The 57,671-nt window shown below is 43.5% G+C and carries 44 protein-coding genes (2 of these 44 running past the window's edge); 27 read left to right on the top strand and 17 right to left on the bottom strand.

Features of this window, described 5'->3' with window-relative positions; all coding sequences use genetic code 11:
- On the bottom strand, positions 1-290 hold the beginning of the coding sequence (locus tag K5L93_RS07500) for a LysE family translocator (protein WP_220719156.1). 319 nt of this gene lie to the left of the window's left edge; the window shows 290 of its 609 coding nt (coding positions 1-290); it begins with the start codon at positions 288-290; its stop codon lies beyond the left edge, outside the window.
- Positions 291-554: 264 nt separating this feature from the next.
- Here K5L93_RS07500 and K5L93_RS07495 point away from each other — a divergent pair, with 264 nt between their 5' ends.
- Positions 555-1,040, top strand: a complete 486-nt coding sequence (locus tag K5L93_RS07495; RefSeq protein WP_016402046.1) for an ABZJ_00895 family protein — start codon at positions 555-557, stop codon at positions 1,038-1,040.
- Here K5L93_RS07495 and K5L93_RS07490 read toward each other — a convergent pair.
- Both K5L93_RS07490 and K5L93_RS07485 read right to left on the bottom strand, forming a co-directional pair.
- Positions 1,037-1,447, bottom strand: a complete 411-nt coding sequence (locus K5L93_RS07490; RefSeq protein WP_373869969.1) for a C1orf53 family protein — start codon at positions 1,445-1,447, stop codon at positions 1,037-1,039. The genes K5L93_RS07495 and K5L93_RS07490 overlap by 4 nt on opposite strands.
- A gap of 319 nt (positions 1,448-1,766) precedes the next feature.
- Positions 1,767-2,663 (bottom strand): LysR family transcriptional regulator, encoded by an 897-nt coding sequence (locus tag K5L93_RS07485; protein ID WP_220719154.1) that lies wholly within the window; start codon positions 2,661-2,663, stop codon positions 1,767-1,769.
- A gap of 316 nt (positions 2,664-2,979) precedes the next feature.
- On the opposite strand from K5L93_RS07485, the gene K5L93_RS07480 reads away from it, so the two are divergent.
- Positions 2,980-4,998, top strand: coding sequence for a methyl-accepting chemotaxis protein (locus tag K5L93_RS07480; RefSeq protein WP_220719153.1), 2,019 nt, complete (start codon positions 2,980-2,982; stop codon positions 4,996-4,998).
- A gap of 320 nt (positions 4,999-5,318) precedes the next feature.
- Here the strand turns inward: K5L93_RS07480 and K5L93_RS07475 are convergent, their stop codons facing one another.
- Together K5L93_RS07475 and cutA are read right to left on the bottom strand one after the other, a co-directional pair.
- The gene (locus K5L93_RS07475) at positions 5,319-7,112 is read right to left on the bottom strand and encodes a protein-disulfide reductase DsbD (protein ID WP_220719152.1); all 1,794 of its coding nucleotides are present in this window, start codon (positions 7,110-7,112) and stop codon (positions 5,319-5,321) included.
- On the bottom strand, positions 7,088-7,408 hold the full coding sequence (cutA, locus tag K5L93_RS07470; RefSeq protein WP_220719151.1) for a divalent-cation tolerance protein CutA: 321 nt from the start codon (positions 7,406-7,408) through the stop codon (positions 7,088-7,090). The genes K5L93_RS07475 and cutA overlap by 25 nt, the downstream gene beginning before the upstream one ends.
- A gap of 193 nt (positions 7,409-7,601) precedes the next feature.
- Between cutA and K5L93_RS07465 the strand changes: the two genes are divergently transcribed.
- A complete protein-coding gene (locus tag K5L93_RS07465) occupies positions 7,602-8,087 on the top strand; it encodes an FxsA family protein (RefSeq protein ID WP_220719150.1) in 486 nt (161 codons plus the stop codon).
- A 69-nt stretch (positions 8,088-8,156) separates the two neighbouring features.
- On the opposite strand, the gene K5L93_RS07460 is transcribed toward K5L93_RS07465, so the two are convergent.
- The gene (locus tag K5L93_RS07460; RefSeq protein WP_016402036.1) at positions 8,157-8,339 is read right to left on the bottom strand and encodes a hypothetical protein; all 183 of its coding nucleotides are present in this window, start codon (positions 8,337-8,339) and stop codon (positions 8,157-8,159) included.
- Between the two features lie 332 nt (positions 8,340-8,671).
- On the opposite strand from K5L93_RS07460, the gene K5L93_RS07455 reads away from it, so the two are divergent.
- The 3 genes from K5L93_RS07455 (at position 8,672) to K5L93_RS07445 (ending at position 12,082) form a co-directional block, all read left to right on the top strand.
- On the top strand, positions 8,672-8,962 hold the full coding sequence (locus tag K5L93_RS07455) for a co-chaperone GroES (RefSeq protein WP_016402035.1): 291 nt from the start codon (positions 8,672-8,674) through the stop codon (positions 8,960-8,962).
- A 53-nt stretch (positions 8,963-9,015) separates the two neighbouring features.
- Entirely contained in the window at positions 9,016-10,665 is a 1,650-nt protein-coding gene (gene groL, locus K5L93_RS07450) for a chaperonin GroEL (RefSeq protein ID WP_220719149.1), read from the top strand.
- Between the two features lie 226 nt (positions 10,666-10,891).
- The gene (locus K5L93_RS07445) at positions 10,892-12,082 is read left to right on the top strand and encodes a tyrosine-type recombinase/integrase (RefSeq protein ID WP_220719148.1); all 1,191 of its coding nucleotides are present in this window, start codon (positions 10,892-10,894) and stop codon (positions 12,080-12,082) included.
- A 60-nt stretch (positions 12,083-12,142) separates the two neighbouring features.
- Here K5L93_RS07445 and K5L93_RS07440 read toward each other — a convergent pair whose 3' ends face one another.
- From K5L93_RS07440 to kdgR, 5 genes are all read right to left on the bottom strand, one after another.
- The gene (locus K5L93_RS07440; protein ID WP_220719147.1) at positions 12,143-12,817 is read right to left on the bottom strand and encodes an oligogalacturonate-specific porin KdgM family protein; all 675 of its coding nucleotides are present in this window, start codon (positions 12,815-12,817) and stop codon (positions 12,143-12,145) included.
- Between the two features lie 34 nt (positions 12,818-12,851).
- Positions 12,852-14,036, bottom strand: a complete 1,185-nt coding sequence (locus K5L93_RS07435) for an alginate lyase family protein (RefSeq protein WP_220719146.1) — start codon at positions 14,034-14,036, stop codon at positions 12,852-12,854.
- A gap of 244 nt (positions 14,037-14,280) precedes the next feature.
- A complete protein-coding gene (locus tag K5L93_RS07430) occupies positions 14,281-14,985 on the bottom strand; it encodes an exonuclease domain-containing protein (RefSeq protein WP_220719145.1) in 705 nt (234 codons plus the stop codon).
- A 6-nt stretch (positions 14,986-14,991) separates the two neighbouring features.
- The gene (locus K5L93_RS07425) at positions 14,992-16,860 is read right to left on the bottom strand and encodes a DUF294 nucleotidyltransferase-like domain-containing protein (RefSeq protein WP_220719144.1); all 1,869 of its coding nucleotides are present in this window, start codon (positions 16,858-16,860) and stop codon (positions 14,992-14,994) included.
- A 79-nt stretch (positions 16,861-16,939) separates the two neighbouring features.
- A complete protein-coding gene (kdgR, locus tag K5L93_RS07420; protein ID WP_220719143.1) occupies positions 16,940-17,725 on the bottom strand; it encodes a DNA-binding transcriptional regulator KdgR in 786 nt (261 codons plus the stop codon).
- Positions 17,726-17,970: 245 nt separating this feature from the next.
- On the opposite strand from kdgR, the gene kduD reads away from it, so the two are divergent.
- The 11 genes from kduD (at position 17,971) to K5L93_RS07365 (ending at position 31,879) form a co-directional block, all read left to right on the top strand.
- Positions 17,971-18,732 (top strand): 2-dehydro-3-deoxy-D-gluconate 5-dehydrogenase KduD, encoded by a 762-nt coding sequence (gene kduD, locus K5L93_RS07415; RefSeq protein WP_220719142.1) that lies wholly within the window; start codon positions 17,971-17,973, stop codon positions 18,730-18,732.
- 19 nt (positions 18,733-18,751) lie between these two features.
- Complete coding sequence (locus K5L93_RS07410) at positions 18,752-19,267, top strand: YgjV family protein (protein ID WP_246615016.1); 516 nt, start codon at positions 18,752-18,754, stop codon at positions 19,265-19,267.
- 11 nt (positions 19,268-19,278) lie between these two features.
- On the top strand, positions 19,279-19,599 hold the full coding sequence (locus tag K5L93_RS07405; protein ID WP_220719141.1) for a cupin domain-containing protein: 321 nt from the start codon (positions 19,279-19,281) through the stop codon (positions 19,597-19,599).
- Positions 19,600-19,641: 42 nt separating this feature from the next.
- On the top strand, positions 19,642-20,283 hold the full coding sequence (locus tag K5L93_RS07400) for an RpiB/LacA/LacB family sugar-phosphate isomerase (RefSeq protein WP_220719140.1): 642 nt from the start codon (positions 19,642-19,644) through the stop codon (positions 20,281-20,283).
- 142 nt (positions 20,284-20,425) lie between these two features.
- Entirely contained in the window at positions 20,426-21,355 is a 930-nt protein-coding gene (gene kdgK / locus K5L93_RS07395) for a 2-dehydro-3-deoxygluconokinase (RefSeq protein WP_220719139.1), read from the top strand.
- 11 nt (positions 21,356-21,366) lie between these two features.
- Positions 21,367-21,990, top strand: coding sequence for a bifunctional 4-hydroxy-2-oxoglutarate aldolase/2-dehydro-3-deoxy-phosphogluconate aldolase (locus K5L93_RS07390; RefSeq protein ID WP_220719138.1), 624 nt, complete (start codon positions 21,367-21,369; stop codon positions 21,988-21,990).
- Positions 21,991-22,313: 323 nt separating this feature from the next.
- Positions 22,314-24,080: a sodium:solute symporter family protein gene (locus tag K5L93_RS07385; RefSeq protein WP_220719137.1), complete on the top strand. Its 1,767-nt coding sequence runs from the start codon at positions 22,314-22,316 to the stop codon at positions 24,078-24,080.
- 200 nt (positions 24,081-24,280) lie between these two features.
- Positions 24,281-26,281: a right-handed parallel beta-helix repeat-containing protein gene (locus tag K5L93_RS07380; RefSeq protein ID WP_220719136.1), complete on the top strand. Its 2,001-nt coding sequence runs from the start codon at positions 24,281-24,283 to the stop codon at positions 26,279-26,281.
- Positions 26,282-26,541: 260 nt separating this feature from the next.
- Complete coding sequence (locus tag K5L93_RS07375; RefSeq protein ID WP_220719135.1) at positions 26,542-28,308, top strand: sodium:solute symporter family protein; 1,767 nt, start codon at positions 26,542-26,544, stop codon at positions 28,306-28,308.
- A gap of 121 nt (positions 28,309-28,429) precedes the next feature.
- The gene (gene uxaC, locus K5L93_RS07370) at positions 28,430-29,854 is read left to right on the top strand and encodes a glucuronate isomerase (RefSeq protein ID WP_220719134.1); all 1,425 of its coding nucleotides are present in this window, start codon (positions 28,430-28,432) and stop codon (positions 29,852-29,854) included.
- Positions 29,855-29,863: 9 nt separating this feature from the next.
- A complete protein-coding gene (locus K5L93_RS07365) occupies positions 29,864-31,879 on the top strand; it encodes a heparinase II/III domain-containing protein (protein WP_220719133.1) in 2,016 nt (671 codons plus the stop codon).
- A gap of 472 nt (positions 31,880-32,351) precedes the next feature.
- Here the strand turns inward: K5L93_RS07365 and K5L93_RS07360 are convergent, their stop codons facing one another.
- On the bottom strand, positions 32,352-32,555 hold the full coding sequence (locus K5L93_RS07360) for a helix-turn-helix transcriptional regulator (protein ID WP_220719132.1): 204 nt from the start codon (positions 32,553-32,555) through the stop codon (positions 32,352-32,354).
- Positions 32,556-32,850: 295 nt separating this feature from the next.
- Here K5L93_RS07360 and K5L93_RS07355 point away from each other — a divergent pair, with 295 nt between their 5' ends.
- The gene (locus K5L93_RS07355; RefSeq protein WP_220719131.1) at positions 32,851-33,408 is read left to right on the top strand and encodes a recombinase family protein; all 558 of its coding nucleotides are present in this window, start codon (positions 32,851-32,853) and stop codon (positions 33,406-33,408) included.
- 609 nt (positions 33,409-34,017) lie between these two features.
- Positions 34,018-34,257, top strand: coding sequence for a hypothetical protein (locus K5L93_RS07350; RefSeq protein WP_220719130.1), 240 nt, complete (start codon positions 34,018-34,020; stop codon positions 34,255-34,257).
- A 76-nt stretch (positions 34,258-34,333) separates the two neighbouring features.
- Here the strand turns inward: K5L93_RS07350 and K5L93_RS07345 are convergent, their stop codons facing one another.
- The 5 genes from K5L93_RS07345 to K5L93_RS07325 all read right to left on the bottom strand — a co-directional run bounded on the left by K5L93_RS07345 (position 34,334) and on the right by K5L93_RS07325 (position 40,821).
- The gene (locus tag K5L93_RS07345) at positions 34,334-36,781 is read right to left on the bottom strand and encodes a hypothetical protein (protein ID WP_220719129.1); all 2,448 of its coding nucleotides are present in this window, start codon (positions 36,779-36,781) and stop codon (positions 34,334-34,336) included.
- A gap of 19 nt (positions 36,782-36,800) precedes the next feature.
- On the bottom strand, positions 36,801-38,120 hold the full coding sequence (locus K5L93_RS07340) for a hypothetical protein (RefSeq protein WP_220719128.1): 1,320 nt from the start codon (positions 38,118-38,120) through the stop codon (positions 36,801-36,803).
- 46 nt (positions 38,121-38,166) lie between these two features.
- On the bottom strand, positions 38,167-38,661 hold the full coding sequence (locus K5L93_RS07335) for a hypothetical protein (protein WP_220719127.1): 495 nt from the start codon (positions 38,659-38,661) through the stop codon (positions 38,167-38,169).
- A gap of 223 nt (positions 38,662-38,884) precedes the next feature.
- The gene (locus tag K5L93_RS07330) at positions 38,885-39,193 is read right to left on the bottom strand and encodes a hypothetical protein (RefSeq protein WP_220719126.1); all 309 of its coding nucleotides are present in this window, start codon (positions 39,191-39,193) and stop codon (positions 38,885-38,887) included.
- Between the two features lie 368 nt (positions 39,194-39,561).
- Positions 39,562-40,821: a hypothetical protein gene (locus tag K5L93_RS07325; protein ID WP_220719125.1), complete on the bottom strand. Its 1,260-nt coding sequence runs from the start codon at positions 40,819-40,821 to the stop codon at positions 39,562-39,564.
- A gap of 244 nt (positions 40,822-41,065) precedes the next feature.
- On the opposite strand from K5L93_RS07325, the gene K5L93_RS07320 reads away from it, so the two are divergent.
- The 8 genes from K5L93_RS07320 to K5L93_RS07285 form a co-directional block, all read left to right on the top strand.
- Positions 41,066-41,896 (top strand): hypothetical protein, encoded by an 831-nt coding sequence (locus K5L93_RS07320; protein WP_220719124.1) that lies wholly within the window; start codon positions 41,066-41,068, stop codon positions 41,894-41,896.
- Between the two features lie 444 nt (positions 41,897-42,340).
- Positions 42,341-48,190 (top strand): DUF4011 domain-containing anti-phage protein Hhe, encoded by a 5,850-nt coding sequence (hhe, locus tag K5L93_RS07315; protein WP_220719123.1) that lies wholly within the window; start codon positions 42,341-42,343, stop codon positions 48,188-48,190.
- 334 nt (positions 48,191-48,524) lie between these two features.
- Complete coding sequence (locus K5L93_RS07310) at positions 48,525-48,827, top strand: hypothetical protein (RefSeq protein WP_220719122.1); 303 nt, start codon at positions 48,525-48,527, stop codon at positions 48,825-48,827.
- 417 nt (positions 48,828-49,244) lie between these two features.
- On the top strand, positions 49,245-50,372 hold the full coding sequence (gene csm6 / locus K5L93_RS07305) for a CRISPR-associated ring nuclease Csm6 (RefSeq protein ID WP_220719121.1): 1,128 nt from the start codon (positions 49,245-49,247) through the stop codon (positions 50,370-50,372).
- Positions 50,373-50,517: 145 nt separating this feature from the next.
- Entirely contained in the window at positions 50,518-54,087 is a 3,570-nt protein-coding gene (gene hsdR / locus K5L93_RS07300) for a type I restriction-modification system endonuclease (RefSeq protein ID WP_220719120.1), read from the top strand.
- A gap of 118 nt (positions 54,088-54,205) precedes the next feature.
- Positions 54,206-55,867 carry an N-6 DNA methylase gene (locus tag K5L93_RS07295; protein ID WP_220719119.1) on the top strand — a complete coding sequence of 554 codons (1,662 nt, stop codon included), beginning with the start codon at positions 54,206-54,208 and terminating at the stop codon, positions 55,865-55,867.
- Positions 55,867-57,276 (top strand): restriction endonuclease subunit S, encoded by a 1,410-nt coding sequence (locus tag K5L93_RS07290; RefSeq protein ID WP_220719118.1) that lies wholly within the window; start codon positions 55,867-55,869, stop codon positions 57,274-57,276. The genes K5L93_RS07295 and K5L93_RS07290 overlap by 1 nt, the downstream gene beginning before the upstream one ends.
- Before the next feature lie 47 nt (positions 57,277-57,323).
- On the top strand, positions 57,324-57,671 hold the 5' portion of the coding sequence (locus tag K5L93_RS07285; RefSeq protein ID WP_246615015.1) for a DUF8426 domain-containing protein. Its footprint extends 1,872 nt past the window's final position; the window shows 348 of its 2,220 coding nt (coding positions 1-348); it begins with the start codon at positions 57,324-57,326; its stop codon lies off the right edge, out of view.

The following is a 57,671-nucleotide window of genomic DNA, read 5'->3' as shown; positions in this document are numbered from 1 at the left end:
TCAATCAGCTCGGAGCGACTAAACAAGGTTCTTAGGCCTAGGAATACCAAAAAGCCTGCACCGCCCCAACGCAGGATTTCAAACAATAAAGGAGATTGTTTAATGATGATAGATAAGCCGCCAATGGCTAGCGCGATATGGATACTAAAGCCTAGCAATACGCCCACTACACACAATGCAGCTTGGCGTTTTCCGCTGCTGGCATGGCGCAACACCATTACCATGTCTGGGCCCGGGCTTAACATACCCAACAAATTGATTAATAAAAGTGCGCTTAATGCTTCTAACACGCGTTCATCCCTGAAAAGTAATGAGATTTAAAAACTGCGGCTAGTGTAGAAGGTACTACTGACTATAAATATAGAATTTTAGATATGTTGTATATTCCATTGTGGAATGCAGTGTTGGCCAATCATTTAAAACTGTGAGCTGGAATCTCTCAGCGCAGATTAAATTGATATTGCGTAAGTAGAAGTGTTTGGGCTAATGCTAAATTTTGTCGTCTTAGTGTTAATATGCGCGGGTAGTTTAGGCAGTAAGGTTAAAGGAAGAGCATGCAAACGGCTGAAGTATCACTTAACAAGTACCTAATGTGGTTCGCACTGGTTTATTTAGCCAGTTCCTTAGTTTTTGGCACCGTAGTGTCGTGGTTGGATTTAGAGTCTAATAGTTTTTTGGGCATCATTGTCCTTATGTTGTCGGCCTCAATTGCGGTGCAGTTGTTTGTGAAGGACCATCAACGGGCACTTATGCGTGCTGAGCTACGCTACTTGAGCTTCTGGTCGTGGCTTGCGTCGGTGTTTATCTCCGTAGCAGAGCTATTAGCGGTATTTGCCTATTCGTTTTACGAGATTTATGGCGTTATCGCCTGGCTCGATGTGCAAGCCGAGCTAGCGGCTTTATTGTTTGAACTGTCGATTGACCTGCACGCACTTTATGCAATTATTGCCGTTGTATTGCTCATCTTCTGGGGGCTAACTCGCTTAGCCTATGGCTTTGCTAATAAAGCCTTTACTAAGCAAGTAAACACCTTGGCTTAAGAGCTGTTTGCTGCTGGGCTGGTTTGAGTGTTTGCCGGGTAAGGGCAATGTCGGCAGCCATTACCGCAGCAGTTGCCTCGCTTTAAGTGATACCAAGCGCTAAAAACCATCAAGCCATCTTCCATGCTGAAGTCTAGATGTTCTTGCAAGGCTGCTCGCTGGTTAGCTGGTGTTCGGTAGCGCGCAGCTAATTCTAATAGTTCATGATGAGGCGTATTGGCTATCAACAGCGTTAATTGCTCGGCCAGTTTTTTGGATAAGCATGTTTGACAAAGACATGCCCGCTCATTGAGATCTGCGCTTACTGGCAAAATAGCTGGCATGTTCATACACCAACATTGTTCATTAGCTGTGCAGCCGACTGAGGCTCCGCAGCCAGGGCAATTTGAAGGGACTAGTTGTGCCACGAGCAGGTTTCTTGGTTAATACTTTTAACTCGAGCATAAAGTATTTAGCCTTTGCTTCCTATGTGAGTTTGCACTTAGTGGCTTTGATTTCCAATAAAACTTACCGTCTCGGCAATAACATGGGCAGTTTTTAATAAGCTAAAGTGGTCTAGCCCTTCTGTTTGCTGCTTGGATTACCCTGTTTATTTCTCCACTAGTTAGTTTTTTAAGCGGCAAACAGCAATGCGTTGAAGCGAAGCCTAGTGCCTGTTCACTGCTTAGCTAGAGTAATTTTGGCTGTTGGAAAAAAAGCTAGCAGCTCTAGTAAGCGCTTACATGCTTAAGTCATCGCTCGGTGGATTTGCTGCCTAAACCAGGCATGAGCGGGGTCATGGTGGTTACGGTGATGCCAAATCAACGAGTATTCAAAAGGGCTTACCTCAAAGGGCAAAGCAACCATTGCTAAAGGGCGCTGTTTAAGCAGTTGTTTGGCGATTTTTGCGGGCAAGGTAAGAATGAATCTTGTCTCACTGAGAATTTGTACCGTGGCAGGGTAGGAAGAGGCGCGAAATTGAATTTGGCGCTGTAAACCTTGCTGGCTAAGGTGGCGATCAATATGGCTGTTTTTGTCTGCACCGGTAGTAATGATGGCGTGCGGATAGCGGCAGTAGTCGCTCATGCTGGGGTGCGCTATCGTTAAATAAGGGTGTTGCTGGTGCATTAAACACACTAAGTGATCGGTGCCTAAGGTTGTAGCGTGTAGCTCGGTGCTATCCCGGGGGGGCAGTGTCATGCCTAGGTCTACTTCGCCACTGTGTAATAGCCTATTGGTGGTATGATCCCAGTTACAAAGCTCAATATTTAGCTGAGGCGCTTGCTGGTAGATGTCACCGAGAACTTTTGGCAGTAAGTGTTCACTTACGTAATCAGAGGTGGCAATGGTAAAGGTGCGCTGACACAAGCTAGGTTCAAAAGCTTGTTGATGAAGCAGGTTTTCTACAGAATCTAACAATGGCGCAACTTGGGCTTTTAGCTCAATTCCTTTAGGGGTGGCTTGTAATTGCCCTTTCACTCTTACCAACAAAGGATCGCCAAATATTTCGCGTAATTTAGCCAAATGTTTACTCATGGCCGATTGGCTCAAGTGCATTTTTTCTGCAGCTCGAGTAACACTCTGCTCTTGCAGTAAATAATACAATGCACTGAGTAAGTTTAAGTTAATTTTTCCAAGTTGCATACTGAGCTCGTTGTTACGCTAAGTGTTTAGCTTACTCGGCTACGGCGATTCTGTATAGCAAGCCAAAACTAATTTTATTTCATAACTAGAATGTGCATTATGCCACGACTCAGGCCTTGTCGGCTTTGCTTTTATGAGCCAAATCACCCTTTTAATCAGTAACATATTATTAACCTTAACATAAAGATCGAACAGCTCTCGAAAACGTGTTTTCGTAACTAAATATCATGAAAACATAATCTTTGGCTGTTAGTCGCACGGTTATCATGTAAGCGCTTACATACGGAAGTGAACTAATAAAAGAAGTGAGATAAAGATGCTAGTACATAAAAAATTGTCCATTACTCAGTTAATTCTGGCGACATTTTCAATGCTATGTATCGTATTGCTGGTGCTGGGTGTAGTTGCGTGGAAACAAATGCAACAAGCCGAAAACACAATGGGTGAAGTTACCACTCAAGCTTTCCCTTTAATGGGGCATACGAACCAGCTTGATCGTAGTTTAACTGCGGTAGAACGCGTGTTAAATAACACTATTCAAGAGCGCAACGCACAACAGGTGAATCAACTTATTGAGCAATACCATCAGCGGGTTGCTGACTACAAAGTTGCGGAGCAAGTATTAGTCAATTGGTTGGCGGAGAATGGCGTAGAAAGTGAAAGCTTTAGCCTCGTTCAGCAACAAAATGAACTGTTATTTGAAGACGCCGAATATCTCATTGAGTTGCACCAAGATGTTATTTCGAGCGGTACATCTTTGTCTGAACGGACTGCTACTTTCCAAGGCATTTCCTTACGTATTAATTTGTTATTAGGGCAGCTGTTTGATGAAGCGGACCCTAATATGCTTAAAGTATTACTTGATTCAGTGAGCGCTGATCTATCGGCAATGCAGTTGGCTACCATTAATGTACTCAATTCCACTGACCCGCGAGAAGTTGGACAAGTGATCACCAGTAATACTGAAACCAAAACTTATGTGGAAGAAGACTTTGGTGACCTAGTGGTGGATAAAGAGCTGAAAGGCGTTCAAGGTGAGCATGAGCTGGTAACGCAGATTCCTTGGCTACTTGATGAAGTAACCGCGTTTGGTGGCCTATTGGGTCAATATCAGCAATATCTGATTAAACAAAACAAACTAATGAAGCTCAAGGCTTCAATTACTCAACAATTGCAAGATGTGAATAGTAACCTAAGTGCGCTTACAGCAGAGAGTCGAAGTGCCACCGAGCAGCAAATTGAAGAAGCATCCGGTAGTATTTCCACGTTAATTAATAGCGGGGCTGTAGTCATACCGCTTACAATTCTATTCTGTATCGCTATGGGTCTAATTATCCAGCAGCTGATTAGAACACCGTTAAAACAATTGATTAATACTCTTAAACACTTAGCTGATGGTGATTTAAGCCAACGTTGCCAGTACCAAAGTGGTAACGAGTTTGGCATGTTAAGCAAGCAACTAAACCAAGTGATTGACCAGCAACGTGACACGGTAACGGGCTTGCGTGACAAGAGTGAAGCACTAGGGCAAGCGTCTACGGTAAATCGTCAGCACGGTAGCGATATAATGAAACAGCTAGATGAGCAGCGTAGCCAATGTATTACGGTTTCGGCAGCCATGACTGAAATGGAGCAAGCTATTCAAGATGTAGCGCGGCGTGCAGAGTCTGCTGCTCAAGGGATGCGCGAGATTAGCGATAGCACTCAAGATGGCGTGCGCCTTACAGAAGAAGCTTTAGAAAATAACCAAGCTTTGGCAGCTAATATTGCTAGTTCAACCGATAGAGTTAAACATGTCAGTGAAAGCAGTAACGCCATCTTCGGGATTTTAGAAGTAATTGAAGGTATCACCCAACAAACCAACTTATTAGCACTAAACGCTGCCATTGAAGCAGCGCGTGCGGGGGAGCAAGGCCGCGGTTTTGCGGTAGTGGCTGATGAAGTTCGTCAATTAGCACAACGCACTGCTTCATCAACCACTGAAATTCAAACTATGATCGGTGGCTTGCAGCAAGACACTGAACTAGCCGTAAAAGAAATAGAACAGTGTAATAAGAGCATGGAGCTAAATGCGAGTAACGTGAATGCGATTAACCAAAAAATTGGTGATATTGCCAGCCACATTGAGCATTTATCGCTGCTTAACGAAGAGATTAGTGTGGCGACTAACCAACAGCAAACCACCAGTGTTGATGTGTCTTGCAGTATGGAAACCATCTCTAGCGCTGCTCAGCAAAACCTCACGGTGGTGACAGAGCTAAATCGCTTGAGTGATGAGTTGGAATCGGTAGCTAAAGAGCAGGTAGACTTAGTGCAAGGTTTTAAATTTGCCTAAGCTTCACTCGCACTAATGACTAGGGTCTGTTGATCTTTGCTGATGGATTTTGCAGCAATTTATTAGCCATTTAGGCAAGGCAGTGAGTGTGCAGTTAAGTGGTCTTAATAATCACTCGCTAACGCTGAATAAATGGCTAAGAAATGCTGCCTGAAGGGTTCGGATAAGCGAACTTTACTCTTTGTTAAGCACTTCTTGCTTAGCCCACTAGGCTTCTAAGTGCTCGCCGCGATTAAAGCCCGCTTATCTTGAACAAAATTTCAACACCAAAGATCAACAGACCCTAACAGAAAGCCACCCGAAGGTGGCTTTTTTATGACTTATAGTCCGTTCAAAATAAGGTGAGCACTAAAGGCTTCGGCGTTCATGAACCCAGTGACTCGGGCTTGTTTTAACTCTTCACCCTGTTGGTCAAATAATAAGATGGTGGGCAAACCTAGCACTTCATAATGATTGAGCAGCTTAATCGCAGTGGCATTAGTTTGAGTAACATCAGCTTGGATTAACACCATCTTATCCAGCTTGGCTGAAACTTGCGGAGCGTGAAAAGTCTTGTTCTCAAAATCTTTACAGGCGGTGCACCAGTCTGCATAAAAATCCACCAAAGCAGGTTTGCCTTGCTTGGCGGCCAATTGCAATTGTTGCTGCATTTCCTCTAAGTTGGCGACCTGAATAAACTCTCCCTGCTGCTGGGCTGGCGCTGGTGCAAACCATGGTTGGGCGGCCCACAATAAGCTGATTGCCATTACAGCTAGTAGCAATAGCTGTCTAAAGGTTTGCCAGCCACTTAATAGGGCTAAGCGGTTTTGATGATAGTAATAACCACTGGCGCCAATAACTAAGGCAGCCCACAGCATGCGAATCGCTTCGCCAGACAAAAAACGCTCTAGCATTAAAATGGCAACCGCAAGCAGCATTACCCCGAAGAAGGTTTTTACGTGGTTCATCCACGCACCGGCTTTTGGCAGTAAACGACCGCTGCTCGCGCCTAACAGTAACAAGGGTAAGCCCATACCTAAACTCAAGCTGTATAGGGTAATCGCGCCTAAGGCGAGATCGCCACTTTGCGCTACGTAAATAAGTACTCCAGAGAGTGGGGCGGCGGTGCAAGGCGAGGCGACTAGGCCAGATATCATGCCCATAATGGCAGCACCAGATAACGAACCAGCCTGCTGCTGGTTACTTAAACTATTTAGCTTTTGCTGCAGGCTGCTGGGCAGTTGTAGGTTAAATAAGCCAAACATCGACAGCGCTAGCACCACAAAGAGCACGGCTAAGCCGCCTAATATGATTGGGTGTTGCAGCGCAGCTTGAAACTGTAGTCCTGCACTGGCCACCACTAAGCCTAAGGCGGTAAAGGTAGCCGCCATACCTTGCACGTAGGCCATCGATAAACTAAAAGCGCGCTTAGTGCTTAGCTGTTTACCTGCACCGGCAATAATGCCGGTAAGAATGGGATACATGGGAAATACACAAGGCGTAAAAGCGAGTCCAATGCCTAATACAAAAAACAGCAATACATTTAGCCAAATATTGTTGTTGGTGAGGCGATCGGCTAGCACCCATTGTTGGCTAATGGGCACCGAGCCTTCGTTGTTTACAATTGGTGCTGTTGTTTTTGCACTGAGCTCTTCTGTTGCAGCATTAGCAGCTGAAGATTGTGAAAGAAAAGCTTGCTTGGTTTCTGGCGGATAGCATAAACCGGCTTCGGCACAGCCTTGATAAGTGACCTGAATATTGTTGGCTTGATTTAACTCACTAAGCGGCACAGAGAAAGAGACATCTTGCGGGTAAATAAACACTTCACCAAAGTAAGCATCGTTATATAGCTTGCCTTGTGGCAGTAGCTTGCTTAGATCAATCGACTGGCCGTCTGCAACAACTTTAAACTGAGCTTGGTAAAGATAGTATTGCTCGGCAACTTGCCAACTAAGGTGCAGCGCTCCGTCTTGCTCAATAAAGTTGAAGGCAAAAGCGCTATCTACAGGTAAGAATTCATTTGCATTAGAACTAGGAGAGGCCTTTAGGCCGGGCAGTTGGTCGAGTAGGTTGTCGGCAATACTCGGTAAGCTCAAGCAGAGCAAAAATACTATTGTAAAGAATCGTTTAGCCATTTCAGGTAGTCACTCGCTCCTTGTTCAATGGGTAGCGCAATAAATTCTGGGCAATCATAGGGATGATGCTGTTTAAAATAACACTGTAAGGAATGTAAGCAGCGCAAATTGGTTTTAATTTGCAGCTGTACCTCACTACTGGATTCAATATTGTCTTGCCAGCGATAAATAGACCTGACTTGCGGCAAAATATTAACACAAGCCGCCAATTTTTTTTCTACAAGCTGCTGCGCAAAGTGCTGAGCAGCATCTACATTATCAAAAGTGGTGAGAACTAAATAGCAAGCGGTTTCCATATTGAGCCTCTGGTAAGCAGATGTCACTTTGAGTGTAGAAAGTAGCTATTGAAGCGCCATTAAATAAGCGAAATGTGCTGTTGTTTGCTGGTTTATTGAGCATAAGCCTTTAAATTTGCTCCAACTGCCCTCATATTTTACCCTTAAGGTGAAGCAGATTTTCAGCTTCTCCATGACTTTGAGGAACTACGCCTTGTTTTTATATGTATTTTTATTGTTTGCTGGCCTGTCTTACGCAGAGATTTATGTGTTAATTCAGGTGGGCAGCCAGATGGGCGCGTTAAGCGCAATTGCCTTAACCATTCTTACTGCATTGGTTGGTGCATCTCTAGTTCGTAGCCAAGGATTACAAACCGCTTTTCAGGCGCGTTCGGCAATGGAGCGAGGAGAAACCCCTGCTCAACAAATGATTGAAGGTCTAATGCTAATCATTGCAGGTGCAATGTTAGTGATGCCAGGCTTTATTACTGATTTCTTCGGTTTGCTTATTTTACTACCGCCACTACGAGCCCTATTGGCTGCTCGAGTGTTAAAATCTCAGGCCTTAAAAATGCAGTCTATGCGTTTTCAAACTCCTGGGGAGGGCAATGTGAAAGACGCCAATCCACCTAGCGGCAAGGTTGATAATAAGCCAGGCAGCACCATTGAGGGTGAGTTCGAAAGAAAAGATGACCAATAGCAAAATACGGTTATAAAAAAAGAAGGGCAATAGCCCTTCTTTTTTTATCGATAATTGTTGCTATGGCAATTAGTGCCTTTGTGTTACCACTCGAGGATTCAAGCCTTTGCTGGTAGACAAAAACGAATCAAACTCGTCGGAACGTAGATGCTCTTCGGCTTCTTTAACGCTACCTTGAAAAGGTAAGTAAACAGTTTTCTCTTTGCTTAGAAAACCACTTAAACGCTCAAATGCAATGTAGATTTGCTGCATAATCAAGTGCTCCCGCTGTTACACCAAATAAAACCAACAACTTGTTATCTGTTTGTTATCCAATTGTTGGTATAACTGTCTAGTACGACCAGTCGTTGTGATCCTGCTCAAATTTTTATCTGGGTTCAAGTGTTTTTTGTAAAATTTGTTACTGAAAATGTTTTCATTTTGATATTGGCCAAGTTTTTAAGACAAAAAACCAAAAAAAAATTGCTAGCAACCCTTGTATGCAGCGTTTACGCCCCCATCTTAAATTCAACATTAAAGCTTTGTAGCCCTTGGCTGCATTTTCATAGACAAAACACGATTGTTTTATTTAAGGAGAGATAGCAATGAACATCCGTCCGTTGCATGACCGCGTTATCATCAAACGTAAAGACCAAGAGAGTAAATCAGCTGGTGGCATCGTGCTTACTGGCTCTGCGGCTGAAAAGTCGACTCGTGGTGAAGTACTTGCTGTAGGCAAAGGTCGTATGCTTGACAATGGTGAAATCCAAGCCTTAGACGTAAAAGTTGGTGACACTGTTGTATTCAACGAAGGCTACGGCGTTAAAACTGAAAAAGTTGACGGCGAAGAAGTGCTGATCATGTCTGAGTCAGACATTCTAGCAATTGTAGAATAATCTCCCTTTTTTTCTGGTTAAGAAAAAGCTGAACGAATATTAGGAAAGGTATCATGGCAGCTAAAGACGTAATTTTTGGAAATGATTCTCGCAGCAAAATGCTAGCGGGTGTAAACGTACTAGCAGACGCAGTTAAAGTTACACTAGGTCCTAAAGGCCGTAACGTAGTGCTAGACAAATCTTTTGGCGCACCAACTATCACTAAAGATGGTGTTTCGGTAGCTAAAGAGATCGAACTAGAAGACAAGTTCGAAAACATGGGCGCACAAATGGTGAAAGAAGTTGCTTCTCAAGCCAACGATGCTGCCGGTGACGGTACCACTACTGCTACAGTATTGGCTCAAGCCATTGTAAACGAAGGCCTAAAAGCCGTTGCAGCTGGCATGAACCCAATGGATCTTAAGCGCGGCATCGATAAAGCCGTTGTAGCAGCAGTAGAAGAACTAAAAGGTTTGTCTGCTCCTTGTGCAGATACTAAAGCGATTGCCCAAGTAGGTACTATCTCTGCTAACTCTGATACTACTGTTGGTAACATCATTGCTGAAGCAATGGAAAAAGTAGGTAAAGAAGGCGTAATTACTGTAGAAGAAGGCCAAGCGCTAACTGATGAGTTAGACGTAGTTGAAGGTATGCAGTTTGATCGCGGTTACCTATCTCCATACTTTATCACCAACCAAGAAAGCGGCACCGTTGAACTAGACAACCCGTTCATTCTATTGGCTGACAAAAAAATCTCTAACATTCGCGAATTGCTTCCTTTATTAGAAGCACTAGCTAAAGCGGGTAAGCCATTACTTATCATTGCTGAAGACCTAGAAGGTGAAGCGTTAGCTACTTTGGTAGTTAACAACATGCGCGGTATTGTTAAAGTATCTGCTGTTAAAGCCCCAGGCTTTGGTGACCGTCGTAAAGCGATGTTACAAGACATTGCTATTCTAACTAACGGTACTGTTATTTCTGAAGAAGTTGGCCTAGAGCTAGAAAAAGCTACTTTAGAAGATTTAGGTAGCGCGAAGCGCGTGGTTATCTCTAAAGACAACACAACTATCATTGATGGTGTTGGTGAAGAAGCTGCGATTCAAGGCCGTGTTGCTCAAATTCGCCAGCAAATCGAAGATACTTCTTCAGACTACGACAAAGAAAAACTTCAAGAGCGTGTAGCTAAATTAGCTGGCGGTGTAGCAGTAATTAAAGTTGGTGCTGCCACTGAAGTTGAAATGAAAGAGAAGAAAGACCGCGTAGAAGATGCTCTTCACGCTACTCGCGCAGCGGTAGAAGAAGGCGTTGTGGCGGGCGGTGGTGTTGCTCTAGTTCGCGCTGCAGCTAAAGTTGCTGGCCTAGAAGGTGACAACGAAGACCAAAATGTAGGTATTCGCTTAGCACTTCGCGCTATGGAAGCTCCACTTCGTCAAATCGTAACTAACGCAGGTGACGAAGCGTCTGTAGTGGCTAACAAAGTGAAAGAAGGTGAAGCTAACTTCGGTTACAACGCTGGCACTAGCGTATACGGTGACATGCTAGAGATGGGTATTCTTGACCCAACTAAAGTAACCCGTTCAGCACTACAGTTTGCTGGCTCTGTTGCTGGTTTGATGATCACTACCGAATGTATGATCACCGACAAGCCAGAAGATAAAGCTGCTGGTGGCGCTCCAGATATGGGCGGCATGGGCGGCATGGGTGGTATGGGCGGCATGATGTAATCATCGCTCCAGCTATTCATAGAAACTCATAAAGTTTCTTAAAGCCCGTAAGGTATTGCTTTACGGGCTTTTTTTATTCCTTTAGATATTCAGTTAGTATCATACTATTTCATAAAGCGTCAAAATTGGTGGGGTACAAAGTGGGGTATCGTCTATAGTAGGACTTCAATTTATTTGCTATATTTTTGTAAATACCCCACTTTATACCCCAAAAGTACCCCACCTTATGGCCTTAACTGCTTTAGAAATTAAGTCAATATCTTGCCCAGAAGGTAAGTCTAGCTCTAAAAAATATGATGCTAATGGATTGTTTTTGTTGGTTAAGTCTAGTGGTTCTAAGCTTTGGCGCTTGCGTTTCAAATTCGCTAACAAACACCAAGAAATGGCTTTGGGAAAGTACCCCAATGTCAGTTTAGTTGAAGCAAGGAGCTTAGCTAAAGATGCTCACCTAATGCTCGCTCAGGGTATTAACCCCATGGACGAAAGACGTAAAGCGAAAAAGAAGCATAGCTCACCCGAAAAAACGTTTGAGTGGGTTGCTTTACAATGGTGGGAAAAACAAAGAGAAGCATGGTCCGAAGAGCATGCTAATAGAATAAAGCGTTGGCTAACCCGAGATGCAAAAGAGATATGCCAATTAGCCATAGAAGAAGTTGATGCTGGGCACATCACCGAATTGATGCTTTCGATTGAAGCCTCAGGAGCTCCAAAGAAAGCTCCGACCATTTTATCTGTAGTTAATCGAGTATTCGCTCACGCTTTAGCTCATCGTTTGATTCGAAGTAATCCTGCTCAGGGGTTATCACTAAGAGATATCATCGCACCTTTACCCAAAGTCAAACATCAAGCCGCTATAACAAACGAGAATGAACTAGGTGCTCTCATCAGGGATATCGACAGCGATCGTTCTAGCGGTTATTGCACGATAGAAGCATTACGTCTGATTCCAAGGTTATTTTTAAGGCCAAAGGAAATTCGACATTTAAAGTGGTCGTATATAGATTTTGAAAACAAAATTATCCGGATCCCGGCTGAAAATATGAAGCGAGGGAGAGAGCATTTGGTGCCATTAGCCACGCAAGTGGTTGAGCAACTTAAGAGTATAAGGCTTGTCACTGGATACTCTGAATTTGTGTTTCCTAGTGAGAGGGATGGCAATAAGCCAATGAGTAAAAACGTAATGACAAATAGGCTTCGGTCTTTAGGTTACTCAGCCGATGTTATCTCTGCGCATGGTTTTAGAAGTACAGCATCAACATTACTGCACGAGCAGGGGTGGAAACATGACGTTGTTGAAGTGCAACTTGCTCATCTAATCGGCTCGGCTACTTCCAGAGCTTATAACCGTGCATTGTATTTGAAGAAGCGAAAAAAAATGATGCAGAAATGGGCGGATTACTTAGATTCACTCAAATAAATCGATGTTTGGGAACTAACCAGTACAATCGTACTGGTTAGTAACGAGGGGAGTTGTTGCTTAGAAGCTGTAGGTGATGCCTACACGGCTTCTTAGTTGACGGTCGCTGCTTTTTGATGATACTGAAACATTACCAAATTCTGCGTATGGGCGAAGATTCCAATCTTTGCCTTTATAGCCAATTTGGAAAAGTAGATCCCAATTCGTATCATCGTTGTCAAAAAGTACTTGGTCATCTAGGCCCTTTTCAAAGTTACCTTCCAAGCCAAATTGGAAGTAGTTGTAGTTATAGTTTAGGTTTGCGGTAATTTTACTTTTTTGTTCTCCGCTTTTGTCCTTCTCATCCGTAAAGCGGCGAAACTCATGGCGGTAACGTAATTTTGCTGTTAAACCAGAATCAAATTTGTATTGAACACGAAGCTGAGGTTTAAACGTTACGTGACCTGGGAAAAAGGTAATTGGCATGCCTGGGATTAGCATCCATTTCTCATCTATTTTGTATTTATAGCCAAAGTCAAATTCATTCCCCTTTGACTCCCAGTCAGAAAAAATATGGCCATGTTGCATGGCCTCTACCCCAAAATAATAATTACCTACACCAGCACCTAACTTAATACGACTAGCGTATTTTTCAGTATCGTGTTTATATTCCTGACGAAAGTCTAATGAAGCTGCAGACACGGAACCTGCCGATAATAATAGGGTAGTGATTAGTGCTATTTGTTTGATTTTCATACTGTGCTTTCCTTGTACGATTTATATTTATTGGTTATTTAAATAATAAATTTTGGATGTTTTTCTGATTGGCTTTGTCTTTTTTCAGTTCGCTAATAGCGTCTGAAAAAATAGGGTCGTTATAGGCTTTATTTGCATAAAGCATATTGGTGTAGGCTTTGGAGGCTTGAAATCCTTTTAGCTCTTTATAGTCCCACTCCTCAGGGGCTATGGTGTATTTAGCTACGTACTGATAACCTTTTTTAAGTGAGTGTTTGTCTACTTCATAATTCCAAACATCTATACCAACTACATCGCCGTAATGGCCCAACAAGCTATAGGCTTGCAAATTGAAGTTTGAATAGTGCCAAGGCTTGGTGCGCTCTAATTCTGCGTGTTGTTGGCCGTGCATGTTGAATTGAGTTCCAATTCTTCGCATTTGTGTGACTCTAAGTCGCTTCTTAGCAGTATCTAAGTCACCGGTAAATATCGCAAAAGCGACAACTTGAGCGTCGTACCAGGTACCGTGATTGTTATGCCAGTTATCCTCTTCAAAGCCGTTATTGCTGGTGATTAACCAAGTGTTGAATTCTTTAAACCAGTTATTAATTGCAGTGTATTGTTCGCTTGTTAACTGTGCTTTTAGTATCTCTACACTATCTACCACGCCAATTAGCAGTCGGCTATCAATGATCCCAATGCCGCGCCCGTCTACAATTCCAGGAATCGCCTGAGCATGATTCAAGTTTGGATTCATGCGAGTTTCTTGATCAATAAACCATGCTTTTAGCTGATCAATCGCTTTGCTGGCATAGTCGTTTTTGCCAGTGAAGTAATATGCCAAACCAAGGTTAGTTACATCTTTTGTGAAGCGAATAAATCGCTGTTTGTCGGTGGCCGCTGTTTTTGTAGCCATGTTGTACTCGCCATCACGGCGAATGTAGGGCAGCCCATCTTTTGTATCCGGATTCGGCCACCAGTATGGTCCAAAGCTAAAATAATCGTGTGGGTCTCCACTAGCGGGAAGAAGAGTTTTGTTGGTAACAGGGTCTATGTCGGCTTTAAGCGCTTTATCTGCTTTAGCTATTAATGTGGACAAAGCCTCAGCTTTATTGTTGAGGTTGTCTTTGTTGTACTCGAGAGCTGCGCTGTCGTAAGTGATGAATTTCGTGTTCTCTGCAAATCCTTGAGAAACATTTAGTGCACTAAGCATAGTGATTAACATTAATGTTTTTTTCATGCCTTTCTCCTTATGAACTGTTGTACTGATTATAATGAAAAGGTGTTTCAAAAAAGTGATCTAGTAAACGATATCGAAAATTCATATATGAAGAAGGGTTGAAATAGAGGGTGACAAAGTGGTGCAGTAAAGACAGAGTATTATTTTTAGCGGTTTTTTGACTGTTTTATAATGTATTCACACATCTAGATTTAGGAATAATGTGTAATTCAGGGGGTTGATAAGAACGCTGAGGTATTGATTGTTAGCTTTTGAGTAGTTTAATAGAAGCGCCGTATTGTTCTAATTTTAATTTTTTTATTTGAACTATAAATAGCTCAGCACATGATAGGGCATCGATTGCCGCCGAGTGAGCTGAGTATTCTGGTAGCTTATAATGATTCCTCAAGTCGCCGAGGTAATAACTAGAGTGAAGCCTAGTGCGCCCCGCAAAACTATATTTTTTCTCTATTTCTAAAGTGTCGAAATAATGACAAGGAAGCTCAGATAGCTGATAGCGTTCCAAAAAGTATTTTTTTAGAAAGCCTTTTTCAATAACAGCGTTGTGGGCAAGAACGACTTTACCGCGAATGGTATTAAGTAGCTTGTCTATTGCCAAGTCTAGCGGTTGTCCTTTGTCGAGTTGATTGGAGGTTATTCCGTTTACTTCTGCTGTTTTGGCTTGCACGACCTGTTGATTACAAATGAAAGTTTCACTGGCCGTTGCTAGGTTAATCGACTCTGTGTTGAAGTTAACTGTTCCGATCGACAGCATTTTGTCCTTACTAAAATCTAAACCGGTAGTCTCGATGTCCAGTGCCACAAACTCTAACTGAGATATTGGCACTGATAAATCAGCCAAAGGCGTTGCCATATATTGTTGAACACTCTTACTCCAAACCGCGGAGGGGGTGAGTGATCGTCTTAGTTGCTCCATTGGCGGTTGAGATGAATGCTTAAACCACTTCATTGTCTCTTAGATACCAGCTAGAAATTTTAGTTTGGCGACATCTTGCAATTGACTGATAATTTTGAAAGCTTCTTTAAGGTGTTTACGTTCGAAGCTAGAAAACTCAGACGGAGATATGTGATTGTCAGGCAGTCCTCCATTTTTTAGTGCATTCAGCTGGTGGCGAAATCTTACTTGTGAAATAAAGCGGTAGGCTTGAATGATGTTATCGCAACTATCCTGCGATAAGCTTCCTTTTTCGGCGGCATAACGAAAGCGTTCTTCGGTTCCAGTTAGTGAACCTTGCACTTTTAAACTGAAGATTCTGGCTAAATCAATAATCAGGTTTAAAGCATATTTTTTTATGTTAAGGGTGTTTGAATGTTCACCGCCTCTTTCTAATACCAAACTATTAAAGATGCCTAATGGAGGATTAATGGTAATCGCGTCCTTGACTAACGCGACTAGAAAACCTGGGTGGTTTTGTATGTGTTGGTGCATAGCTTGGTGTATTGACTCTACAAGTGTTGGATCGCCATAAATTGAGCGAATTTCGAGAAATACACTGATATTCAATAGTTGGTTGTATTCTGGGCTTTTCACCCACTTTCGGTAGTAGTCTTTCCAGCATGAGATTTTTTGGCACCAACTAGGTGTCGCCGCCATAAACTTTCCGCTACACAGTGGATAACCACAGGCATGTAGGCCGTTACACACTTTCATTGCGAGGTGCAGGAAGTAAATGCGGTCTTCTTCGCTTGCTTCATCAGCAATAACAATGGCACTGTCTTGATCGGATAATAAGTGAACTTCATTACGGGCATGCGATCCGGCTACCAACCAGGCATAAGGGCAAGGGGCTGCTCCCAGTACATCTTCAGTTAGTTGAATTATTCGGCGAGTAAAGGCATCCATAATCATAGACATCACATGCCCTTGAACTTCAGCACTCACCCCGCTTTCAACCAATGCTTGAAAGATGGATTGTTTTTCCCCTTTCAAGCTAGCAAGCCCTTCTATAGACCTTGTATATTTAATTTTTTCGATCAGGAAAAGTGATTGAGTTTTATGGTTATGAACAAGGTGTGAGGTAGTCAGTAAGCCAGTGACTTGTTTACCGGTAAGCACCGGTAAGCAGCGAATATTGTATTGCAACATTAGGGAAATAGCATGAATGATTTTTTCATCACTTTGAATCAAGGTGGGGTGTTTATTCATAACTAAAGAAATCGCTTCATTCGTATCTATATCTGCCGCGATGACATTTTTAGTCATGTCTCGGTCTGTCATCATGCCTACAATTTCATGTTCCCGCATAATTACTGCGCATGAACTTGCTTGTTTACCACACATAAGACGAGCTACGTCTTTTATGGGGGTGTCTGCGCTGACAATGGTGATATTTTCGCTGGCGACTTCACTAACATTGCGATAAAACAGTGCGGTATCTTCTTTTTTTATCGTGGAGTTAATCGCACTAAGTAGTCGATTTTTACTTTGTACAGCAAAATAGTCTTTGCATTCAGGATACTCTTCACACACACGTTTTAGCTGCTCATGGGGAATTAAGTACAGCAGCGAGTCCTCAATGGCGTTAGCTTGATAACCATCTTCAGCTTTAGCCAGTGGCTCTAAGAATGTGAAGCCAAATTGGTCTTCTTCACCTAGTTTCGCTTTTAGTATGCCAGAGGGAGCGCGTTGCTCAATTGCCCCTGTACGTATTATGTAAAGAAAGCGCTGTTTGCACAAAACACTAAATGCAATGCTTTCCCCCTTTGCTAAGTACCTTACCTGTACCTCATTGACTAAACTGTCAACAGTATGTTTGGGCAACTTGTCGAAAGGGTCAATATGGCTGATGAATGCGCTTATGTTAGGAGATAGTGTGTTAATCATTTGGACATTCTATTTAATAAAACGATGTTTCATTAATCTTATAGCACAAAAAAAAGCAGCTCTAAAGCTGCTTTTAAGATTATTGAATGGGGTAGTCCTTAAACCCTAGTTGCTCCGAGATTTTCCTTCCGGCTGAGTGCAACAGCTTAATGTAGTGAGATTTTTTTTCTTCATCAAAGCGAATAGTGGGGAAAGAAATTGATACGCCTGCGATAATATTGCCAAAGCGGTCATATACTGGTGCCGCGATACAGCGCAGGCCAGGTTCTTGTTCTTCGTTATCTTCCCCAAAGTGTTGTTGTTTTACTTTGGCCAACTCTTCGATTAGTTGCTCAACATTTTCTAGGGTGTTAGGGGTACTTTTTACAAACTCCACATCTGAAAATGTATGACGAATGAAGTCTTCTTCGCGATTCGATAATAAAACTTTACCGATTGCTGTGGTGTGGAGTGGGTTTCTGCGACCAACGCGAGAGTGCATTCTTAGTGCGTAACTAGAGTCGATTTTGTGAACATATATGATAGTGCCTTGGTCAAGAGCCCCTAAGTGAATCGTTTCATTCGTTTCGTCGGATATAATACGCATTTCTTTTTCAGCGATGTTTACTAAGTCAACCCACTCGAGAGACTTTGAACCTAGTTCAAATAATTTCAGTGTTAATGAGTATTTATCTGCCTCGCCTTGTTGTGAGACATACCCAAGCATCTTCATCGTTTGAAGAAAACGATAAGTGGTTGCTTTGGACATCATCAAGCGGTGTGACAATTCTGATACACCTATTTCTTTTTGTTCACCTAACATCTCAAGGATATTAAACACCTTAAGAACCGATGAAACGGCCTCAGGTTGAGTGGATTTGTCCAAGTCTATCTCCCCTAAAAATTTCATTTATCAAGTCAGAATAGCAAAATTCAAAAATTTTGAAAAGGTCTTTTAAAAAAATAGAATTACAGTAAGAGGCTAATCACAAATACAACAACAGTTACAAATATTTTTGAAATGATGTTTCAAAAATATTTGTAACTGTGCTGACTTTCTTTTATTGTATGACTATATTCAGTGAGCGAAACTAAAATTCGCCGCTTTAAAAACACAGTGAGGATAAAAACATGGTGTTAGAGTCATTTAATCTGCAAGGAAAAGTAGCAATAGTAACCGGTTGTGATACGGGCTTGGGTCAAGGTATGGCTCTTGGTTTAGCTGAAGCGGGTTGTAAAGTTGTTGGCGTTAATTATGTTGAGCCTACAGAAACTATTGAAATGATGCGTGCAGCAGGTCATACATTTTTTGATATGCGAGCAAACCTGCTACAACAAACAGATATTCCATTAGTGATTGATAAGGCAATTACTGAATTTGGCAAAATAGATATTTTAGTTAACAACGCCGGTATTATTCGCCGAAATGATGCGATTGAGTTCTCAGAGCAAGACTGGGAGGACGTGATGAATATTAATTCAAAAACTGTTTTCTTTATGTCTCAAGCCGTTGCTAAGCAGTTTATTTCTCAGGGTACTGGTGGAAAAATAATTAATATTGCATCAATGCTGTCTTACCAAGGTGGTGTTCGCGTACCTTCTTATACTGCATCTAAAAGTGCAGTGATGGGAATTACTAGGGCGATGGCTAATGAGTGGGCTCAGTATGACATTAATGTTAATGCCATTGCTCCTGGTTACATGGCCACCAATAATACTCAGGCCTTACGTGAAGACGCTGAGCGGAGCAATGCGATTCTTGACCGCATTCCAGCCGACCGTTGGGGTACTCCTCAAGATGTTGCTGGCCCATGTGTCTTTCTTGCTTCAGCAGCTGCTGATTATATTAATGGCTATACCATCGCTGTTGATGGCGGCTGGTTAGCCCGCTAGTCATAGAGGTAGAGTGCATATGATGAGTTTAGAGATAACTGCGCAAGCATTTGGCCTGCTTAGTTTTGTGCTAGGTCTTTCTACTTTTTATCAAAAAGACGATAAGAGGCTGAAGGTAGTTATGCTCATCTTTAATCTCAATCATGTTGTGCATTACTTGTTGTTGGGGTCAATCGTTTCGGCTTTAGGGGCATTGCTCTCGGCCGTTAGAACTGCAACAGCTATACATTTTTCATCGAAAAAGTTCGCCTTTATATTCATTGCCATCAGTGTCGTTAGTGGGCTGGCCTTGGCTGATAATGTTTGGCAGCTATGGCCAATAGTTGGCACGGTTATTGGCACTTACTCGGTGTTTGTACTCAAAGGAATCAAGTTACGAATAGGTTTTTTACTGGGAGCCTGTTGCTGGTTAATCAACAACATCCTTGTTGGTTCAATCGGCGGTACATTGTTAGAAATGTCAGTGATCATGATGAATACCGTGACAATTTGCCGCTTATACAGAGAACAGCACACCAAGATCGTAGCGAATTAATAGGTATAAATATGTTTGTTTACAATAATCAAATTGAATTAGAAGACTTAGGCGAAGGTGTTTCACGTAAGATTTTGGCACATAGCGACAATATGATGGCCGTAGAGGTGCATTTTGAGAAAGGTGCTATTGGGGCTATGCATAGTCATCCTCATGAACAGTTAACCTACGTACTATCTGGTGAGTTTGAATTCACAATTGGCGGTGAAACCAAGGTGGTGAAGGCGGGTGACACTATGTACAAAGAGCCAAATGTTGAACACGGTTGTGTTTGTTTAGAGGCGGGTATTCTTATCGATAACTTCACCCCTATGCGTAAAGATTTCGTTTAATTATTTTAACTTTTTGAGCATCGTTTGGTGCAGGAGAACTATATGAAAATTGCGTTGATGATGGAAAATAGTCAAGCCGCTAAAAATGCAACAGTACTTGAGCAGCTTAATACCGTGGTAAAGCCTTTAGAGTATGCGGTATTTAATGTAGGCATGAGCGATGAAAACGACCACCATCTTACCTATATTCACCTTGGAATTATGGCGAGCATTTTAGTTAACTCAAAAGCTGTTGATTTCATTGTTACCGGTTGTGGTACAGGTCAAGGCGCCATGATGTCCCTGAATATTCATCCTGGAGTGGTTTGTGGTTACTGCTTGGATCCTTCAGATGCTTTTCTATTTAACCAGATTAATAATGGGAACGCTTTAGCGTTGGCCTTTGCTAAAGGTTTTGGGTGGGGAGCTGAACTCAATGTTCGTTATATTTTTGAGAAAGCATTCACCACTGGCGAGCGTGGCATGGGTTACCCGCTTGAGCGCGCCGAACCTCAGCAACGCAATGCTGGTATTCTTAACCAAGTTAAGGCTGCCGTGATAAAGGATGATTACTTAGAGGCACTGCAAGCTATCGATCGTGATTTAGTTAAAACAGCTGTGTCTGGTGAGCGCTTTCAACAATGCTTCTTTGAACATTGTCAGGTACCAGAAATAGAAAGCTATATCAGATCGATTTTAGATTAATGCCAATATTATGGCTGGCTGTGTTATTCGCTTGATGACTTCGATTGTGTTTCGCTGTAAATAGATGGCGAGCGATTAACTGCAACTCACAGTAATCAAGCGAGTGTTGGGTTAACTCTCTAAATGGTAGTAGGAAATTGTAATGCCCCCAAGTTGTCGTGTAGCCGTGATCGGCGAGTGTATGGTAGAGCTTAAAAAAGTGTCGGGTAACTTAGAGCAAGGGTTTGGCGGTGACACTTTAAATACGGCTGTATATTTATCTCGATTAACTAAAGCTAACGGTGTTGTCACTTCTTATGTCACTGGCTTGGGGCGTGACCCGTTTAGCTTAGCCATGCTTAATGCTTGGAAAGGCGAAGCCTTGAATACTGATATGGTGTATCTCTCCGAGGATAAATTGCCGGGGATCTATGCCATTGAAACCAGTGATGATGGCGAGCGTAGTTTTTTCTATTGGCGTAATGATTCTGCCGCAAAGTACTGGATGCATGGGCTAGAACCCAGCCAGTTAGCGAGCGAGCTTTCTAAACATCAAACCTTGTACTTGAGCGGTATTAGCTTAGCCATTTTACCTAAGGAATATCGTCAAAAGCTAATTGATGCGCTAACTATTTGTAGAAAAAAAGGCAGTAAAGTGGTGTTTGATAATAACTATCGCCCGACATTGTGGGGTGATCGTGCTGAAGCACAACAGTGTTATAGCCGCATTCTCACTATTACCGATGTCGCATTGTTGACCTACGACGACGAGGTGATGCTCTGGGGTGATGAAACAGAAAAGCAAACTATTGCTAGAAGCCAACAATTTGGGGTTACAGAGATTGTCGTCAAACGTGGCGCAGAGGCTTGTTTAGTTGTAACTGATAAAGGGCTGCAAGCTGTTGCAGCCAACTTAGTAGAAAATGTTGTCGACACTACCGCGGCTGGTGATTCATTTAGTGCTGGTTATTTGGCTAAACGACTTAGCGGTGGTGATCCTATTCAGGCTGCTAAAGCGGGTCATGCTCTCGCAGGCAGCGTTATACAATTTCGCGGAGCGATAATACCTCGCGACGCTATGCCTACAATTTAAGGAAGATTTTTATGGCAACGATTAGTCAACGCTTGAGTGAGATTAAGGTGGTACCTGTTATTGCTATCAACGATGCATCAAAGGCAGTAAAACTTGCAGAGGTACTCATTGAAAATGGCCTCCCGTGTGCAGAGGTGACCTTTAGAACGGAACAGGCTGTTGCCGCTATAATGGCGATGCGTGAGGCTTACCCCGAGATGCTGATAGGCGCTGGAACCGTATTAAATGTTAAGCAGGTTAATCAAGCAATTGATGCTGGTGTTGATTTTGTGGTTAGCCCTGGTTTCAATCCTACAACGGTAAGGTATTGCCAACAGCGTGGTATGCCCATTATTCCTGGCATTAACAACCCTAGCTTGGCAGAGCAAGCGATGGAACTCGGCTTAGATACCTTAAAGTTTTTTCCTGCTGAACCATCTGGTGGAGTTGGAATGCTAAAAGCTTTAAGTGCCGTTTACCCGATTAAATTTATGCCAACAGGTGGGGTAAACCCACAAAATGTAAAAGAGTACTTGGCCTTATCTAGTGTAATAGCATGTGGTGGCACATGGATGGTTCCTAACAAGCTCATTGATAACCAAAGCTGGGATGAGCTCGCATCTTTAGTTAGAAATGTAGCCTCTGTGATTGCTTAGGCAATGCTTTGTCCTTAATTCCCTCCTTTGCTTACTGATTAACTTGATAGTTTTTTAGTAAGCAATTCCTTAGCTTACATGATATTTGGAGATGGTTTTAACTTATTGTTTTAACTAAGTATGTTGTGAATTCCAATGCATGCTTTAAGACTATTTAGTGTTTCTACTTTATCTGCGATACACATCTATTTTCCTAAAAACTAGCAACGTCTAGATCACAAATTCCCTTAAATTCCCTTTAATATGACTAGTTATTGTCTATTATTGAAACATTGTTTTAAAAAATTAATTCAAATGCTTGTTAAAATGAAAAGGAATTCAAGATGAATATCGATATGCTCGTAGTGGGCGTCTATTTTATCTTCATGATAGCGATAGGGGTCATCTTCAAACGATTTGCTGGTAGCTCTACTAGTGACTACTTCCGCGGGGGCGGCAAAATGCTTTGGTGGATGGTAGGTTCCACAGCATTTATGACGCAGTTTAGTGCTTGGACATTTACAGGAGCAGCGGGTAAAGCGTTCACGGATGGCTTCCCTATTATGGTTGTGTTCATGGCCAATGCGTTTGGTTTTTTGCTTTCTTGGTTGTACTTTTCTTACCGCTTCCGCCAAATGCGGGTGGTGACTCCTATCGAAGGGGTACGCCGTCGTTTTGGCACAACCAATGAACAAGTCTTTACCTGGGCAACCATGCCAACAAGCATTGTTTACACCGGTATTTGGTTAAATGGTTTAGCGCTGTTTGTTAGTGCAGTATTTAAAATTGATATTGAAACCACCATTGTTGCCACAGGCTTAATTGTTCTGTTTATTTCGGTGATTGGTGGAGCATGGGGTGTAGTAGCTTCAGATTTTGTACAAATGGTCGTTATCATGGCGGTAACGGTTGTGTGTGCGGTGGCTGCATTAGTGAAGATTGGTGGTCCATCGAACTTAATTGAGCAATTCCCCGCAGAGAGTATTATGGGCTCAGGGATGAACTACCCATTACTGTTTATCTCTTGGTTTATCTTCATGTTCGTTAAGCAATTGCAAAACATCAATAACATGCAAGACTCATATCGATTCTTAACTGCTAAAGACTCTGTGAATGCGCGTAAAGCCGCTTTACTAGCCTTTGTGTTAATGCTAGTGGGTCCAGCGATTTGGTTCCTACCTCCTTGGGTAACCGCAGTTATTTATCCTGATGCAGCGACAGCGCATGCCGCAGAGTTAGGTAAAAAAGCGGCCGATGCGGTGTACTTGGTTTTTGTTGAAAAAGCGATGCCAGTAGGCATGGTTGGGCTGCTAATGTCTGCTGTTTTTGCAGCCACTATGTCATCTATGGATTCAGGCTTAAACCGTAACTCAGGCGTATTTGTACGTAACTTCTATGCGCCTATCATCAACAAAACTGCAGATGATAAGAAGTTAATGCGAGTGAGCCAACTAGTGACGCTGGTATTTGGCGTACTGATTATTATGGTGGCACTGTTCATCAACTCCCTACGAGGCTTAAGCCTATTTGATGCAATGATGTACGTGAGTACCTTATTGCAAATGCCAATTTTGGTGCCGTTATTCTTTGGTATGTTTATCAAGAAAACGCCAGATTGGGCGGCATGGGCCACCTTGGTTGTGGGCATGATAGTGTCTTACTTGGTGAGTTTTGTCTTCACGGCAGAAGTGATAAATAACTGGTTAAATCTAGAATCGCCATTTACTGGACGTGAAGCGAAAGACTTAAAAGTACTCTTAGGTATTGTGGGTCACTTGGTAATTACAGGCGGGTTCTTCTGTCTTACTACTAAATTCTACAAAGCGCCAAAAGCAGAGCGTAGCAAAGAGCTAGCGGCTTTCTGGAATGATGTAGATACCCCAGTGATTGAGGGTGCAGGTCAAGACGAAATGGATCGCCAACAGCGTGAGATGTTGGGCAAATTAATCTTGGTATTTGGTGCGCTTGTGAGTGCGATGGTACTGATACCAAATCCATTTTGGGGACGTATGGCCTTTGTGTTCTGTGGCTTGGTGATTGTTACGGTGGGTAGCTTATTACTAAAAAGCGCTAGATCAACAATAAAGTTACAAACTAGCTCAGTAGTCTAGATTCAACGCGCATCATTGAAGATGCGCTCATCCTTTCTTTATAAACGATATCAATACATGAGGGCCGCTATAAGTAAGTGGCGCCTCTTATTAGTCAAAGTGGCTAACGATTCTAGTGGTAAGTGGTAAGTGGTATGTAGTAAGAGTCCAAGGTCTTTTTTGGCATTTTAACGCTGTTTTCTTTCTATAAGGAGATTCAAATGAAATTGAAAAAAGTGGCAGGTACAGTGGTGCTTAGTTACTTAGTGGGGGCTTCGTGGGTATCAGCGGCACCTGGCTACAATGGAGGAGGGCCTCTACCTAGTCAATTTGATTTAGTGATTGATGCCACCCAACATGGTGTTAATAGTAACGATGGAGTAGACGACTCCTATGCTCTGCAAGCCATTATCGATAATATGGTACCTAATAACCCCGATGCTCTTACCTTGATTCAGCTTCCCGCAGGGGAAATTAACCTTAGCGACGAAATTCATGTTGATAAATCCGGCTTGGTTATTCGTGGTGCTGGTAGCGACCCAGTTAGTGGCACAAAAATCGTTGTTAAATCTTGGTCGCCATATGGGGTTGGAAGTGATAATGCGCCAGATTTTGATAAAAAATATTGGCCTGGTTTTGCTGTGTTTCGAGTTGAAACTCGCCAGATGCATGCCAAAGAACAGGCCTATGAGGGAAGTATAAACTTTCATTGGAAGCACTCTATTGAGTTTGCCGAAACCGCAAGTATTGGCGATACCAGTGTGGTGCTTGAATCCGGTAAGGCTAAAGAGTTTTCTGTTGGTGATTTCATCTATATTGGTGCAGCGAGTGATAAAGCATTTCTCGATAAAGGGCAAGTTCCCACGTCGCGACGAAGTGCTACGCATATTATGACCGGTCATATGCGTACTCAGATATTTAAAGTGCTGGAAGTGGATATTAGCTCAGATGAAGTGACACTTGATCGTCCGCTTGAATTTAACCTTCCGCTAAATAATGAGTCTGGCTATAACAGCAGAGCAATGCCCGTTACTGCCATCCAAAATTTTGGATTGCAAGATTTCTATTTAACCATGGATACCAGTGGCAGTGCCTGTGAGGGCTATAACACTGCAGCTTACTCACCGCAAAACCCGAATGGCGTGTTGTATCGTTACGAGAATGTTTGTTCTCAAGATGCTATCCATGGGGTCATTTTGAAGTGGGTACAAAATGGTTGGGTGAAAAACCTAAATATTGAAATGATTGGATCGCATCCAATTGTGACTGAGTTTGCAAAAGATGTAACGATATCAGATAACAATATTAATGGATCCTGGAATAAAGGTGCCGGGGGGAATGGATATTTTAGAGGCTCAAAGCTTTACGATAGTTGGATCAAAGACAATACTATCAAAAACATTCGACATTTAGCGCTACAGTGGTCGGCTACGGGTAATATTGTAGAGAATAACTATCTAAATGAAGATTTGAACTTACATGGTGGCTGGGAGCGCAATAACCTGATCCGTAATAATACTGTTGAAGTACCTTTTGAGCATCGTAGTTGGTCAAATGGGGCTCCAGAAGCGGGCTCGACATGGCAGCCTATTTGGGTTGGATCAGGTGATCACGCTAGTAAATGGTCTGGGCCAACTGGACCTAACAACGTGTTGCTAAATAATACTTTTAAAAAGGCAAAAAGTGCTGGTCAGCCGATAGAAACTTGGGGCTTATTTGATACTCCTAACGTTGAGTACGCTCTAGGATGGAATGGTAGTCAGTTTGAACATTTAAATGTTGATGGCGCGCCTATTGCTACTTGGAACCAACTGATTGCTGAAGGGGTATTTGCTCAAATCCCTCACTCTGGTGTCAACACCGCTGGGGGATCTTGGCAACGACCTGTTACCGAACCTTCTGAGCCAGAAGAGCCGGTTGACCCTCCGGTAAACGCTGATTGTAGTGAAGTACTTAGTTATGCTTGGGGTAGCAAGCAAGAACTGATTATTCACGATGGTCTGTGTTTGCAAATAGATCGTCCCTTAAGCGATAAAACAGTGCAAGTGTGGGATAGTGACACTAACTCTAGCTGTGATTTTCGCGGCATGGTAAGAGCACTCGATGATACTTCCGAACTGGTTGTGAGCTCTAATTATGTTAGTACTAAATCTCTTATTGGAAGCCTACTTAGCTTTAATAGTTCAAATGGTTGTAATTATTTAAAATTTAGAGCTTATTAGCTATATAGAAAAACATATTAAGCCAAGATTCTTAGCTAGAATCTTGGCTTTTTTATTTTGTGTATTGCAGTAAACGTTGAGATTTTATTGCTCCTCGCTTTTGTTCGCGATAGTTCTTATGCCACTTTCTCGCTTCCATCACCTAGTAATATATTCAGCATGGATCACATATTCTTATACGAACTCTTTATTGAACCGCTATTAATGCAATAATAAAACAACGTTTCAAAAAATAATTTGTGAGTGAGAAGGAGTTCCAAATGAATATCGATATGCTCGTAGTGGGCGTCTATTTTATCTTCATGATAGCGATAGGGGTCATCTTCAAACGATTTGCTGGTAGCTCTACTAGTGACTACTTCCGTGGGGGCGGCAAAATGCTTTGGTGGATGGTAGGTTCCACAGCATTTATGACGCAGTTTAGTGCTTGGACATTTACAGGAGCAGCGGGTAAAGCGTTCACGGATGGCTTCCCTATTATGGTTGTGTTCATGGCCAATGCGTTTGGTTTTTTGCTTTCTTGGTTGTACTTTTCTTACCGCTTCCGCCAAATGCGGGTGGTGACTCCTATCGAAGGGGTACGCCGTCGTTTTGGCACAACCAATGAACAAGTCTTTACCTGGGCAACCATGCCAACAAGCATTGTTTACACCGGTATTTGGTTAAATGGTTTAGCGCTGTTTGTTAGTGCAGTATTTAAAATTGATATTGAAACCACCATTGTTGCCACAGGCTTAATTGTTCTGTTTATTTCGGTGATTGGTGGAGCATGGGGTGTAGTAGCTTCAGATTTTGTACAAATGGTCGTTATCATGGCGGTAACGGTTGTGTGTGCGGTGGCTGCATTAGTGAAGATTGGTGGTCCATCGAACTTAATTGAGCAATTCCCCGCAGAGAGTATTATGGGCTCAGGGATGAACTACCCATTACTGTTTATCTCTTGGTTTATCTTCATGTTCGTTAAGCAATTGCAAAACATCAATAACATGCAAGACTCATATCGATTCTTAACTGCTAAAGACTCTGTGAATGCGCGTAAAGCCGCTTTACTAGCCTTTGTGTTAATGCTAGTGGGTCCAGCGATTTGGTTCCTACCTCCTTGGGTAACCGCAGTTATTTATCCTGATGCAGCGACAGCGCATGCCGCAGAGTTAGGTAAAAAAGCGGCCGATGCGGTGTACTTGGTTTTTGTTGAAAAAGCGATGCCAGTAGGCATGGTTGGGCTGCTAATGTCTGCTGTTTTTGCAGCCACTATGTCATCTATGGATTCAGGCTTAAACCGTAACTCAGGCGTATTTGTACGTAACTTCTATGCGCCTATCATCAACAAAACTGCAGATGATAAGAAGTTAATGCGAGTGAGCCAACTAGTGACGCTGGTATTTGGTGTACTGATTATTATGGTGGCACTGTTCATCAACTCCCTACGAGGCTTAAGCCTATTTGATGCAATGATGTACGTGAGTACCTTATTACAAATGCCAATTTTGGTGCCGTTATTCTTTGGTATGTTTATCAAGAAAACGCCAGATTGGGCGGCATGGGCCACCTTGGTTGTGGGCATGATAGTGTCTTACTTGGTGAGTTTTGTCTTCACGGCAGAAGTGATTAATAACTGGTTAAATCTAGAATCGCCATTTACTGGACGTGAAGCGAAAGACTTAAAAGTACTCTTAGGTATTGTGGGTCACTTGGTAATTACAGGTGGGTTCTTCTGTCTTACTACCAAATTCTACAAAGCGCCAAAAGCAGAGCGTAGCAAAGAGCTAGCGGCTTTCTGGAATGATGTAGATACCCCAGTGATTGAGGGTGCAGGTCAAGACGAAATGGATCGCCAACAGCGTGAGATGTTGGGCAAATTAATCTTGGTATTTGGTGCGCTTGTGAGTGCGATGGTACTGATACCAAATCCATTCTGGGGACGTATGGCCTTTGTGTTCTGTGGCTTGGTGATTGTTACGGTGGGTAGCTTATTACTAAAAAGCGCTAGAGAACAATCAGCATTAAATCTCAGTACAGCTAAATAAGCTTTTGCCTAGAGAGCTTAAAACCTCTCTAGGCCTTTGTTTCGTGTTGAATCCATAAGTTCTTAGAAAATAACTTTAAATAAATTAGTTATTTTCCAATCACTTATTAAAAAACTTAATTATGTCGGTATTTATACATCCAAACTTCTTGTTACAAGGGAATACAGCTGAAACGCTTTACCATAGCTACGCTGAGTCAATGCCTATTATTGATTTCCATAACCATTTAGAGGCTCAGGATATCTGGAACGACTACCAGTACCAAAATATTGCAGATGCTTGGTTGAGTCGTGATCACTATTTATGGCGGGCATTACGCAGTAATGGCGTTGATGAGTTCTATATTACTGGAGGGGCGGATGCTTACAGTAAGTTTGAAAAGTGGTGTGAAACCATTCCTTATTTGGTCGGTAATCCCTTATATCATTGGTGTCATTATGAGCTAAAAAAGTACTTTAATATTGACCTGCTGCTCAACCCCGACAATTGTGATGAAATATGGCGGCGGTGTAATGATTTATTGCAGTCTAGCTCTCATTCGGTACGGCGTTTACTTATTGACAGTAAAGTAGAACTACTATGTACCACTGACAGTCCTCTTAGTAACTTGGTTTATCACCAACAACTTGCAGCCTCAGACTATCCTGTTCAGGTGCTACCCACTTTTCGTGCTGATGACTTACTAGCCATTGAGGAACCCAAATTGTTTCTTAATATGCTTGAATCATTGAGCCAAGTTAGCGGAGTGGTGATTAGTGATTTTAGTTCTTACCTCAAGGCCATTTATTCCCGTATTGATTATTTTGCCGCCAATAACTGTCGCTTATCTGATTTGGGCTTAAAGGTTATTGATTTTGCTGAATATTCTTATGCAGACTTAGATGATTCGATAGCCAAACTGATTGGCGGAGAGAACTTAAGTAAGCTGGCAGAGACACAATTTAAAACTGCTATTTTTCACGCTTTAGGAAAGGCCTGTCATCAGCATGGGTGGTCTATGCAGTTGCATATTGGAGTGTTGAGTAATGTAAATAAGCGTCGTTGCAATACGTTGGGAAAGGGTACTGGTTTTAGTGTTATAGGTGACAATGCGATCGCTGAAAGCTTATGTAAGCTACTCAACTTGTTGGAAGAGGATCGCTGTTTACCTCAAACGATTTTGTATAGCCTAAATCCAAAAGATAACGTGGTCTTAGGCTCTATTATTGGTGCATTTCAAGACAGTGATGCACAGCCAGGAAAAATCCAATTGGGCGCAGCTTGGTGGTTTAATGATCATCAATCTGGAATTGAAAAGCAGCTTAAGGATCTTGCTAACTTGGGGGCTCTTGGTCGCTTTGTTGGCATGTTGACAGACTCTAGAAGTGTTTTATCTATGTCGCGGCATGACTACTTTCGTCGCATTTTATGCAATCTCTTAGGCGAGTGGATTGATAAAGGATATATGCCTAACGACCAAGCGCTAATTAAGCAAACCGTAGAAAATATTTGTTATAGAAATGCCAGGCAGTATTTTAATTTTCCACACCGGTTAGGTGATGTATAGGTATTCATTATGTTGCAGTTTACTGAAAAAGAAATGGCGGTTATACGCAAGCATGCAAATCAAGAGATCATTGATCAAATTATTGCTGATAACTCTGTAGTACTAGAGTCTGAAACGCTCGTTCCACCAGACGCTAGGGCCACTTGGAATCTATACTACTTTTGCCCAAAACACGGTGTGCGCTTAACTTGGGATAGAAATAAGCCAACAGAGCATGTTTGCCCAGTTGATGGTGAAGTATTAACTGGCGAGCCCTATGATGGCGCATGGTGGCGCTGGCTGAATGGATTGAATTCGAAAGCTTGCAATGATTTAGGGCTACTTTGGCAAATTACTAAAAACGAACGTTATTTGCATAAGGTTAGAGAGATCTTATTAGCTTACGCCGAGTTTTACCCTGATTACCAAGAGCATGGAGGGATCCCTTATAATGGTCCTGGTAAAGCCAATGCTCAAACCTTGTGCGAGGCAAACTGTAATATCGATTTCGCTCGCGGTTACGATTTTATAAAAGAAGATTTAGATCGTGAAGAACAGCTTTATGTCGAGAAACGCTTATTGTTGGAGGGCGCTGAATTTTTAATGCAGCACCGTAGTGACCAACTGCATAATCATGAAATGAAAATTTCAGCGACCATTGGTGTAATCGGTTTAATCATCGATAATGAGCAGCTAGTAGAGTTTGCGGTCAATACACCTTATGGCCTTAAATACCAATTAGAAAATGGCGTTAAAGGCGATGGATTGTGGTTTGAAGGCTCTATTCACTATCATTACTATGCTCTACAAGCCTTGCTTAATTTTGAAAAAATTGCCTGTAAAACTCAGTATTCTCTAAAAGATCAACCTAAGCTCCAGCTAATGATGGCCTTTCCACTGAAGCTTCTCATCAATACTGGCAACTTCCCTCGATTGAATGACTGTATTGCTGGTCAAGAGAGGCTCACCCATAGTCATATATTTGAGTTTGCTTACCGAGAGTACCGAGACCCGCTGTTTGCTTCGGCATTACAAACTATTTATCAAGCAGAAGAGCGTCACAATATTGAGGCTTTACTCTATGGTGTTGAGGAACTGCCTCCGGCTAAGCCTTTAGCCTGCAACAGTATTCACGCTGAGCAATCTGGTATTACTATCATGCATGATAACACTCGGGATAACATGTTATTGGTTAAGCATGCTCCTTATGGCGGGGAACATGATCATTATGACCAACTGGGCCTGATCATAAGCCGCAAAGGGAAAGAAATTTTGCCTGACCTTGGTACCACCGGCTATGGGGCTGAATTGCATTACCAATATTACAAAAATACGCTTACCCATAATACCCTGGCCGTTGAGCAAAAAAATCAGCCCCCAGCCACGCCTAAAGTAAATAAATTTTTGGTAACAGACAAATTTACTTGGTTGGATGTGGAGGTAGATTGGCGCGGAGAGCTGCCTGTTGTAGATAGCCATACTATTGTGCAATGGGATGAAGAGGCGTATCGCGGCCTTAAGTATCGTCGTCAATTGTTATGGTTAGGAGACTTGCTCATTGAGTTTAACGATGTTGATAACTCAAAGGGCAGGCAGCTAGATCTAGTTTGGCATGTTCGAGGGAAACACAAACAATTAGATGCCACTCATAAATGTGATAACCCGATGCAGGGACCATTAGCTAGAATGGTGCAATGCCATCAGCAACAAATTGATGAAAGCTACAAGCTTAGTTACGATATACAAGAACAAACGGCGTTTAATCAGCATATTATAACTAATAGTCCAGCCAGCTTGGTACGCGGCTACGCGCCTGATAATCCTGCAACCACAGATTTAGCTTACTCTATTGTTCGCTCTGTCGATGAGCATTTTAAAGTGGCGGTGATCCACGATTTGAGTGAACAAGCTAATATTCAAGTTCAGCAGTTTGTTTGGATCGAGCAAGCTCTTGAGCTGACGCTTGAATATCCAAAACATACATTAAGCATCAAGGCAGATATGGAACAAGGTGAGATAGTAGTTAGTAAAGAGTGCAGAGCCTAAGCGCTCTCATGAAGTAATATATGATTTTTAGCTTAGTCAATATTGGGACGGATGTTTAGCATTTGCAGTGACCCTTAATCACCGCTCCTGCTATTCATAGAAACTCATGAAGTTTCTTAAAGCTCGTAAAGTAGAAGAATTAAGTTAAATCAGTGCTATAACTTAGATGGGTTAGCATAAATGAGGCTAGTTTGAAGGGAGGATGACTGTCATTTAATCACTGGGACAGGCAATTTAAGACACTAAGCATTCTCACTATGAATAAGCAATATCACACCTTATAGCTGCATCAGCAATACTCTCAATAGCGACACCATCTACTTCGATTTACCTAAATGCAGGTTATCCGAAGTAGGTGGATTCAATCCGAGTTACTAATTCGAAATTGTTCGATAATGAGTTAACAACTGACACCAGTGTCAATTGTTAATGATATTGTTTAAATGGAATGACGCAGCCATAGGATCGTGCATTATGCGTAATTTAAGTCTTCGAACCATTTTTCAACATCCTCTTTTTTCCAAGCTACCCGACGCTCTGACAAACGAACAGGTTTTGGGAATTTACCTGCTTGGCATAGTCGATAGATTGTGGAGGCGCTTAACCCTGTTTTTGCCGCAACTTGTGATTTATTTAGTAGTGTTCCGCTGGGAGAATTGTTCATACCGTTTTCCATATTTAGAGTCTCCCTAGTCCTAGCTTAACTTCTAGGAGTGGTTTAGCGGCTATTTTTAGAACAAAAGGAAGCATGCAATGGTTCATTTATTCCTTTTGGTTATACAAAGTGTGTGCACACTTATGACACTTAATATCTTCCTTTTGTAAACCCACTAGTTTGGCAATCTTTATTTAGGGTATACCCATGTGACCACATTTGTCAGATGTCGACTTTCGTATTCAATAGGGTGGATATAACGTTTTGAACACAAACGTTTCATTCACTCTAAAGCCAATTGAATATAGGTGGGGATATGAAAGGACAGAATATTGGATATACACGAGTAAGCACTGCAGAGCAGAAAACTACACGGCAGTTACACGGGTTGCAGCTGGATATTGTTTTTGAGGACAATATTTCTGGCTCTGTTAAACAGCGGCCTGGTTTAGATAATTTGCTGGCACACATTCGAGCTGGAGACATTGTTCACGTTCATGACATTTCACGTTTAGCCAGAAACACTGGACACTTACTTTCCCTCGTCGAGCTGTTCCTATCTAAAGGGGTATCACTACATTTTCATCAGGAAAATTTAGTCTTTACTGCTGATAGTTCCAGCCCTATGAACCAACTTCTACTCACCCTATTAGGCGCTATTTATCAGTTTGAACGCGCGATGATTCGAGAGCGGCAAGCCGAGGGTATCGCTCTCGCCAAAAAGCGCGGTGTATACAAAGGGCGAAAAATTACAATTAATAAAGACGCTGTAGTGGAGTTGAGGCTAGCAGGTTTAAGTTACAGAAAGATCGCTAAGGAGCTAAGAATAAGCTTGTCGAGCGTGCAGCGAGCGTTAAAAAAATCTACAACATAAACAGGTTTCGTTATCTACATAGCTGGTTGCGGTGTGTATCTTTCGAGTATTTAACCTATTGGTTTTTTCTATATTTTCAGTCAGACATAGAGATGTTTGACTGAATGGATTTTTAGGTTAGTAAAATCAAGCATCTAGTGATTATTGAGGGCGGCTTAATCTCAGTGGAACTGATTAACGAATATCTGAAACGACTAAGATGTGAGCACACATAAAAGCAAATTTTTGCTGCCTAGTTTATGGAGAGTTATTGCTATTACTCTACGTTTTTTTCATCAAGCTTTCCCTTATTTTTATAACAAAATTATTGCTTTTCAACTCATCAGAATTCGGCGGAATAATGTGTCGAAAGCCCCCCTAAAATCGCTGTTTTTAGGGGGTAGCTTCGCAAGATGAAAATCTATTTATATCAATGACTTTTGGTCGAAAAATGGCAAACTGTAACTCGTCAATACGATTTGACACTTTTTGGGGTATTTCACCATTACTTTATTTGCTTCCAAAGTTCGGTTTGTAGGCAAATATTAATGGTGTTTGGTCGAGCTAAAATTGTCAGACGCGAGCGCTATGATGCAATGGTCTAGCATTTACAACCTCAGGAGAATGCTAATGTTTGATTATACCAACCTCGAACGAGGGTTAGTTTGCGCTTGGATTGACGGTGACGACCACAGAGCGCAGAGCGTTGCGAGTTTTTTACCGCTGATAATTGTTTACAGGTTACCGGCAAAATATTTACAGGGTTTACCCACCGATACCGATCCTGAATTGCTCGGGTTTATAGCAGCCTTACTTGCCGTGCGAGTCAAAAAAGAGGTAGCTCGTCACCCTGAGCTTAACAAACCTTAGTGTCTTTAGTTATGTGAAGATGTAGGGCGGCTAATTGCCGCCCTAATTTTTTACATTCGTTAGTAGCCTACGCTAACTAAACTTTAATGTTGTTGAGAGCATTGATAGCCGATAGGTACAAATAGCCAAAAAAAATAACGTGCTGCATAACTTTCACGCACCGCCTGCCATTTTCTGTGATGGAAATTTTACTCGCATATTTGCAAGTTTCATCTTGAACTGAGCTCGTCACTAGACCTAGTTGCTTGTATTTTTTTGGCCATGATTTCAATGGTAACCCATCATTGTGTGGTGAAAATATCAATCCGATATTGACTCCAGATGGAAATAACCCAGCTAACGCTTTTAGTTGCCGTCGAATCGAGGTTGGAGTCATGTATAGGGTGTTAGCCAAGCCTGCATGCACAAAGGTTTTTAACTGCTCAATGCTTCGTGTATTGCTTATGTGGCGAAAAATATGAGCCAGCATCTCTCTGTCTTTTTTAAAAACCGGTGGTTCTAGCTTTCCCACCTGATTGACCGGGAAAACTGGCTTGCCTTTTCGTGTAAGCTTGGCTATCAACCTTGTATGTGCAGAAGAGATTTTCGCTAGTTGCAGCCTATTACATACGCTGTAAATGGCTACTGTACCAAAAGACTGATGCAGCATTTCCAATGTGAGCACTATTTGGGGAGGGCTAGAAATACGGTTAAATTTTTTGGGGCGGCCCCCTCGCTTAATATGCTCTGCATATTGGCTGAGTAATCGATTCTGCACCCCATGCTGGATTTGCTGCGATGTTGCTGAAGGGTGCATACGTTTATGGGCCCCAATCATTTTTCCTATGCTAATTGCACTGCAGTCGGTAATTTTTGCTATGTCGACAAGTGGTTGGATGTTAATGAGGCTTTCTGTCATTTGCTCGTGCTCAAAATGGCGATAATGGTGCAGGCCAACTTGATAGTCAGCGTGGCCTGCGAGCCGATTAAACACTTGCTGTGCGTTAGTTGCATTTGCATCTTCTGAGCCCGTCAGCGCCAAACGAATTGCTTTTATTTCGTCTGTAGATATTCCCGTATAACGTTTTATTAGAGCGTTGGATGCAAACAGAATTAGGGCTAATCGAGAAAATGCACAGTGCCTAAATGTGTAGCAACTGCAGTGCTCATTGCCAGTTAGCGCGCGCAGCTGCGCACCAGCGTCATCAATCACGCTATCCAGTGAAATATCGAAGAGTGGTTGTTGTGAGTCGGCGCCATATTGCGCGACACGAAGATTAATCAGGGCATTTACCCAATGCCGCTCGGCTTCAGGGATTAAAACTGTGGGAAGTTCCCTAGTTGCTTGTTGCGTTTTCAATGAGTGGTCAAAGCTTGCTCTCACCTGAATACCTAGCTCATCATGATGGGCGACATCTTTGATACGTAAATTCACAGCTTCTTGGGTTCGCAGACCTAGCCGGTTCATGATGATAATAAATACACCCGTTTGAAGCGCGGCCATTGGCGAAGACTGTGCTTTGGTGAGGGCTTCGAAAAGGTGCATCCATTGCACATCATTAATATATCCGGCATTTATAATATTGCCTAAACGCTGATTTGCTACGCCATCAATTGATTGTTCGGTAAGGTCTTCGATGGCGCGTTTGCATAAAGTGTATGTTCTAGCGCTAGTTATTTTCTTTTGTTCAGATAACCGCCTGGCTAAACGACTCAGTTTGTCCTTAATATCGGTTGATGAGAAATCAATGAAATCATCATGTAAAAGCTCTTTGAGATGACTTCTATCAGTAGCAAAGCTGCTGAGCTTTTTGTGCCGTCTATTTATCAAATAGCCACATGCTGCGACTACACCGTCGTGTTTACCAATATGTTCAGCTCGCAGTTGGTGGATTAATGTGAGCTCAGCAAGCGCCTGTTTATCGCCTTTTTTAGGAGAGGCCTGTGATAATAATTTCCCGGACACGGCAGAGCGATGTTGAGTGGGGGCCTCAATCGCAGTCATCGAAATGGTATTTTGTTGCAGCCACCGGGCGTTGGTGTGTGTTAGTGGGGCGCTCTGCAGCGGCTGAAGCAGTTGTTCTATTTGAGTAGCAGATAGTTGTCCGTAGTAGTTAAACGTATAATGCTCGCGGAGCTGCTTGTAAAAAAGCCTTTCTGTTGTCAGCGGATTTAGGCCTAGTGATACCAATGTTCGTTTTATACGTTGCCAACTTTTAACCTCATCCCACTGCAGCTGTGAATTTAGCTGTGATAAGTAATTGAAAATGAGGCCTGCTGTAACACCAACTGGATAGAAGCGCGACTCCAATCGAGCCACGCCTTTTTCGTCTCGAACATTGCCGCTGCATGTATTGTTAGTAGCGGTATTTAACTCTAGCCATATTTGTGCGTCATAACGAACCAAATGTCGGAGGCGAGGGATGATGGCTGCTAAACGCTGATGGGTAAACTCTCCCTGCAACAACACCAATGCGCAAGCGATGTTATCGGCCCAATCTTCCTCTTCCCAAGCTTTTTTATTTTCATTTTCGATGAATGACACGAAGCTATCTATGATAGTTTTATAACTCCACCCCCAAAAAATCCTGCTCATCTATCCAGTTCGCAATAGTTGTAAGATTTCCTGAAACTCCCGCAGGAGAAGCGTTTGCGAGCGTGTCGTAACCAAACCATCTATCTGCAAGCAGATAAGAAAATTCGTTTCTCACGTGCTGTTGTAAGTGACGTCGTCCGGCATTTAACGGCAGTGATGATATTTCTGTTATGCCAATCGAGCATAAGAACGTTTTTCGAATATTTGCTGTCATCGGAGTGACACTAGGGCTATTTGAGTGGCACTCAATGTAGAAAAAAGCCGGGCGCTGGCCATGATAAACGTCGTTAATATAATCAAAAACTGGCTTATCTTTGTAAGGTGGTGCAGTTAGCCAGTCTTCTAGTTTTTCGTAATACCAAGCAATAAGGGATTGTAAACGTTTGGGCAGTGGTAGCTGGCGCTTTGATGAAGGCCCTTTGTCTAGCACTTCTACTGAGTTAGATAATAGCCGCGGCAAAAGCCATCTTGCGCATTGGGCCGGTCGACAGCCTAAGCCAACTTCTAACGATAGGGACGTGAACGCCGCAAGGCTATTTAGAAAAACGAACTCATTATTAATACTCTGGAAAGCCCTGCTTATTACAGCCTTTGTCTTAACTAGTGCTGAATGAAGCATTTGGGTATCGACTGGCGGTGTTGTAAAACCTTGCGCCTTTTGAGGCTTTTTCCAAGTCGCGTTAATGCCACTCGCGCGGAGCAGGCGCTGTTGGAATGTATAACTGTAATTTTGAATATCGTTCAGCAGTATTGCTCGGTAATACAGCGTCCAGGTGGCTCGATTATTCGATACCGTGAGCACATCAACGTGCTCACGATGCAGCGGACTCATTTGTTCGAGCATCAGTCGTTGCAATCGAGTCGGAGTGAGTCCTTTTTCGAGCTGGTTGCATACACGGGTTAGCGGTGCTGAGCTGTAATCATCTTTGTGGTTAATGAGCGCTAACCACCCCTCAGCTAAAGCCTCTGGTAGTGTTATTTGCACGCTGCGCTTGCCAAAAGGCAGATTGATGTTGATATTGATGGATGGACAGGAATTACTTATATAAGTTACAAAGCTGAGTACTTGGTTTTCATCGCTTTCTTTCGGCTCACCCATTGTGATGGCGTTGAATAAACATTTCACTGAAATACCTGTTAATGCTGAGCTTAATAAGAGGCTTTCATAAGGTCTGTGCGCAGAACCAAAAAGCCTAGCAATCGCTTTATGTACGGTATTCTTGGGTAATATTTGACGAGTGGCCTTACCGCTGGCAACTCGATTTTTTCTATGGATAGTAGAAGACATCTCTTTCTCCGTGTTTATTGTGTCTTCTCATGTAGTTAAAGTTTTTTCAGCGATTTGTGATTTTTTTCCATTTTTTTTCAAATTTTGAGATCCGGCTCTGTAGCGTCGAGGTGGGTAAGCCCAGTTTTTGGGCAGCATACCGAACGCTAACAGCCTTTCCATCCGGTCGAATTAACCCCCTTTCTATTCGCCATTTGGGGGGTTGACTAAAAATAAAATTGAGTACTGGTATGTCGAGCCCCGCGTAAATGAGGGAATCTCCAAGCAAGGCGCCCCAACTCCGTTTTATAAGGGCCTGTGGGGCGATTTTTTTTATTCGAATACAGGTAATGTCTGGAATGTTGCGTTTTTTCGCAATAGCTAGCGCGGCTTGCCCCGTTATGATATGCGTAGCAGTAGTTTCTACGACAATAGGGGCTACCTCTGCATTGTGGAGCAATGTTGGGAGGGTAGGAAACTGAAAAATTAGTTCATCAATGGCACTCTCTAGGCTTGGTAGAAGGGCTATATCTTTTAGCTGGACAGTTTTAAACTCTGACATGTTGTAACTCGCAATATCTTTACCGGTATTGCTATAGCCAAAGTTTTTAAGGAAATTTTAAAAAAAAGCCCGATTTCAGATAATAAGTGCGACATTCATGGAAAGGTGTAGAAGAGGGAGCCGGCTTAGTTGGCCTAGGCACCTCTTTAATAAACAGTTATTTACCATCGTGTTTAGTTGCTTCAACAATTTGCCTGTAAGCCCACCAATTAACACTTTTGAATTATATGTTAGGCAACGGCCGAGAATGAACAATTCCAAAGTTTTCATCATGTAACTCTTGATTATCATCAAACATATTAAGTCTGCGTCGATGCTCTATTAATGCTTCCAATGCCACTTGGAAGCAGCTTTCGCACATGTCTAGGTGATGAGTTACGCCATCCATTTTTGAGCCATATCCCCAATTAGCGTTTAACTCTCCGACCTCTTCTAATTTTGTACCGTTACAGTCAACCAAAACACTAACACCACAAACATCACAGTGACGGTCAATCTCGACCTCGACCATTTTAAGCCCAAAAATCTTCATCTCTGCGTCCCCCCTTTTCTGGGATCCTGTTTCATTTATAGTAATGATAGTCGTCGTTAGTACTTTATTTGAACCATAGGCTAACGAAATTTCGGTAGGTTTTTGGAAGAGGTAAACGTGGTTTTTAGTTCTCGATTAAGTGCTTATCTTTAACTATTTCGTGTTTGGCGGCGTTGTAAATGCAGATGAATCGCTCAAGTTCAGAATTAAAACTGTTAAGCAAGTTTGGAATTAAAATTGTTATCTATACCGTTGTATAGCGGCTTATATTCCTGCAATTTCAGTCGGGCTGGTGGGAGTAGAGTCGCAGCCAGAGCCAGAGCCTGCAAGCGCTCCTTGTCGGTCTCCCTAGCTTGTGTAGCTTCTTGCTAAGCTATGGAAGCTGCCTTTGTCCTGTCGATGATTGTTTGATTTGTTGCAATTACCTTGTTGAAGTGCTTTTTCACCGCGGCTTTTCTTGCGACCACGTCTGTCATATACCGGCTCGTGACGCTGCCAACAACTCCTAGCCACCAGGTGTTTGTAGCAACCGCAACGCCATTGCCAAGTAAATAACAGTAATAAGCGGTTCCAGATCTTTCGCCAGCTGTTCTAGCTTTTTGGTATAGCGTAAGGCTTTCTTCTTTAAAGGATGTAAAGGCGATGAAAGCCATAGTTATTACAGGGGGCATAAAGTCTAGATTAAGCTCTGCTGCATTAGCGGCGTTGACTACTTCGTCAGTTATGTCCTCGTTTGTAAAGCCACTGCTCAAAACTCCATCACCCGCTCCGGCTAGTACCAGTTGACTGTACACTTCTTCTGTAGTGACAATATCAATGGAAGGGTACTTATCCAACGCCGCTTGAACATAGTGTATCGAATCGGTCGCTTTAGCTTGAAGGATTTCTTGTACACCTCCATTCGGCCCTATGATTTCGATGTCCCATCCTGGCTGATTAGCTAGCTCGACAACTTGGGCTTCATACCCGTCAGGCAAATTGCCATCATTGAGATAATCTACGTACTTCAATTCAAAGAGCTTGCCTTTTACGCCGCTGATAAAACCAAGTAATTGTGCATCGGTTTCTAATTCACGCACTTTGTCTAAGAACGTCATCTGCTCTGCTAATCCAGGGTATTGAGCGGCATATGCTTCTTCAATAATGCTGTCGATAGAGCCTTGTGATAGGAGGCTGGCTAAGGACTCTCCACACAAAAAAATAGCATCGAGCTGGGAACGATCGCGATGCAGTTCGCGAAATTGCGAACCTTGGCTTTCAATCCGATCTGTAAGATCTTTAGTGTCTGGTGATAGCAACAGAATTTGAGCATTGTCAATTAGGTCGGTTACTGAACGGACACCACCGCTCAATACACCTGAAACGACCTCTCCAGTTCTTTTACTGGCTTCTAGAAGCTGTTCTCCATTCTTCTTGATGCTATCGGACATATCCTCAGATATGTTGATTAGCTTATCAGTTTGTTTACGAACTTGCTCTGAGTTAGCGGCCTGCTCGGCGAGTTGCTTTGCTTGTTCACTTAGCTCGGTAGCTTTATTGTAGGCATCTTTAGTGCTGCTTTTGAGGCGTTCACTGTGTCTTTCTATGGTTACTTTGTGCTGAGAAAACCATCGAGATAAATTTTTCATTCGCAACTGCTCGTTTTGAGTCTAGTTATCACATATCAGATAAGTAAGTTTATTTCATGGTGAATTTATATGCTGATATGATAATTATATTTGGTTTATTATACTTTTTTTGTTCTGTTTTGTTTTGATCGGAGACATATAACGCTTTAGTATTGAGACGGCCCAAAAACAACAATATAGTAAATGCTCAATCTATTTCGTCGGTTGGGCAATACAACTCGGCAAAAATACCAATGAGAAGTAAATGACTTTACAAGCCCCAGACAAAATAGTTTTTATGGGCGAAGAGTTCAGTATTGAACGACAGCTCTTAACAAAAGAGCATATAGGCCTAGAACCTTCAGGTGTTTGCACTGCTTTGTGGAGAGGGTTCACCGCTCTGTATAAGATTACGCAGGACCATCGCTTAACTCTAGATTCTCTCTCCCTCTTCGGAGTCGGTTCATTTGCACACAATGTTGCCAGTACCAATCACTTTCACACTGACTATCACAATTATGTACTCGATGTGGGGTTCTACAGCCTTTTTACTGGGGTGTTGCGACTAAGAAAACACTACCTTAAAGTATCATCGTTCGCATTTACTTCGACAGATGATGATTATCAAACTCTCATTGAGCTCAGCTTTGTAAGGGGGAAAGTGGTAGATGTGAATCCAATTCGAGTAGCTTTTGATTCCTCAACAAAAACTGTACTCAAGACAACCAAACAACTTCATAGAGACTTTAATTGTTTCCAAGAAGCGTATGAGTTTGCTCAAACGCTCTGGGGTTCTGGTGTTTCAGGGGTGAAAGTCCGTCCTCATGGAGCGAGATTATTTGTTGTCGTTGCTGACTACGATGCTGAGTTTAAATGCTTGTTTGGTAATCGGTTGGAAAAAAGATTTTGTAATGCATGCGGTGAAATCATCCCCATAGAACGCGTTAAGCTAGCGCCTTCCTCGTTCATGTGTGTTCATTGTTTAAGCAAACTAGAATCAGAAAAAGGCTTTGAGAGAAAACTGGACAACGATGGTATAGGTGGAAAAAGAGAAGAAGCAATAAGAACTATGCATAACAAACGAAACGGGCTGTGAAGACAACCTTTTAATTGCCCAGCCTTTCGTAGACCGCTCTTTAGTTGTAATTTCTAAGTTTATCATAAGCCAACGGAGGCATATCTCCGCCTAGCTGTGCTTACTCTCAGAGTTATGCAACATCTCGATGCAATCGAAAATATCAGTGCGTGCTACTGATCATTATTGAAAACTCACTTTATGGGCAAGATCTGTTTGAAAGACTTAATGTTATAACAAAAGTCGCTGGATATAGTGAAGGCCAGCTTTGGGTAAAGTGTAGTTATAAAGTTTTCCTCTCCTTTTGAGTGTTAGTCCTAATTTTTAACCATAAAGCTGATCTAGAAACCGATTTTTTCATCAATAATTGATAAACTCACCACACTTTATTGTATTACTTAATTAAGTGTTGTTTTCTGCCTGGTGATTCAAGTAGTTCTCAGCATTACCTCTGACGAGATATAAATGAGCAAGCCTAGATTAGGAGAGCTTAGAAGGGATATCGTTGAGCTACTTAAACAAACGCCAAGGTTGAAGGCCAAAGAGATTGCATCGAAGCTTCGCTGCCTTCATGGCTATGAAGTTGATAGAACAGCAGCAAATTCCTTGCTGTATGAGCTAAAAAGCAGTTCTCTAGCGACCATCGATAGCGACTACCGCTGGCAGCTCTCGTCTATAATCGTTCCTAATTCCACCCCAGCTACGGTGGATGTTTCTCCTCCAACGCCACCGGTTGTGCCCTCAGCTCAAGTGGTTCGCAGTACTAAATCAGAGCCCCCTAACAACGACAAGGTTGAAGATAGTCCCATGGCTAATGACTCATTTGCATTTGATTCCTTAGAAGCTGTTCGCAAGAAACTTCTCGACCTCAGCGGCCGAAACACCTTATTGAACTATCGTCATCCCAAGGCGAACTGTGTCAGGTTTATTGATGAGCTGCCAGACCAAGTTACCGAGCTGCTCAGGTCAGAAAAAGTCGTCACACTTCTTCCTGTACCTGAGCCAACCGAACAACAGTTGATTAAGGCCGGCTACATCCAGAAGGATCCCGAAACGGGTGAAATGGTTACCAAAGATTTTCCTACTGCGGTGCAGTGGGCAAAGTATCTGGGAATCAACACCAGTTATGACCTACCAGAAAAACAGGTGGCGGAAGAACTACAAGCGGGCCACCAAGACAACAACCTGCAAACGCTTCTTTACAACGGTGAATTAGAGCCAAGACTGAGAGGGTTGCGCAGTAAAGCGCACACGGCGATTGAAGAGAGCGGGGCCAATATTCTCTATTTCAACATTGGCTTTCTTGAGTGGAAGGAGAGTCGTGATTCTGATGTGGTGCGAACGGCCCCACTGTTCACCATTCCAGTGATGTTAGAGCGCACAACCCGCCCTAACAGCCATGGCGCCTATACCTATACCATAGCCATCAAAGATGACAGCATGCTGAACAATTTCACCCTAAAGGAGAAGCTGCAGCATGACTTTGGTATAGCGCTACCAGAGATTGAAGAAAACACCACGCCAGAAGAGTACTTTGAGCGCATCCAAGATACTGTGCTGCAGCGCTACCCAGAGTGGCGTATTCGCCGTCAGGCCAGCTTGGTGTTACTCAATTTCACCAAGCAAGCCATGTATATGGATCTGGATCCAAGTAATTGGCCAAAAGACAAGAACATTACCGACCACCCCATTGTTAAGCAGTTTTTTAGCGCAGGGGAAGAGAGCAGCGGCGGTGCAGCTTATGCCACCGAGCACAACATTGACCAAATCTCGACAATTCATGATGACTTTCCAATCATCTACGAGGCGGATAGCTCGCAACACAGCGCACTTATCGACGCGGTTGAGGGTAAGAACCTGGTAATTGAAGGGCCTCCGGGTACCGGCAAATCGCAAACTATTACCAACTTAATTGCCGCTGCAATTGCCTCTGGTAAACGGGTGCTTTTCGTCGCAGAGAAAATGGCCGCTCTTAACGTAGTAAAAGATAAGCTAGATAAGGTAGGCTTAGGGGAGTTTTGTCTCGAGCTGCATAGCCACAAAACCAACAAACTAAAGATCTTTGACGAATTGGGTACTCGCCTAGGTCGTCAGCAGTCCTATACCAAACCAGCGGAGCTAGAAGCAGACATTAGTCGCTATGAGTCACTTAAGTCTCACCTACTTGAGCATGCTGAGTTGGTTAATAGTCATTGGAAGAATACTGAGCGAAGCATTCACCAAATCCTAGTGGGTGCAACCCACTATCGCGAGAAGCTCGGTATTGATCCTGATTCAGTCAATATCTCTGACATTAATGGGGAACGGCTTTCTATTGTCCTTCAGAAAGAAATTGCTGATCACGCCAACATGCTCAAAGGCATTTATGACCAAGTATCCGAGCAAGCTGCAGACGGCAACATCCATAGTCACTACTGGTACGGGGTAAACAACACAGAGCTTTTAGGTTTCCAGACTGATGACTTTAAGCAGGCATTGCAGCAATTTAATCAGTCCTTGCAAGACTTACAGGTCATGCTAGCTGAGAAGCTTGCCGGTATCGCTGTGCAGCCAGAGCATGTCCTCAAGCTTGAACAAGTACAGCAGCTCAGTGGTATGCTCAATAAGCTGCCAGAGCTAGGAGAGTCAACGCCGCTTCAAGCCATCCCTGATTTATTTGAAGCGGATGAGTCGCTGGTAGACACCTTGACTCGCTATCAGAGTATTCATCAACAGAATCAGCAAATTGCGCAGGCACTTCGCGAAGAAGCCGTTGATCAAACCAATACCACAGCTCAACTCGAGCAGAGCTTAAAGCAGTTCTCGGACTTTGGTGTTAACTCCAGCACTGAGCTAGCTAAGCTATCCGCCTCCGTTGTCACAACAGAGTCGTTTTCGCAAACTTTGGCCGAGCTTGACGAAGCTTTAGAAGCGGTGAGTGCTGGCCTTCCTTCCTCGCTTGCAGCTTGTCACAAGCTAGATGCAAACGGTCTAGCCGAGCTGAGTAAGCTGGTAGAACTCATCCAATTGTTGCCAAATGAGCTTTGGCGCTACCGAGGTGAGCTCTACGACAATGCAGATCTAGACCCGAGTATCGAACAGCTAAGTGGCTTGCTTGAAGATGCCAAGCCAAGCCACGACAAACTGGAAGAGCAGTTTAGCTTGCATCGGCTTCCTTCGTCTGAGGAACTAGGTCGAATAAAGGCCACGGTCGAAGCTGGCGGCTTTTTCAGTTTCTTGTCTTCAGATTGGCGCCAAGCGAAGAAAGCATTACTGGCCTTGGCAGCTTCACCTAAGGCCAAGCTCAAGTCCTTGCAGCCATTGCTTGCTGACTTGCTTAGCTACAGCCAAACCACGGAGAAAATGCAAAGCCTGTGTGAGCAAGAGCCTGAATTGGCCGAGCTATATCGCGGGGTAGATACGCCAATCGAGCGTATCACAGCACTGCGTAGTTGGTACCTAGCTGTGCGTAAAGAGTACGGTATTGGTTTTGGCAAGCGGGTGGAGATGGGCTCGGCTTTGCTTGGGCTAGAGCGCAACTTTGCCATCAGCTTTAAAGACTATGCCGAAAAAGAAATCTCACCACGCTTAGAGAGCATCAAGGCGCTTAAGCTGGGCTTAGCACATCTATATACCAAGCAAGATTACTTGGGTGAGCAAAGCCCCTCTGCTGATTCAAACGCGCCACTGTTGGCAGATTCTGCCAACCAGCATCTTCAACAGCTCAACACGGCGCTAGCTCAGTTAGAGCCGCTTGCAAGCAGTACAGAAGTAACGCTAGAAGAACTGTCTCAAGCAAGCAAAGCATTGGCCCAGCGACAAATAAGCATAGATACATGGAATGCCAGCGCATTACCAAAGTTGCTGCACAAACACTTGCCACTGTCGCTAAAAGCTGGGGAGTTTTCAGCAGAACAGCTAGCCGTTGCGGAGCAATTGCATTGCATAGTAGAAGCCATGAAGCCTTCTGTCGCGCTGGCATCGGCGTTAACTCAAGCGCCAAGCTCCAGCACCTATCAACAACTGCGTGCGCTGGCAATGCCACTGAGTGCTCAATTACAGCAGATTAGTGAGCGAGAGGGGCACTTCCAACAACTAGGTCGGGTAAATCTCGACGAGTGGCAGCAAAGCACCGATGGCAGCATCGACTCGCTGACTGAGCGCAATCAGCAAGCGTTAAGCAACCCTAAATGGCTGGATACCTGGCTTGATTACATTCAACTGCGTGCACGTCTAAGCAATGACGGACTTTCGCAATTGATTAAGCAAGTCGAATGCGGGCTCATTGCCACTGAGCAACTCAGTGACGTGGTCGAGCTGGCGATCAATCACCAGCTGGCCAAAGAGATTTTTGCCGAGCACAGTGGCATTGCTCAATTCAACGGTATGGAGCAACAAGAGCGTCGCAAGGCCTTCCGAAGCTACGACAAGAAAATTCAAAGCTTGCAGCAGCAATTGGTCGCTTACAAAGCCTCGCGCACCACAGTGCCAGCAGGGGTTAAATCTGGTCGGGTTGGTTCTTACAGCGAGTTAGGCCTAATTGAACACAACCTTGGCCTACAGCGTCCGCGCATTGCCGTACGCCAATTGCTCAAACGCTCAGGCGCTGCCATTCAGGCGCTAAAACCTTGCTTTATGATGAGTCCAATGTCGGTCGCCCAATATCTAGAGCCCGGCCAATTTGACTTTGATTTGGTTGTAATGGATGAGGCCTCTCAGATCCGCCCAGAAGATGCGCTTGGCGCCATTGCACGCGGCAACAGCATCGTAGTGGTGGGGGATCCAAAACAGTTGCCGCCCACCTCGTTCTTCCAGAAAGCGGTAGACAACGAAGACGATGAAGACATCGTGGCACTAGAAGCCGCCGAAAGCATTCTAGAAACCGCCATCCCCATGTTCACCAATCGTCGCTTGCGCTGGCACTACCGCTCGCGTCACGAGTCCTTGATCAGCTTCTCCAACCACAAGTTCTATGACTCAAACCTAGTTCTATTCCCATCGCCTTACAGCGAGAGTGACGAATTTGGTATTCGCTTTACCAAGGTGAGCAAAGGTCGCTTTGAAGGGCGTCGCAACGTGGCAGAGGCAAAAGCGGTTGCCGCCGCAGCAGCCAAGCAAATGCATACCTCGCCTGAAGAATCTCTAGGCATCGTGGCAATGAACTCAGAGCAGAGCGATGAGATTGAGCGGCAGCTAGAGTTGCTCATCAAGGAAAATCCCGAGTATCAGTTGGCTTACGAGCGCAACTTAAACTCTGCCGATCCGCTGTTCGTTAAAAACCTTGAGAACGTGCAGGGTGATGAGCGCGATGTCATCATTATTTCCATGACCTACGGCCCACAAACTGCAGGCGCCACTTCAATGGCACAGCGCTTCGGCCCAATTAACTCTAACGATGGCTGGCGTCGCCTCAACGTACTGTTTACCCGTTCTAAAAAGCGCATGGCGATTTTCTCGTCCATGGACTCTGGCCATGTCCGTACCAGTGAGAACAGTAAGCGTGGCGTAATGGCGCTCAAAGCTTTCCTTTCTTACTGCGAAACCGGACAGCTTGAGCACTTCGCTCACACAGGTAAAGCTGCAGACAGTGACTTTGAGCTGGCAGTAATGGACATGCTGGCCGAGCATGGTTATGAGTGTGAGCCTCAGCTTGGTGTGACCGGTTACTTCCTAGATATAGCGGTTAAAGATCCCGGTATGCCAGGGCGCTACCTAATGGGCATTGAGTGTGATGGTGCCAGCTACCACAGTGCTAAGTCGGTGCGAGACCGTGACCGCTTGCGCCAAGAAGTACTCGAAGGCTTGAACTGGCGAATTCGCCGAATCTGGTCAACAGACTGGTTTAAAAACCCGCAAGCGCAGTTGCAGCCAATACTAAGTGAGTTGGCCAAGCTGAGCACGCCTATTCAAGCGGCAGAAAGCAAAGCCTCCGACAACGCGCAGTCAACATCGGCTGAGACTGAAGCCCAAGCCACAAGCGCACCTGAGCAGCAGGTTGAATTAGATCTTGATGACACCACAACTGAAGACGATCTGCTAGAGAAGAACTTACAGCAAGTAGATATTAGCCAAGCTTATTCTGCTCCAGCGGAGGGGATAGACTTACGCCAAGTGCTTGAGGGCTTTAACCAACAAGTAATCCGCGCAGAGCTGCCAAAGGGCGATATCAGCAAAGGTCTGCTCCGTCCGGCCATGCTGGAAGCCCTGCTTGATGCCCAGCCTTGCTCAAAAGCAGAGTTTGTCGAATGTATCCCTGAATACCTTCGCTTAGCCACCCATAAATCAGAGGGTAAGTACCTAGATCAAGTATTGGAATTAATCGAAGAGCATGCTTAAAGCTTCGACAGTCTAGTCGGTCAGTCACATCGTGGAAGAGTGCAAAAGCTTTCAAACACTATATCGAGCAGGTTGGTGCTTATCAGCAAGCTGCTAAACAATTAATTGATGCTCAAGGATGGCTGAACACCACAAGAGTTAAGCTATTTCAGAGAGGTTTTTGTGCTGTCGTTTTATGGCTCTATACAAAGTGCAAAGGAAAGTGACCTAGGGGTTAATGAGCTAGGGACGGACGGTTGCGTAGTGTTCGGCAACTGAATTTCACCTCGAGCTGGTTGTTGACTATGGAAAAATTAGTGTATGCGTTTTTGATTGTCGTCTTCCTAATAAAAAAATGCCATCACAGCGACACGCTAGTCAGCCTGTTTATTATTCAACAAGTGAGTATGAGCGAATAGAAAACGGAAAGTATCGTTGTGTTCGAACTGGTGAGTTGTTTGTTTCTTCTTGGTTTTTTGGAAAAGCTCATCAAGTAAAGTTGAATGATGTAAATGTTCTAGTTGCTGCTAAGGCCGATGGCGTTAGGCATGAAAAAAAGTGTCGTATCGAATTTGAATCTGCCAGAGAGATTTGGGGTGAGTATGTTTACATGTACCCACAAAAGTGGCTTGAGCAACAAGCCTCAAGGCTTTGGTAAGCATATTACTGTTAGTCGAGAGCTGATAACTAATAACTAAGTAGCCGCTAACTAACAACCGACATTTTCTCGCCTCTTGTGAAGACCAAACGGGTGTCAAGTTAACGAAATTTCGGTAGGTTTTTGGAAGAGATAAACGAGGTTTTTAGTGTTTCAATAAGAGGGCATGATTGATTAGCCCTGGCGTGTTCAGGTTCGAGATAACGGTGAATCGCCCAAGTTTAGAATTAAAACTGTTATCTAATTATTGATACTCCACCAATAAGTTGCACTCCACCAGAAAAAGGAAGTAGACCTTTATAGAATTAAAACTGCCTACCAAGAAAAACAGTATATTATGATTTCATCTAACCAAAAGTAGCTTCAAAGTGTATTTACGAGGTGAAGAATGAGAAGTGCCCAACGGTGTAATAATAAATGACAATGATGAATATTCTTCTTTGTACAACAGGTGCAAGTCCGCAAGTACTCACGGAAACGCTGTTTGCTATTCATCAAAGCGGTAGACCGTTCCCCGATAAGATTTACGTAATTACCACTAAAAGTAATCAAAGCGTTCTAATTAATGGCTTATTTCGTGATGGTCATTTTCAAGCATTGTTGGACGAGTATGCCATGCCAGCTATTACATTTGATGAAAACCATATTTGGTTTATTGAAGATGATGAAGGTCATTACATCGACGATGCTAAATCGGTTAAAGATCAGGCTTATATGGCCGATTTCATCACTCGTAAGGTTCATCAGCTAAGCCAAGACGATAAGGTAGCAATTCACGCATCTTTAGCGGGGGGGCGCAAAACCATGGCCTTCTATTTAGGCTATGCGATGTCTCTGTTTGGTCGAGAGCAAGATACCCTTAGTCATGTATTTGTTGACGAAGCCTACGAGTTTGTTCGTGATTTTTGGTATCCAACAAAACAAACTAAATGGGTTACCGCTAAGCATGGACAGGGGGAAGTTGATGTTAGTAAAGCTAATGTTACTTTAGCAGAAATACCCTTTGTTCGAATGAGGCAGTCCGTCGATCCCAGTCTTATATCCTCTATGGCTGAACACTCGTTTAATCAAACCGTAGGTATGTTAAATGCCAGTCATAATAACGAGCTCAACCTAGCTATACACAAGAAAGCCAAATTGGTGTCAGCGGTTGGAGTCGATATAAAGCTCACCGCAAAAGAGTTAGCATTTTACTTGTGGTTACTTGCTAAAGAGGAATTGGGCACATTAGTTGATCGAGACTTTGATCTAGATGTTACCCACAGTAAAGCATTCCTCAATATATATAGTGAGCTTGCCCAAGACCCAAGGGTTTACTCTACGTTTGGAACCACGCCCGAAGATTTTAGAGAAGGTGACTATCGCTTTCTCATCGGCATGGAACGAGAGTTCTTACAACCCATCTGTTCAACAATAAATCGTAAGCTTAAAAACGCCTTGCCTGCACAAGTATCAGATAAGCTTGAGATTCAGTCAGTACCAGAAGGAAATAATCAGCGTTATTTTATTAAATTGGGTGATATTGGTGTAACCATCAGGGCATGAACAGTAGGCTGCTTATCATTGAAAGTGCTTTGAATGCTGATAAGTATCAATATTTTGCATGGTATTACTGGTAATTCATGATGAATAAAGCACTCTATAGCCAATTAGATATTTACTGTGGAAAGGGAACGATTTAGGTACAACTATGCAAAAGTCGAACTTTGAATTTTTAAGAACTGCCAGCCCAAATATGTTCAATGCATTGTTATCGGCAGAGCATAACCTTCATGGTGACCCCAACATTACATTAGTTAAATTGAGAATGTTTGGTGAGATGTGCGCCCAGTCCCTTGCCACACGTATGAACATGTCGATCCCGAAGCAGCAAATCGACTTAATAGACGCATTAAAGTTCACCAATAAAATTAGTGCTGATTTGATCAGTGCTTTTCATAGAATTCGAGTTCTGGGGAATAAAGCTGCGCACTCTAACTATGATGATGCTAATGATGCCAAACTAGCTCTCATGTTGGCTCATCACATCGCTTTTTGGTACTACAAGCTAATCACTGAGCAGTTTGACTTGCAAAAGCCCAACTTCGTAGAGCTAGCCCCAATCGACAACACACTCGCCACAGAAGAATTAGCAGTACTACGTAAGGAGCTTAGCGAACTACGAAAAAAATCGGCTAATACCGAAGAGGCACTTAAACACAAAGAAAGTAAAGTTGTTGATTTCCAAGGTTACATAACATTGCTTGAAAGTCGGCAAAGCGAAACAGAGCAACAATCTCAACTACGAATTGCGGCCTTAGAAGCTGAACTAGCTAAGCAAAAACAGCAGTTTGAGGGCCTAAATGAGCAACAAGAAAAAGCCAAGATTCACGAGTTTGTAGAAAAAACCAAGAAAAACAAATTCGAGCTCAGCGAAGCTGAAACCAGATTCATTATTGATGCCCAACTACGCCAAGCCGGTTGGGAAGTGGATAGTGACACTCTTAATTACAGTAAAGGAACCCGTCCTCAAAAGGGTAAAAATATGGCCATTGCAGAATGGCAAATAGGTGACAACAAACTTCGAGCTGATTATGTATTGTTTATTGGTCTCCAGCCTGTTGCCATTGTAGAAGCAAAGAAAAAAGCCTTAAGCGTGCAAGATGCCTTACCACAAGCCAAAAATTACGCGGACACGTTTAATTATCAAGATTTTGCGCAAGAAAACGGGTTGGTATTTGTTGCTGGTGTAGCCGAGCAAGCTAAAAAAAATAGGGCAACCCTAAGTCTTAGCAAAAATAAAGTCGCTGAACCCAGCAAAGTCACTTACCAAGCGGCAAATAGTGAACTAAGAGAACAAGATAAGCTAAAGCCTATCTCATATCTCTACAGTGCTAATGGGCGTGAATATTTACAACAGGTGAAAAGCCAAAGCGGTATCTGGTGTGCAACTGCCGATGGCAAGAATCAACGTGTATTAAGCGCATTTCACTCACCGCAAGATCTACAAGCCAAACTAACCAAAGATCGCGCTAAAGCGTTGGAGTGGCTAGAGTCCCACGACAAAAAAGAGCTCGACCTATTCAAACCCTCGGAGTTAGCGGTAGATGCAGTAGAAGAAGCCATTGAAGCAGGGCAAGAAAATCTACTAGTAGCCATGGCAACCGGTACCGGTAAAACCCGTGTTGCAGGGGCAACCATGTACCGATTGCTCACCTCTGGTTTATGCCGTAACGCCTTATTTTTGGTCGACAGACGCTCATTAGGCACCCAAGCGGTTAACTCGTTTAAAGAGTACCGTATTCGCCAAATGCCGCTGGCAGATCACTACAACCTGTATGAGTTAGGTGAAAAAACCAACCAAGCCGGAGATAAGCCTTGGATTCAAATAGCAACGGTGCAATCTCTTTCGCTTATGCTGCAAAGTGAGAATAACCCGCTTAGCCCAGGCATGTACGACTGCATCATCGTTGACGAAGCACACCGAGGCTACAACGAAGATAGCGAGCAAACCGAAGGCGAAATGCTGTTTAGAGATCAAGCGGAATATCAATCGAAATACCGCCAAGTAATCGACTATTTCGACGCGATTAAAATTGGTTTAACCGCAACACCAGCCACTAATACCATGAAAATTTTTGGTAAACCTATCTATGAATATCGCTTTAACCAAGCGGTATTAGATGGCCGATTGGTCGACCAAGAGCCGCCAATCATCATCGATACCGAGCTCACCCAACAGGGTGTTCAATTTGATAAAGGCGCATCGGTAGAACAGTTAGTGGATGGCGAGATCATAGAAGGGGTGCTACCAGAAGACCTGAATATTGATATCTCAGGCTTTAACCGCAAAGTATTGGTGCCAGAATTTAACCGCGCAGTATGTAACGCGCTGCCAGAGTATATCGACCCAAGCAAAGCTGAGAAAACTCTGGTGTTTTGTGTTAACGATGTTCACGCAGATGAAGTGGTGAACATGCTACGCGACACCTACCGAGCAGCCCTTGGCGATGAAGTGGACAATGCAATTATCAAAATCACCGGCAAATCTGCTAGTGGTGATAGCAAGCAAATTGAATCACTTATCACCCGCTATCGAAAAGAGCGCTTGCCAAATATTGTGGTCACGGTGGATCTATTAACCACCGGTATCGACGTACGTTCAATTTGTAACCTGGTGTTCTTGCGGCAGGTGAAAAGCCGCATCCTTTATGAACAAATGAAAGGCCGTGCCACCCGTACTTGTGACGAAATTAATAAGCAAACCTTCCGAATCTTCGATGCGGTCAACCTCACCGAAACCATCGAGCGTTTAGGGGCCGACAATCTAATGAAGCCCGTTGTTACTAAGCCTAAGCTCACTTTAGAACAGCTTGTGGAAGAGATGGCCTGCCCAGATGCCAACGAGCATACGCAAGATGATGGCAATAGCTTTGCGCAGCAATCCTTAGATGCTTTTACCGTTAAACTTAGTCGCACACTAAATAAGGCCGATAAGCTTAAACTCGAAAAAGAAGGCGTAGCCGCCGAGCTAAACCAACTAGATGCGCTGGTGGCGGATAAGTTCCCAGAGCTAGAAAGTGCCAAGCAACTGCCCAAACACTTGCATCAGTTAGGGCCAAAAGCCGCAGCAGAAACGATAAAAAATAACCCGTGGATCCTCAACCGTGAACCCGCCATGCGCCAAGCCATCAACTTTGGCGAAAAAGCACCGCTCATCTACACTGGCGATGTTGGCGAAGTCACTGTTACGCAAAACTGGGGCGGTTACCAGCAACCAGAAGAGTATTTAGCCGCCTTTGAGCGCTTTGTACAAGAGAACCAAAACAAAGTCACCGCCTTAGATACGGTGGTGAATCGCCCGCGCGATCTCACCAAGGCCGATCTGGTTTCCCTACTAAGCCAAATGGAAGCCAAACAGTTTAATGAACAAACCTTGCTACAAGCGCGTAAAGCCGCCAAACAAGAAGATATAGCAGCAAGAATTATTGGCTTAATTCGCCAAGCGGCTATTGGCTGCCCCTTAATCGCCTTTGAAAAGCGTTTAAGCCATGCGCAAGAGACCATCTCGGCACGTTATAAGCTTACGAAACCACAACAACGTTGGTTAAAGCGTATAGTGAATCAAATGCGTGAAGATCTGGTATTAAATGATGATTCATTTAAAGTAGGCACCCTGCGTACCAAGGGGGGTAAAAGCCGCGCCGATAAAGAATTAAATGGCCAACTAGAGGTCATTATGAAAGACCTTGTCGAAGCCACATGGGACGAGTCGGCTTAACCCTAATCCCTTTCCCAAACAACAGTAGGGTTAGCCTTTTAAAACGGTTAACCCTTTTAATTTTGCTAACGCGTAACCCTGCATTGGGGGCGTGACCAGCAGCACTAGGAAATAGAATATGAATACCAATGAAATTGTCGGCAAATTGTGGAATCTGTGTAACGTATTGCGTGATGACGGCATCACCTATCAAGACTACGTCACCGAGCTGGCATCGCTGTTATTCATAAAAATGTGTGACGAACTAGAAGATAAGCAAGAGCTATTGCCACAAGGCTTGCGCTGGCAAGATCTTAAAGCTAAAAATGGCTTAGATCAGCTACAGTTTTACCGCCGCATGCTGGTGGAGCTGGGTGAAGACGAGCACAGCATCGTGCGTGCTATTTTCGCCAACGTGAACACCAATATCGACAAACCCAAGCACCTGCAAGAGCTAATTGCTGGCATGGACAAGCTAGATTGGTACGGCTCTAGCCGCGAAGACTTTGGCGATATGTACGAAGGTTTGCTAGAAAAAAACGCCGGCGAAACCAAATCGGGCGCAGGCCAGTACTTTACTCCCCGCCCGCTGATCGACACCATGACAGCCTTGCTAAAGCCAACCTTTGGCGAAATTATTCAAGATCCCGCAGCCGGCACCGCAGGCTTTTTGATCTCCGCAGACCGCTTTATTAAAAAAGAAACCGATGATCTAGAAGACTTAACACAACTACAAGCCGAGTTCCAACAGCGCCAAGCCTTCCAAGGTATCGAGCTGGTTTCTGGCACCCGTCGCTTGGCACTGATGAACTGCCTACTGCACGACATAGAAGGGCCAAAAAACAGCGAAGGGCCCATCATGTTAGGTAACACCCTAAGTGGTGATGGTGAAACCTTAGCATCGGCAGATGTTATTCTCACCAACCCCCCGTTTGGCAGTGCTAAAGGGGCAGGGGTGAGCCGCGAATTTACCCACATGACGCAAAACAAACAGCTCGCCTTTATGCAGCACATCTACACCAACTTAAAACCCGGTGGCCGTGCGGCAGTGGTGATCCCAGATAACGTATTGTTTGAATCAGGCGCAGGCACACGCATTCGCCAAGACTTAATGGACAAATGTAACCTGCACACCATCTTGCGTTTACCCACTGGCATCTTCTACGCACAGGGCGTAAAAACTAATGTGCTGTTCTTCCAAAAAGGCACGATTGATAACCCAAGCCAAGACAAAGGCTGCACCAAGCAAACCTGGGTATTTGATATGCGTACCAACATGAACACCTTTGGCAAGCGCCGCCCACTCACCGAAAAACACTTCGATGCTTTCATTAACGCTTATGGCGATGACAAAAATGGCCAATCACCGCGTGAAGAGGGGGTTTATGAAACGCTGGGTGCTATCTTTGCCGACGGCGAAGGCTTTGAAGAGCAGAAGCTAGCAGCGATTGAACAGGCCAAACAAAACGCCGAAGAAAAACAGCAAGCCTTTAATCAAGCCGAGTTCGAAGCTGAGTATCTTACGGCCAACTGTCGCTTTCGTAAATTTAGCCGTGACTACATTCGCGAGCAAAAAGGCGATAGCCTAGATATCTCTTGGTTAAAAGACTTATCTGCCACCAGTGCAGAAAACCTACCAGAGCCAGAAGTGCTAGCAGGAGAAGCAATGGCAGAGCTTACCGAAGCCATGTCTGAAATTTACCAACTGATGCAAGCACTTGGCGCCAATGATGAAGCGGAAGGACAAAAGCAGTTACTTGAAGCAGCATTTGGCTTGAGCGATGCGCCGGAGGCTGAGTAATGAGTGAATTGCCGAAAGGTTGGGTTGAAACGGAGCTTGGGGATGTCACTAATTATGGGGCAACAATAAAACCTGATTTGGATAAAATTGATGATAGTTGTTGGGTATTAGAACTAGAGGATATAGAAAAAGACTCATCTAAGCTGCTCAAACGTTTAAGTTTTGGTGAGCGAGCGCCTAAGAGTTCTAAGAATTCGTTCGTAAAAGGGGATGTTCTTTATGGAAAGCTCCGGCCTTACTTAAATAAGATGCTAATTGCTCCAGAGGATGGGGTTTGTACAACAGAAATTGTGCCTCTAAAAATATCGAATGACCTTTTTGAAAATCGCTTTCTTTTCTATTGGCTAAAAGGTAAGCAATTCAGCGATTATGTAAACGCAGTGAGCTATGGCGTCAATATGCCTAGATTGGGTACGAAAGATGGTAAAAGAGCCCCAATGGTTGTTGCCCCATTAGCCGAACAAAAACGCATCGTGGAAAAACTCGATGAGGTATTGGCACAGGTCGACACCATCAAAGCCCGCCTAGATGGCATCCCAGCGTTGCTCAAAACCTTCCGCCAATCGGTACTCGCTTCTGCGGTGTCGGGAAAGTTGACGGAGGAGTGGCGTGGGAAGGGTGACTACAGAGAGGATTATCTAGGTGAAGGTTGGAAGTGGGATGCTGTACCATCTAATTGGACAGCTAAATTTTATCCTGAGTTAGTCGATAGCCGCTTGGGTAAGATGCTCGATAAGAATAAAAACGTAGGTGAAGCAACGAAATACTTAGGCAACATAAATGTAAGATGGTTTGATACGGACCTTAGCAAGGTTCAAGAAATCCTAGTTTCAGATAGAGAGAAAGAAGAGTTGTCATTATTTAAGGGTGACGTTTTGATCTGCGAAGGTGGCGAGCCTGGTAGATGTTGTGTCTGGAGTAAGGATTCGGAGGAAGTAATTATCTTTCAGAAAGCATTACACCGTGCACGCGTCAAACAAGAAATTTTACCAGAGTGGCTTGTATACAATTTAAAGAATGATGCTGATAGTTTGATACTTAACCAGCTCTTTACAGGTACAACGATTAAGCATTTAACTGGGAAAGCTCTAAGAAGGTATCCGATTAGAGTTCCCTTAATTGAAGAACAAAAAGAAATTGTCCGCCTAGTCGACCAATACTTTGCTTTCGCCGACACCATTGAAAAACAGGTGAGCTTAGCGCAGGCGAGGGTAGATAATCTCACCCAAAGCATCTTAGCAAAAGCTTTCCGCGGTGAGTTGGTGGAACAAGATCCAAACGATGAGCCAGCCGACCAACTGCTAGCGCGCATTGCCAAGGCACGCGCCGATGCCGAAGCTCTCGCTAAGGCTGCTAAAAAAGCCGAAGCAGCACGAAAGAAAGCCGCTAAAGCTTCCGCAAACTCTTAATTTGTAAATCAAAGCACGTTAAAGCGTGCTTTTTTGTGGGTAATACAATGAGCACAGATTTTTTTACACAGAAGCATGTCGCGTTGTTAAGTAAATGGCATGGTCAAAAAAGCGATAGTTCTAACCAACAGCAGCAAGCTGATTATCAAGAGTTAAAATCTGCTTACGATATTGTTTTTAGCTGGGCAGAGGCGATAAAGTCAGCGTTGTTTCCTGATGGACGAGTTAAGATCCGCCGTAGCCCGGTGAATCAAGGTGGCAACTTTTTTTCTTATCTTTGGGCTAAGATCTATCCGTATGCAAATGCACCAGAATCTTTAGCTTATACCGTCCACATATCTACTGAAGAGCTTGCTGTTAAAATAGACACGGTTAACGCTCCAAAATCATTGGTA

The sequence above is a fragment of the Agarivorans litoreus genome (assembly GCF_019649015.1).
Lineage (GTDB): Bacteria > Pseudomonadota > Gammaproteobacteria > Enterobacterales > Celerinatantimonadaceae > Agarivorans > Agarivorans litoreus.
The sequence above is the reverse complement of the archived record's forward strand: the minus strand, read 5'-3'. Positions and strand labels throughout refer to the sequence as shown.

Excerpts from the sequence above, each read along its gene's own strand:
- K5L93_RS07495 (WP_016402046.1), top strand. The coding sequence starts at position 555 with ATGCAAACGGCTGAAGTATCACTTAACAAGTACCTAATGTGGTTCGCA.
- K5L93_RS07485 (WP_220719154.1), bottom strand. The coding sequence starts at position 2,663 with ATGCAACTTGGAAAAATTAACTTAAACTTACTCAGTGCATTGTATTAT.
- K5L93_RS07480 (WP_220719153.1), top strand. The coding sequence starts at position 2,980 with ATGCTAGTACATAAAAAATTGTCCATTACTCAGTTAATTCTGGCGACA.
- K5L93_RS07475 (WP_220719152.1), bottom strand. The coding sequence starts at position 7,112 with ATGGCTAAACGATTCTTTACAATAGTATTTTTGCTCTGCTTGAGCTTA.
- cutA (WP_220719151.1), bottom strand. The coding sequence starts at position 7,408 with ATGGAAACCGCTTGCTATTTAGTTCTCACCACTTTTGATAATGTAGAT.
- K5L93_RS07460 (WP_016402036.1), bottom strand. The coding sequence starts at position 8,339 with ATGCAGCAAATCTACATTGCATTTGAGCGTTTAAGTGGTTTTCTAAGC.
- K5L93_RS07455 (WP_016402035.1), top strand. The coding sequence starts at position 8,672 with ATGAACATCCGTCCGTTGCATGACCGCGTTATCATCAAACGTAAAGAC.
- groL (WP_220719149.1), top strand. The coding sequence starts at position 9,016 with ATGGCAGCTAAAGACGTAATTTTTGGAAATGATTCTCGCAGCAAAATG.
- K5L93_RS07445 (WP_220719148.1), top strand. The coding sequence starts at position 10,892 with ATGGCCTTAACTGCTTTAGAAATTAAGTCAATATCTTGCCCAGAAGGT.
- K5L93_RS07440 (WP_220719147.1), bottom strand. The coding sequence starts at position 12,817 with ATGAAAATCAAACAAATAGCACTAATCACTACCCTATTATTATCGGCA.
- K5L93_RS07435 (WP_220719146.1), bottom strand. The coding sequence starts at position 14,036 with ATGAAAAAAACATTAATGTTAATCACTATGCTTAGTGCACTAAATGTT.
- K5L93_RS07430 (WP_220719145.1), bottom strand. The coding sequence starts at position 14,985 with ATGAAGTGGTTTAAGCATTCATCTCAACCGCCAATGGAGCAACTAAGA.
- K5L93_RS07425 (WP_220719144.1), bottom strand. The coding sequence starts at position 16,860 with ATGATTAACACACTATCTCCTAACATAAGCGCATTCATCAGCCATATT.
- kduD (WP_220719142.1), top strand. The coding sequence starts at position 17,971 with ATGGTGTTAGAGTCATTTAATCTGCAAGGAAAAGTAGCAATAGTAACC.
- K5L93_RS07410 (WP_246615016.1), top strand. The coding sequence starts at position 18,752 with ATGATGAGTTTAGAGATAACTGCGCAAGCATTTGGCCTGCTTAGTTTT.
- K5L93_RS07405 (WP_220719141.1), top strand. The coding sequence starts at position 19,279 with ATGTTTGTTTACAATAATCAAATTGAATTAGAAGACTTAGGCGAAGGT.
- K5L93_RS07400 (WP_220719140.1), top strand. The coding sequence starts at position 19,642 with ATGAAAATTGCGTTGATGATGGAAAATAGTCAAGCCGCTAAAAATGCA.
- kdgK (WP_220719139.1), top strand. The coding sequence starts at position 20,426 with ATGCCCCCAAGTTGTCGTGTAGCCGTGATCGGCGAGTGTATGGTAGAG.
- K5L93_RS07390 (WP_220719138.1), top strand. The coding sequence starts at position 21,367 with ATGGCAACGATTAGTCAACGCTTGAGTGAGATTAAGGTGGTACCTGTT.
- K5L93_RS07385 (WP_220719137.1), top strand. The coding sequence starts at position 22,314 with ATGAATATCGATATGCTCGTAGTGGGCGTCTATTTTATCTTCATGATA.
- K5L93_RS07380 (WP_220719136.1), top strand. The coding sequence starts at position 24,281 with ATGAAATTGAAAAAAGTGGCAGGTACAGTGGTGCTTAGTTACTTAGTG.
- K5L93_RS07375 (WP_220719135.1), top strand. The coding sequence starts at position 26,542 with ATGAATATCGATATGCTCGTAGTGGGCGTCTATTTTATCTTCATGATA.
- uxaC (WP_220719134.1), top strand. The coding sequence starts at position 28,430 with ATGTCGGTATTTATACATCCAAACTTCTTGTTACAAGGGAATACAGCT.
- K5L93_RS07365 (WP_220719133.1), top strand. The coding sequence starts at position 29,864 with ATGTTGCAGTTTACTGAAAAAGAAATGGCGGTTATACGCAAGCATGCA.
- K5L93_RS07360 (WP_220719132.1), bottom strand. The coding sequence starts at position 32,555 with ATGGAAAACGGTATGAACAATTCTCCCAGCGGAACACTACTAAATAAA.
- K5L93_RS07355 (WP_220719131.1), top strand. The coding sequence starts at position 32,851 with ATGAAAGGACAGAATATTGGATATACACGAGTAAGCACTGCAGAGCAG.
- K5L93_RS07350 (WP_220719130.1), top strand. The coding sequence starts at position 34,018 with ATGTTTGATTATACCAACCTCGAACGAGGGTTAGTTTGCGCTTGGATT.
- K5L93_RS07340 (WP_220719128.1), bottom strand. The coding sequence starts at position 38,120 with ATGTCTTCTACTATCCATAGAAAAAATCGAGTTGCCAGCGGTAAGGCC.
- K5L93_RS07335 (WP_220719127.1), bottom strand. The coding sequence starts at position 38,661 with ATGTCAGAGTTTAAAACTGTCCAGCTAAAAGATATAGCCCTTCTACCA.
- K5L93_RS07330 (WP_220719126.1), bottom strand. The coding sequence starts at position 39,193 with ATGAAGATTTTTGGGCTTAAAATGGTCGAGGTCGAGATTGACCGTCAC.
- K5L93_RS07325 (WP_220719125.1), bottom strand. The coding sequence starts at position 40,821 with ATGAAAAATTTATCTCGATGGTTTTCTCAGCACAAAGTAACCATAGAA.
- K5L93_RS07320 (WP_220719124.1), top strand. The coding sequence starts at position 41,066 with ATGACTTTACAAGCCCCAGACAAAATAGTTTTTATGGGCGAAGAGTTC.
- hhe (WP_220719123.1), top strand. The coding sequence starts at position 42,341 with ATGAGCAAGCCTAGATTAGGAGAGCTTAGAAGGGATATCGTTGAGCTA.
- K5L93_RS07310 (WP_220719122.1), top strand. The coding sequence starts at position 48,525 with ATGCCATCACAGCGACACGCTAGTCAGCCTGTTTATTATTCAACAAGT.
- csm6 (WP_220719121.1), top strand. The coding sequence starts at position 49,245 with ATGACAATGATGAATATTCTTCTTTGTACAACAGGTGCAAGTCCGCAA.
- hsdR (WP_220719120.1), top strand. The coding sequence starts at position 50,518 with ATGCAAAAGTCGAACTTTGAATTTTTAAGAACTGCCAGCCCAAATATG.
- K5L93_RS07295 (WP_220719119.1), top strand. The coding sequence starts at position 54,206 with ATGAATACCAATGAAATTGTCGGCAAATTGTGGAATCTGTGTAACGTA.
- K5L93_RS07290 (WP_220719118.1), top strand. The coding sequence starts at position 55,867 with ATGAGTGAATTGCCGAAAGGTTGGGTTGAAACGGAGCTTGGGGATGTC.